A 57,132-nucleotide genomic window follows, 5' to 3' on the forward strand; every position below is an offset into this window, starting at 1 on the left:
GTGTCACCACCAAGACCACCGGAACTGTCACCGATGTCCTGATGCAGAACTGTCACCGATGTCCTGGGAGATGACACGCTGACCGCTATCGGCGGTCTGGGCAGCGCGGGCCTGGTGGAGGTCATGCAGCACGCGGCGCGGTTGCAGGCGGCGTCGCTGGCGCGGGTGTTCGCCGCGGGCGCGGAGTTGTATCACCGTCGGGAGGCTGAGCAGGAGGTAGCCCGCCGCGATATTTGGGCCATTGACGGTTGGGAAGCGGTGGCTGCCGAGATCGCGGCTGCTCAGGGCATCAGTCGTGGGCGTGCGGCCGGCCAGTTGCGGATCGGTCTGGCGCTGGCGGAGCGGCTGCCCAAGCTGGCGGCGCTGTTCGCTGCGGGCGTGGTGGACTACCAGGTGGTAGCGGCGGTGGTGCATCGGACCGAGTTGATGCTCGACCCGGACGCGATTCCGCGGATGGATCGGTGGTTGGAGCGCAATGCCGTGCGGTGGGGCAACTGGTCGCGCAACCGCATCGTCGAAGCCGTCGACTACTGGGTGCAGGTTCTCGAGCCGGCCGCGGTACGCGAAGCCCGCACCTTCGACGAGTCCCGTCACATCACTGTGGTGCCGCAACATTCGGGCCTGGCCGAGATCTTCGGCGATGTCCGCACCCCCGATGCGTTGGCCTTCGATCAGCGGCTCAGCGAACTGGCCGCCACCGTCTGCACGTGCGATCCGCGCACCAAAGATCAGCGGCGCGCCGACGCGTTGCGGGCGCTGACCGCCGGCGCGGTCACCATGGCGTGTGAATGCGGCTCGCCGCAGTGCCCCGCCGCCACCGGCGACGCCCCGGTGGGGGCGGTGATGATCCATGTGATGGCCGAGCAGGCCACTATCGACGGCCGCTGCGATGCGCCGGGATACGTGCCCGGGTTCGGTGGTCTCTCGGCGGAGGCGGTGCGTCAGGTCGCCAAGTCGGCCAAGTTGCGGACGGTTCGCCACCCTGAGGATGCGCCGCCGGAGCCGGGTTATCGGCCGTCGACGGCGCTGGCCGACTTCGTGCGCTGCCGCGATCTGACGTGTCGGTTCCCCGGCTGTGGGCGCCCGGCCGAAGGCGCCGACATCGACCACACGGTTCCCTATCCGCTCGGGCCGACGCACCCGTCGAACCTCAAGCTGCTGTGCCGCCTGCACCACCTTCTGAAGACGTTCTGGACCGGCGAGAACGGCTGGCGTGACCGGCAGGAGCCCGACGGAACCGTCATCTGGACTGCTCCGACTGGCCACACCTACGTCACCAAACCCGGTGGCGCCCTGTACTTCCCCCAGTTGGCCGCCCCCACTGGCGAGCTGGACCTGCCGCAATGGTCACCGGTCGGAAACCGCGGGCTGATGATGCCGACCCGCAGGCGCACCAGGACGCAGGATCGGGCCTACCGGATCTGGCTGGAACGCAACCACAACGAAGCCCGTATCGCCACCGAGGCCGCCGAAGCCGCCGAAGCCGCGAAACGACGCGCGCTCGCAGCCTGCAACGATCCACCACCCTTCTAGTTCGGCGTCAACCCGCGGACTTTGCCGACGGCATTCTATGGTTGATGCTGTGAGCCAGAACGTCGACGTTGCCGGCGCCTCGACCTGGTCGCCGCGCGAAGTCGAGCTGTTGGAAGTCACCTTGCAGCTGCTGCAGGAGAACGGCTACGACCGATTGACGGTTGATGCGGTCGCGGCCACCGCGCGCGCGAGTAAGGCCACCGTGTACCGACGTTGGCCGTCGAAGGCCGAATTGGTGTTGGCCGCGTTCACCGAGGGCATCCGCCAGGTCGCCGTCCCGCCCGATACCGGCACGCTGCGCGGCGATCTGGTGCGACTGGGTGAGTTGGTCTGCGGACAGACCGCGCAGCACGCCGGCACACTGCGCGCAGTGCTGGTGGAGATCTCGCGCAATCCCGCGCTGAACGAGGTGATGCAGCACCAGTTCGTCGACCAGCGCAAGGCGCTGATGCTCCACATCCTGCGGCAAGCGGTCGACCGGGGGGAGATCGATGCCGCCGCCATCGACGACGATCTGTGGGACGTGTTGCCCGGATACCTCATCTTCCGGTCGCTGGTCTCGGGCCGGGCGCCAACGGCGCGCACCGTGGCGAACGTTGTCGACAACGTGATCCTGCCGGGCCTCACCCGCGGCGCGCGCTGACGCCTGCCGTCACGAAATCACCGGCGCCGCGCTATTGAGCCGTACGGTTCCGTACCGTACGCTTAGTTTTCGTTCGACCTGCCCACGGATACCGAGAGGCTTCCGGTGAAGAGACCGTCGTTTTTTCCCCTGGTCCGGCGTGGGTGGATGGTCATCGTCGCCGTGGTGGTCGTCGCCGTCGCGGCGTTCGGCGTCTATCGGCTGCACGGCATCTTCGGCTCCGGCGACACCACGTCGACCAGCAGCGACTCCGGCGAGGAAATCGTCCCGTTCAACCCCAAGGACGTCATCTACGAGGTCTTCGGCGCTCCGGGTGCCCCGGGGGCCACAGCCACCATCAATTACCTCGACGTCAACGCCGCCCCTCAGCAGGTCATCGACGCCCCGCTGCCCTGGCAATACCGGGCGACTACGACCGAGCCGGCGGTCATCGCCGATCTGCGTGCGCAGGGTAACGGCGACACCTTGGGCTGCCGAATCGTCATCGATGGCGAGCTCAAAGACGAAAGGATCGTCGACGCGGTGAGCGCCTACACGTTCTGCTTGGACAAGTCCGGATGAGCGAGCAGCGCGAGCCCCGGCCCTTCTGGCCGCGCACCATCCGCCGCCTGGCGCTGCCGATCGTGCTGTTCTGGGTGGCGCTTGCTGCGGTGACGAACAGTCTTGTTCCGCAGCTTGAGGTGGTGGCCGAAGCCCACAACGTGGGGATGAGCTCGCATGACGCGCCCTCATACCAGGCGGCGAAGCGCATCGGAAAAGTGTTCCAGCAGTACGACACCGACAGCGCGGCGATGATCGTCATCGAAGGCGATCAGCCGCTCGGCGCCGACGCGCACCGGTTCTACGACACCCTGGTCGACAAGCTGGAACGCGACACTCAACACGTCCAGCACATCCAGAACTTCTGGGGCGACCCACTGACCGCCGCCGGTTCGCAGAGCAACGACGGCAAAGCGGCACTGGCGCAAGTGTTCCTGGCCGGAAGCCAGGGCGAGACGCTGGCCAACGAGTCCGTCACAGCCGTCCGGGGCATCGTCGAGGACACCCCGGCGCCGCCGGGCGTCCATGCCTATGTGACTGGTGCGGCGCCGCTGGTCGCCGACCAGTTCTCGGTCGGCAGTGAGGGCACCAACAAGGTCACCGCGATCACCTTTCTGGTGATCGCGCTCATGCTGTTCGCCGTCTACCGCTCGGTCGGAACCACCGCGCTCGCGCTGCTCACCGTGGCCATCGAAATGGCCGCCGCCCGTGGATTCGTCGCGTTTCTCGGATACCACGAGATCATCGGACTATCAACGTACTCAACGAATCTGCTGACTTTGCTGGCGATCGCCGCGGGAACCGACTACGCGATCTTCATCATCAGCCGCTACCAGGAGGCACGCGCGGCCGGCGAAGACCCGGAGACGGCGTTCTACACCATGTACCGCGGCACCGCGCACGTCGTAATCGGCTCGGGCCTGACCATTTCCGGCGCCGTCTACTGCCTGACCTTCACCCGCTTGCCCTACTTTCACACCCTGGGTCTGCCCGCCGCCATCGGCATCTTCGTGGCGCTGATCGCCGCGCTCACGCTGACATCGGCCGTGCTGACATTGGGCAGTCGGTTCGGCTGTTTCGAACCCACCCGGGCGATGCGGACCCGCGGCTGGCGACGGATCGGTACCGCCATCGTCCGCTGGCCCGGACCCATCCTGGTGGTGGCGTGCGGGGTGGCCTTGATCGGCCTGCTCGCCCTGCCGGGCTACAAGACCAGCTATGACGCCCGCGTCTACATGCCCGACCGCGCCCCGGCCAATGTCGGCTACGCGGCCGCGGAGCGCCACTTCTCACAAGCCCGACTGAACCCGGAACTGTTGATGATCGAATCCGACCACGATCTGCGCAACCCGGCATCCTTCCTGGTCTTGGAGCGGGTCGCCAAGGCCGTGTTCCACACGCCGGGTATCGCCAAAGTGCAATCGATAACACGACCGTTGGGCACACCGCTGAAGCACACGTCGATACCGTTTTCGGTCGGCCAGGGAAACGTCGCCCAGACCCAGAACCTGAAGTACCAGATGGACCGGGCGGCCGACCTGCTGACGCAGGCGGCCGAAGCAGACAAGTCGATCCACACGCTGGAACAGCAATATGCGCTGCAGCAGCAACTCGCCGACGCCACCCACGACGAAACCCAGAGCTTTCACGACACCGTCGCCCTCACCAACGATCTGCGTGACCAGATCGCGAACTTCGACGACTTCTTCCGCCCGATCCGCAGCTACTTCTACTGGGAACCGCACTGCTTCGATATCCCGGCGTGCGCGGCGCTGCGCAACGTGTTCGACCTGCAGGACGGCATCGACAAGCTCAGCGAGAAGCTCGAACAACTCACGACGACCTTGGACAAGTTGGACGCCCTGCAACCGCAATTGGTGGAGCTGATCCCCTCCCAGATCGAAAGCCAGCGGGTCAACCGCGACCTGGCGCTGAACAACTACGCCACCAACTCCGGGATCAGTGACCAGTCCGCCGCCGCGAACGACAATCCCGCCGCCATGGGCCAGGCCTTCGACGAAGCCAAGAACGACGACTCCTTCTACCTGCCGCCCGAAGCGTTCGACAACGCCGAATTCAAACGCGGGATGAAGCTGTTCCTCTCGCCGGACGGCAAAGCCGCGCAGCTGATCATCACCCACGAGGGTGACCCGGCGACCCCCGAAGGCATCTCGCACATCGACTCGATCCGCGACGCGGCGAAGGAAGCCGTCAAAGGCACCCCGCTGCAGGGCTCCCACATCTACCTCGCCGGCACCGCCTCGACCTACAAGGACATCGCCGATGCCGCGAAGTACGACCTGCTGATCGCCGGGATCGCCGCGCTGAGCCTGATCCTGCTGATCATGATGATCATCACCCGAAGCCTGGTCGCCGCGATCGTCATCGTCGGCACCGTCGCCCTCTCGCTGGGCGCCTCATTCGGACTGTCGGTGCTGGTGTGGCAGTACCTGTTCGGCATTCACCTGTACTGGATCGTGTTGGCCCTGGCCGTCATCCTGCTGCTGGCGGTGGGATCGGACTACAACCTCCTGCTGATCTCACGGTTCAAGGAGGAGATCGGCGCCGGTTTGAACACCGGCATCATCCGGGCGATGGCCGGGACCGGCTCGGTGGTGACCGCCGCCGGGTTGGTGTTCGCCGCCACCATGGCGTCGTTCATCTTCAGCGACCTGCGGATTCTGGGCCAGATCGGGACCACCATCGCGCTCGGCCTGCTGTTCGACACGTTGATCGTGCGGTCGTTCATGACGCCGACCATCGCCGCACTGCTCGGGCGCTGGTTCTGGTGGCCGCAACGGGTGCGCGAGCGGCCCGCGGTGACCGCAAGCGGCTAAGACTTCTTGGCCGGTGCTTTCTTGGCTGGTGCTTTCTTCGCCGGTGCCTTCTTGGCCGGGGCCTTTTTCGCCGGCGCTTCTGTGCTGTCCTTGGCGGCCGAGCGCTTCTGCACGCTGGCCTCCAGCTTGGCCAACAGATCCGAGACGTCTTCGGTGGCGTCCAGTTCAGCGGGCCGCTCCTCGGGGGTGAAGGCCTCGTCGCCTTCGAGCTTGGCCGCAATCAACTCGTGCAACTGCTCCTGGTAGGTGTCGTGGTAGCGGTCGGGGTCGAAATCGTCGGCCATCGAGTCGACCACCTGCCCGGCCATCTTCAGCTCGGCCGGCTTGATCTCCACCTTCGAGTCGAGCGCCGGAAAATCGGGGTCACGGATCTCGTCCGGCCACAGCAGGGTGTGCACCATCATCACGTCGCGCTTCGAGAAGTCCTTGACCCGCAGCGCCGCCAGCCGGGTCTTGTTGCGCAGCGCGAAGTGCACGATCGCCACCCGGTCGGTTTCGGCCAGCGTCTTAGCCAGCAGCACATAGGATTTGATCGACTTTGAGGCCGGCTCTAGAAAATAGCTGCGGTCATAGAGCATCGGGTCCAGATCACCGGCCGGGACGAACTCGAGCACCGCGATCTCATGGTCGCGTTCCTCAGGCAGGTTCGCGATGTCGTCGTCGGTGATCACGACCATTCGGCCGTCGTCGGACTCGTACGCCCGCGCGATGTCGCCGTAGTCGACGACTTCGCCGCACTCCTCGCACACCCGCCGGTAGCGGATCCGGCCGTTGTCCTTGGCATGCACCTGACGGAACTTGATGTCGTGGTCCTCGGTGGCGCTGTAGACCTTCACCGGGACGTTGACCAGACCGAATGCGATCGAACCCTTCCAGATGGAACGCATGAGGCCAGTATGCCCACCCCGATGTGCCCATAACCCGCTTTAGCGCGACGTAGGTTGGCAGCATGGCCTCCGAGCCGTTCAAGACCCGGGTGAAGCTCACCAATGCCGACAAGGTGCTCTACCCCGCCACGGGCACCACCAAAGCCGACGTCTACGACTACTACACCCGCATTGCCGAGGCGATGCTGCCGCACATCGCCGGACGCCCGGTGACCCGCAAACGCTGGCCCAACGGCGTCGAGCAGGACTCCTTCTTCGAGAAGCAGCTCGCCACCTCGGCGCCGGCTTGGTTGCCCCGCGCCCAGGTGCAGCATCGCTCCCGCGCCACCGCCTATCCGATCATCGGTGACCTCGATGGCCTGGCCTGGATCGCCCAGCAGGCGGCACTGGAAGTCCACGTGCCGCAGTGGCGTTTCGAAGCCGAATGGACGGGTGGGGGCGAGGTGCTCAAGCCCGGCCCGGCAACACGGCTGGTGTTCGACCTGGACCCCGGTGAGGGCGTGACGATGAGCCAACTGGCCGAGGTGGCGCGAGCCATCCGCGAATTGATGGCCGATCTGGGGCTGGACACCTTCCCGCTCACCAGCGGCAGCAAAGGACTGCACCTGTACACCACTCTGGACCGCCCGGTGGCCAGCGCCGGTGCGGTCGCAGTGGCAAAACGTGTTGCGCAGCAACTCGAAAGCGCCATGCCGAAGCTGGTGACTGCGACCATGGCCAAGAATCTGCGGGCCGGAAAGGTCTTCGTCGACTGGAGCCAGAACAACTCGTCGAAGACCACCATCGCGCCGTATTCGCTGCGGGGCCGCGATCATCCGACGGTAGCCGCGCCACGCACCTGGGCGGAGCTGGACGATCCGGACCTGCGGCACCTGCGCTACGACGAGGTGCTGGCTCGCGTCGGCCGCGACGGCGACCTGTTGGCCGGGCTGGACGCGCCGCTGCGCCAGCCGGACCGGCTCACCGCATACCGGGCCAAACGCGACGCGGCCAAGACCCCCGAGCCGGTGCCGGCCGGCGCCCCGGCCCCGGCAGGCGGCAATAGTTTTGTCATCCACGAGCACCACGCCCGCCGGTTGCACTACGACTTCCGGCTGGAGCGCGACGGCGTGCTGGTGAGCTGGGCGGTGCCCAAGAACTTGCCGGACACGCCCTCGGTCAACCATCTCGCGGTGCGCACCGAGGACCATCCGCTCGCCTACGGCGGCTTCGAGGGCACCATCCCCAAGGGCGAGTACGGCGCCGGCACGGTGCGCATCTGGGATTCGGGTAGCTACCTGACCGAGAAGTTCGAGGACTCCGCCGAGAAGGGGGAGGTGATCGTCGTGCTGGCCGGCAGCCGGATCTCTGGCCGGTACGCGCTGATCCGCACCGGCGGCGATCAGTGGCTGGCGCACCGGATGAAGGACCAGCAGGCGTTCGCGTTCAATGATCTGGCTCCGATGCTGGCCACCCATGGTGCGGTGAGCGGGCTGGATCCGGGCAGCTGGGCCTTCGAGGGCAAGTGGGACGGCTACCGGCTGCTGGTGGAGGCCGATCACGGCCGGGTGCGGTTGCGCGCACGCAGCGGCCGCGACGTCACCGGCGAATACCCGCAGCTGCGGTCGCCGGCCGCCGACCTCGCCGAGCATCACGTCGTGCTGGACGGCGAAATCGTCGCGCTTGATGGCGCCGGCGTGCCCAGCTTCGCCGCGATGCAGAACAGCGCCCGCTCGGCCCGGGTGGAATTCTGGGCCTTCGACCTGCTCTACCTCGACGGTCGTCCGCTGCTGCGCGCGGCCTACCGCGACCGTCGCCGCCTGCTGGAAACCCTCGCCCAGGGGACCGGCTTGGTGGTCAAAGACCTGTTGACCCCCGACGGCGCGCAAGCGCTCGAACAGTCCCGCGAGCTCGGCTGGGAGGGCGTGGTGGCCAAGAAGTGGGACTCGACCTACCAGCCCGGCCGCCGCTCGAAGTCCTGGATCAAGACCAAGCACTGGCGAACCCAAGAGGTGGTGATCGGCGGCTGGCGGACTGGCGAGGGAGCCCGCGGCGGGGGGATCGGGTCGCTGCTGATGGGCATTCCGGCCGGGGACAAGCTCACGTTCGTCGGCCGGGTCGGTACCGGGTTCACCGAGCGCCAGCTGGCCGCGCTGAAAAAGAAGCTGACACCCACCGACGAATCACCCTTCGACGCGCCACTGAGCGGTCCCGACGCCGCCGCGGTCACGTTCGTGCGACCGACGCTTGTCGGGGAGGTGCGCTACAGCGAGCGGACGGCCGACGGCCGGCTGCGCCAACCGAGCTGGCGCGGCTTGCGGCCCGACAAGACGCCCGACGAGGTGGTAGGTGAGGATTGACCGGTGCGGTGGGTGACCTATCGAAGTGAGGACGGCGAACGTACCGGGGTGCTGCAGGGCGAGGTGATCCACGCCGCGGCGCCCGGAGCGACGCTGCTGGAGCTGATCCGGCTCGGCCCGGACGGGCTGCGCGACGCCGGTGAGCGCGCGCTGAACGCACCGTCGGCGACGGCGCGGATCGACCAGGTGACACTGATGGCGCCGATCCCGCGCCCGCCGTCGATCCGCGACAGCTTGTGCTTCTTGGACCACATGCGCAACTGCCTGTCCGCGACCGGTCGCAGCCCAGTGCTCGACGACGCCTGGTATCAGATACCGGCCTTTTACTTCGCCTGTCCGGCAACGGTTCTGGGTCCCTACGACGATGCGCCGACCGCGCCCGGCAGTGTCTGCCAGGACTTCGAGCTGGAGGTCGCCGCAGTCATCGGAACGCCGGGGGTCGACTTGGCGGTGGCCGAAGCCGAGCGGGCCATCATCGGCTACACCATCTTCAACGATTGGTCGGCACGGGATCTGCAAGCTCACGAGGGCGTGCTGGCGATCGGGCAGGGCAAGGGTAAGGACAGCGGTGTCACCCTGGGGCCGTATCTGGTCACTCCCGACGAGCTGGAGCCCTACCGGCGCGACGGCAGGTTGAGCCTGCACGCCACCGCGATCGTCAACGACGTGATCCTCGGCATGGGGTCGACGGGCGCGATGGACTGGAGCTTCGGTGAGATCATCAGCTATGCCTCACGCGGAGTGCCGCTGACACCCGGTGATGTCTTCGGCTCCGGCACCGTACCCACCTGCACGCTGGTCGAGCATCTCGATCCCGCAGCGGCGCAACCGTTTCCGGGCTGGCTGCGCGACGGCGACGTGGTGACGCTGCAGGTCCAAGGCCTCGGTGAGGTACGCCAGACCGTGCGCGCCAGCGCTCCGCCAGTGCCGCTGGCGGAGCGCCCCCGCCCGCTCGGATAGCTAGGGCTTGGCGCTGACGCTCACGTTGACCGTGGAGGCGCCGGAGTCGGAGCTGATGATCAGCACCGGGGCGCCTGGGGCCGAGGTGACATGTCCGCCGGTCACGCTCACCGCATAGCCGTTCGGGTACTGCCCGGGCGGCACCGAGATAGTGGTCTGGGCTCCGGCTCCGAAGCTGCCTGAGCCGTCGGCGTGGTCGGTGGAGTAGCTGAACGACAAGACGCCGTTGGCGAACGACCAGGACATCGGAGTGCCCGAAATCAGTTGCGGGTAGGGCTGGGCCAACGCGTCGAGCTTGTCGAAGTTGACGTTGTCACCGACCGGTGGCTTGCTCGGGTCCAATACCAGCGCCTGCCCGTCCGGTGACGCACTGGTGATGTCGTTGCCGCTGTATGCCCACTCGGTCCAGCCGATCAGATGCTTGTTGGCGGAGTCCATGCCGGCGGTGATGGTCGGAATGGTGTTGGTGGCGCCGAACTCGGTCATCAACGCCGGGATGTTGTGGGCCTGGGCGTAATCCGAGGCGAAGCCCAGGACGATGTCCGCGTTGAGATCGCAGCCGAAGCTGACGTCGGGGAAAAGCGAGGTCGGAATGCAGTAGTTGTGGAACGCGTAGACGCTGTTCGGGTCGTCCACCGCGCCCAGGTTTGTCTGCACCGGCAGGCTGCCGACGAGCGTGGTCGGTTCGAAGAACACCGTCTTGTTCGGGTCGACGGACCTGATCGCCGCGTCTAGCTGGTTGTAGAACGGGGTCAGCTGCTGGCCTTCGAAGTACGGGTTGCCGAACAAGCTGCCCAACCACGTTGTCCCCGGCCACGGCTCGTTCATGAGTTCGTACCCGGCCACGTTGGCGTCGCCCTTGAAGTAGTTGGCGACGGCCTGCCACGTCTGCGCGTAGTGGTTCAGCAGCCCAACCCCGTCGGATGCTCTGGAGTTGCCCCAGAAGGCATCCCAGGCGTGGTTCTGCGCTGGGTTGAGGAAGTAGTTGGCCGGGAAGCCCGCATCGGGGTTGGCCAGGCCGCCGCCGTCCGTCGCCCAGTCGGGTGCACCTTCGCCGCCGAATTCCTCGTTGTAGAGGTCCTGGTGCATGTCGAGGATTGCGACGATCTTGTACTGGGCCAGAATCTGCACCGTCTGCTGGATCGATGCCAGGTAGTCGTAGTCGATGACGCCGGGCTGCGGCTCCACCCCGGACCAGATGATGCCCAGGCGCACCGCATTGAAGCCGTTGGCGGCCAGGAACGCGGCGTCGTCCTGGCTGAAGCCGTCGGCAGACGGCTCGTAGGGCGGGATCTTGTAGACCTGGTTGATCCCGTGCAGCATGACGACCTGTCCGTCGCTGTTGGTGAGCCAACCGTTGGACACCTCCACCGGAGGCGCCGTCGTTCCGGTGATACCACCCGGCAGTGTGCCGAATTGCCCTACCGCGCCGTGGACACCGGACCACAGCCCGGGGTTGCCGCCGGCGCCGCCGAGGGCGGGCAGGCCGCTCAGGGTGTCGCCGTCGCCGGCGTCGCCGCCGTGGCCACCGTTGCCCATCAGCCAACCACCGGCGCCGCCGTCACCGCCGGCGGCTCCGGCGCCGCCGTCACCGCCTTCCCCGCCGTCGCCGAAGAGCCCGGCGGCACCGCCATGGCCCCCCGCGACACCAGCGGTGGCGCTGTCCCAGCCCGCTCCGCCGTCGCCGAACAACCAGCCCCCGGACCCACCGTCGGGATGGGCTTCGGTGCCGGCTGCGCCGTCGCCGATGATCGTCGACCCGAACAGCTGGTTGATGAAGCCGTTGACCTGGCTACCCAGGTCGCTGTCGATCCACTTCTCGGCGGCCTCATGCAGCCCGGTGTAGAAGTCGAATCCCACGGCAGGCCCCGGATCGGCGAGAGCGGCCAGTGCGGCGTCCCAGTGGTCGGAGGACAGGAACGAGTCCCACGAAGTCGTGTCGAACAGCGCGTCACCGTCAAGAGCGCCCGCGGCGGTCATAAACGGCGCAGCCAGCACATCCATCATGTCGTCGATGTCCGCCTGCGCCGGCGGGGCCAGCGGCGCGACCGTAGAGGTCACCGCCAGGAACGCGAGTGCCGCCAAAACTTTGCGACCGACGACTTTGCTGCGGCGACGAGCCATCTCGGCAAACCCTTTCCCAGGACGCACTCAGTTTCTGAGGTGCGTCTGAGAAGGGTAGACGAGTTACTTACAGTACGGAAGGGTTCGCCGTAAATGGCGTCGGGTTTCGCCGATCAGCATTGGGTGGCGGCGCGGATCCACTGTCGCCGGGCATCGCTTTGACCGGCATCCGATGAGGCGGCGGCGACCCGCAACAGGTGAACGGCCCGTTGGTAGTCGCCACGGCCGCCCAGTGGCTGGCCATGCAAGCAAGTCGGTGTCGTCATCACTGCCTCCTGCAGGTCACGCAACGAGAGCTGCAGTACTCGACCACCGTCGGCGGTCAGTGCGTACACCCATGTAACGCCGCCGGCGCCGAAACTTATCCCACCGACACAGTGAAACTGCCCACGCCATGCGTCACGGTGTGACCGGCGTCACCCCGCCTTGGCGATCACGTGCTCGGCGAAACGCTCCAGGTTGCGGATCTTGTCATCGAGGGGCTCGGTATCGGATCCGACGATGTAGGGCACCCGGAAGCCGACGATGACGTCGGTGACCCCCTTGTCCTCCAGGCGTTTGATGCCGTCGAGGGTGAATCCGTCGATAGAGATCACGTGGATCTCAAACGGCCCCGACCGACCTTCCTCGTCGCGCAGCTGCTTGAGCCGGGCGATCAGGCTGTCGAGCTCAGCCGGGTCGCCACCGCCGTGCATCCAGCCGTCGTTGCGCGCGGCGCGACGCAGCGCGGCGTCGGCGTGCCCACCGATCAGGATCGGGATGGGCCGCGCCGGCGCCGGGCTCATCTTGGTTTTGGGGATGTCGTAGAACTCGCCGTGGAACTCGAAGTAGTCGCCGGTGGTGAGTCCCCGGATGATCTCGATGCACTCGTCCATCCGCTTGCCGCGGCGGGCGAACGGCACCCCCATCAGCTCGTAGTCCTCCGGCCAGGGGCTGGTGCCCACCCCCAGGCTCAGCCGGTCGCCGATCATCGCGGCCAGTGAACCGGCCTGCTTGGCCACCAAGGCCGGCGGCCGGATCGGCAGCTTGACCACGAACGGGGTGAACTGCAACGTGGTCGTGACCGCGCCCAGCGCCGCGATCAACACGAATGTCTCGATAAATGCCTTGCCGTCCAGGAACTCGCGGTTGCCGTCGGGGGTGTAGGGATACTTCGAGTCCGACTCGAACGGGTAGGCGATGCTGTCCGGGATCGACATGCTGTGATAGCCGGCTGCCTCGGCGGCTTTGGCGAGCGGGATGTAATAGCTCGGATCGGTCATCGCCTCGGCGTAGGTGAACCGCACGTGGTCTCCTCGGTCTCGGGTGGTGTGGGTTGCTCTCTGCATAGCAGACTGACCGATCCGGCCGGGCGGGATCCTGGCTACAGCCGTGGCGGCACCGCGATCTTGATGTCGTCCAGGTGACGTCGTCCAGGTGAACCTTCGGGTCCGGGTGAACCTCCGGCGCTCAGTGTGCGTGTTTGCAAAGGTACTGGCCCCGACACGCATAGGTAGGTCATTTATGGACCGGAGATCGGTCATTCCCTCATCGTGGCGCAGCGCTTCGGTCAGTCGGCGCAGCGTCCTGGCCGGCGTCGCGGCTATCGGTGGCTTCCTGGCTGCCGACCTGGGTGCGGTCCTGTACGGGCGTGGTCCGGTTGGATCACACGGACGGTTGATCCCGCAGAAGTTCATCGACGCGTTTCATCGAGTAGCGGGGACCCATCCCGGCTACCGGCTCAACCATGCCAAAGGGGTTGCACTCGGTGGATACTTCGAGAGCAACGGTGCCGGCGCTGAACTGACGAGAGCCGCTGTCTTCCGTGCCGGCAGAACCCCGTTGGTCGGACGGTTCTCGGTTCCCGGCGGTAATCCCGAGGTGTCCGATGCTCTTGCCACCCCACGCGGTCTGGGTCTGGCCATCGGCTATCCCGGCGGCGAGCAGTGGCGCACCGCAATGCTGAACCTGCCTGTGTTCCAGGATAATTCGGTGCAGGGATTCTACGACCGTCTGCTGGCTTCTAAACCGATGCCTGGTACCGGTAAACCGGATCCGGCAGCCATGGCGCATTTTCTGACCGCCCATCCCGAAACCGCTAGAGCGATGTCGGTGATCAAGCGTCAACCACTCACCTCCGGTTTCGCCGACAGCGCCTTCCGGGGGCTCAACGCCTTCTACTTTGTCAACGCAGCGGATGACCGTGCACCGGTGCGATGGTCACTTGTCCCCCTGCGTGAGGTAGAACCACCAACCGCATCGGTCGCCAGCCCGAACTGGCTGTTCGACAGGGTTATTCGTGATATCCGCTACGGTCCCTTGCGTTGGCGGCTGATCGTGACGATCGGTGAACCCCAGGACGAGGTGCGCGATGCCACCGTCGCATGGCCGGCCGATCGCCGCACCATCGACACCGGGACAGTAGTGCTCGACTCAATAGCGACCGAGTCTGCGGGGAACGCCCGCGACGTCAATTTCGACCCCTTGGTATTGCCCGACGGGATCGAACCCTCGGAGGATCCCCTGCTGTCGGCCCGTTCCGCTGTGTATGCGGCATCGTTTCGCCGCCGAGCCGGGGTCCTCGGAGCCGCCCCAGCGGTGCAGGTCAATGAGGTGGCGCAGTGATCGCGTCCGGGGGAGGCTCCCAGGATCGGTACGCCCGCGGCACTCGCGTGCTGCATTGGTTGGCTGCAGTGCTTGTGTTCAGCACGCTGCTCGTCGGGTTTGTTTCAGCCAACTCGCTTGGAAACTACGTAGTGCTCCTGAGTGTGCATAAGGCGCTGGGCGCACTGGTGTTCGTGGTGTTCGTGGTCCGTGTGGTCAACCGGCTCACCGACCGCGGGCCAGCCCTGCCTGCCACCGTCGGACGGGCCGAGCGCGTCGCGGTCATCGGCTCCGAGTGCGGCATGTACGTGTTGCTGCTGGCGCAGCCTCTGTTGGGGTGGGCGATGCTGTCGGCAAGCGGGATCCCAGTTGTGTTGGCAGGTGTGCTTCGACTACCGATGATCGCCCCTGTCGATGCTGAGCTGTTTGGGATTCTTCGCAATGGCCACTCAGTCGTTGCCTACGGCTTGGTCGTAGTAATCGCTGCACACGTATCGGCGGTGCTGTTTCACGCACTGACACTGCGCGATGGCATGCTGCGTCGAATGACACTCGGCGGCAACCGGACTTAGCAGCCTGACCGATCCGGCCGGGCGGGATCGCGACTACATCCGCGGCGGCAACGCGATTTCGACGTCCTCCAGCGGAAACGGGGGGTATCCGGCGGCGCCGCTCACGGTCAGCGTGCCCCACGGGGTCCGCTCGGTGACGCGCCCGTCTGCGGTGTGCTCGCCGATCCGGATGCTGACCTTGGAGCCGGCCACATTTGCACCCGGAAGATCGGTGAAAAACATGCCCTGCCAATGGTATCGACCATCGATCGGGTCGAAGTGCCCGGCCAGCCGCACGCGGGTCGGGTAGTCCTCGCCTTGGTGGGTGAGCAAAGCCGGCCCGTCGTAGGTCTCGTCGCAGACGCCTTCCGCGCCGGTGAGGTAGAACAGGGCAAGTCCGCGGGTCGGCAGCAGCGGGTGCACCCGCACCCGGGCCGGGCGAGCCTCGATGCGGCTGGCACCGCTGCGCCGCAGGCCTTCAACGAGTCGGGCCACATACCGGGCCTGTCGGCGGGTGTGCGGGCCGGGGACCCGGAACCGATTGGGTGTGCCGTGCGCGGCGACGACATCGTCCGGAGAGGCGGTGGCGTCGATGATCACCCGGGCGGTCAGCGTCTCCCCGTCGGAGGTGGCCACCGTCCAGGTGTCGTCGGCATTGTTGAATCGGGTGGTCGCGGCGGCATCGACGACGCGGGCGCCGTCGAGCAACCCGTGCAGGGGCGCCGGGTCGCCCAGCACCACCACGTCGAGGATGCCGTTGCGGCTCATAGGAATCCGGCCCGCCGCCACATCCGCCGGGCCAGCCGGCCCATCAATCCGACCTCTTCGAAGAATGCGGCCAGCGGGGCGAACGAGGAGCGGGAGGCCGCGTGAAAGTGCGGGTTGGCCCGCGCCACTCGGCGAGCTTCGCGGCCGTTCAGCCCGACCCGGTTGTAGACGATCGGCAGGGTGAACAGGTGGCGGTAGAACGGTCCGCCGACACCCTGGAGGTTCGCCAGCAGGGCACGGCGGTAGCGCGGCATCGCCGGAACGCTGCGCCGCAAGCCGTCGCGGGCGTATTGGATGTGGCGGGCTTCCTCGGTGACGTGGATGCGCATCACCCGCCGGACGATCGGTTGCAGATCCGGGTCGTCGAGAATCTGGCGTTGCAGCGAGTCGAAGATCTCCTCGCCGACCAGCGCCGCACCCCACAGGATGCTGCCGCGGAACAGGAACGGAAGCGAGTTGATGACCATGCGCTGGTAGCGCTTCGGGCGCACCGGCACGCCGCCGATCCGGTCGATGGTCTTGCCGAACATCAGCATGTGCCGGGTCTCGTCGCCCAACTCGGTCAGCGAGTAGTGGGTGGTGCGCGCGGTGGGGTTCTTGTGCATCATGTCGCGCAGCAGCGCCTGGTTGAGGATGTTCTCGAACCAGACGCCCGCCGACAGCACATTGACCAGCTCCTGGCGTGACATCTCGATCTGCTGCTCGCGGGTCATCGCCTCCCACAGGTCGGTGCCGTAAAGGGTGCACATCTGCGGCGGCAGGAAGAACTTGTCCGGGTCGACGGGGGCATCCCAGTCGATGTCGACGACGGGGGCGTAGGACTTCTTCACCGAGCCCTTCAGCAGGCGTTCGGCGAATTCCTCCCGGGACGGTCCGCTCGGTCGCACGACAGTGGTCATCGGGAATCCCCTCTCGATCCAGTCCCCAAAAAGTAGGAGGCCCCACCGAAGATGTCAATACCTACGGTACCGGATACCCGTGGTTCGCCTTGTCGGTACCGCTGCGATGTCAAGTCGGGCCTGACCACCCGTAAAGCGGCCGCTTCCGCGGATGCCATGGCAGGATCGGCGGCATGGCATCGTTCTTGATCCGTGCCGGGTTGACCGGAATCGCGTTATGGATCGTCACCCTGATGGTCGACGGTATCGGCTTCGTCGGCGGTGACACCACGGCTCAGCGGATCGGCATCATCTTTGTCGTCGCGGTGATCTTCGGGCTGGTCAATGCGTTCATCAAACCGGTGGTGCAGCTGCTGTCGATCCCGCTCTACATCCTCACCCTGGGGCTGTTCCACGTCGTGATCAACGCATTCATGCTGTGGATCACCGCCTGGATCACCGACAACACCACCCATTGGGGCCTCCACATCGACCACTTCTGGTGGACGGCGATCTGGGCGGCGATCGTGTTGTCGGTGGTGAGCTGGGTGCTGTCGCTGGTGGCGGGTCGCGCCACCCGGGGCTGATGAGTGCGGCGACGTACCGACGGTGGCGCTCGCCGCCGGGCACACTGGACTGATGCCGGAGCTGCCCGAGGTTGAAGCACTCGCCGACCACCTGCGCCGGCACGCCGTCGGCTGCGACATCGGCCGCGTCGACGTGGCGGCGTTCTCGGTGCTCAAGACCTTCGACCCGCCACCGACGGCATTGCACGGCCAGACCGTGACGGGCGCACACCGCTGGGGCAAGTATCTCGGGTTGCAGGCCGGCGAACTGTTGTTGATCACGCACCTGTCCCGGGCCGGCTGGCTGCGCTGGTCGGACAAGCTGGCTCCCGCGCCGCTGCGGCCCGGCAAAGGCCCGATCGCGCTGCGGGTGCATCTAGGCACCCCGGGGAACGCACCCGGGTTCGACCTCACCGAGGCCGGCACCCAGAAGCGGCTCGCGGTCTGGCTGGTCGACGACCCGGCCAAGGTGCCCGGCATCGCCGGGCTCGGTCCTGACGCGTTGGAGGTGACAGCCGACGAGCTGGCCGGGCTGCTGGCCGGCAACACCGGGCGTATCAAGACCGTCATCACCGATCAGAAGGTGATCGCCGGCATCGGCAACGCCTACAGCGACGAGATACTGCACGCCGCACGCATTTCACCGTTCGCCACCGCGGCCAAGCTCTCCGGTGAGCAGCTCGTCGCGCTGCACGAGGCGATGTGCGTTGTCCTCACCGATGCGGTGACCCGCTCGGTCGGTCAGGAGGCCGCCACGCTCAAGGGGGAGAAGCGCTCCGGGATGCGGGTGCACGCCCGGGCCGGGCTGCCCTGCCCCGTCTGTGGGGATACCGTCCGGGAAATATCGTTCGCCGATAAGTCTTTTCAATACTGTCCGACCTGTCAGACCGGTGGCAAGGTGCTCGCCGACCGGCGGATGTCGCGGCTGCTCAAATAACCCGACCTCGTGATTGTTTAGGGTTCGTCGATCCGGGCTAGGCTGCCCGGGTGACACGTCAGAAAATCCTGATCACCGGTGCCAGCTCCGGACTGGGCGCGGGTATGGCCCGCGCATTCGCCGCACGTGGACGTGACCTGGCGCTGTGCGCCCGTCGGACCGATCGCCTCGAGGAACTGAAAGACGAGCTGATACAACAATATCCCGGCATCAAGGTCGCGGTGGCTGCCCTCGATGTCAACGACCACGACGAGGTGCCCCGGGTGTTCACGAAGTTCGCCGCGGAGCTCGGCGGAATCGATCGAGTTGTCGTCAATGCCGGGATCGGCAAGGGTGCTCCGCTGGGGACGGGCAAGTTGTGGGCCAACAAGGCCACCGTCGAAACCAACCTGGTCGCCGCGCTGGTGCAGATCGAGACCGCGCTGGAGATGTTCAAAGCCGCCGGCAGCGGGCATCTGGTGTTGATCTCGTCGGTGTTGGGCAACAAGGGTGTTCCCGGCGTCAAGGCCGCCTACGCCGCCAGCAAAGCCGGGATGTCATCGCTGGGCGAGTCGCTGCGTGCCGAGTACTCGCGCGGCCCTATCAAGGTCACGGTGCTGGAGCCGGGCTACATCGAGTCGGAGATGACGGCCAAGTCGGGGTCGACCATGTTGATGGTGGACAACGAATCCGGCGTCAAAGCCATGGTGAGTGCGATCGAACGCGAAACCGGCCGCGCGGTGGTGCCGCCCTGGCCGTGGACGCCGCTGGTGTGGGTGATGCGCCTACTGCCGCCGCGGCTCACCAAACCCTTCGCCTGAGGCCTGAGGCCCGGGGGATTCAGGACCGGTCGGCTACTTCGCCCTGCCCCGCTCAACCCGGTAGCGACGCACCAGCGCGTCGGTGGAACTGTCGGTCTGCGGCTGCGGGGAGTCGTCATCGGTCAGCACCGGCAGCAGCGCCTTGGCCTGCGTCTTGCCCAACTCCACACCCCATTGGTCGAAAGAGTCGATGCCCCACACCACGCCCTCGGTGAAGACCTGATGCTCGTAGAGCGCGATCAATTGGCCCAGTACCGAGGGCGTGAGCCGGGGAGCCAGAATCGAGGTGGTCGGGCGGTTGCCGGGCATCACCTTGTGCGGCACGACATTTGCCGGGGTGTCTTCGGCGGCGATCTCATCGGCGGTCTTTCCGAACGCCAGCACCTGGGTCTGGGCGAAGAAGTTGCTCATCAGCAGGTCGTGCATGCTGCCGGTGCCGTCGGCGGTGGCCAGGTCGTCGACGGGTTGGGAGAAGCCGATGAAGTCGGCCGGCACCAGCCGGGTGCCCTGGTGCAGCAGCTGGTAAAACGCGTGCTGGCCGTTGGTTCCCGGTTCGCCCCAAAAGATTTCACCGGTGTCGGTGACGACCGGGGTGCCGTCGGCGCGAGTCGACTTGCCGTTGGATTCCATCGTGAGCTGTTGCAGATAGGCCGCGAAGCGGTCCAGGTCGTTGGAGTAGGGCAGCACCGCGCGAGACTGGGCGCCGAAGAAGTCGGAGTACCACAACCCGATCAGGCCGAGCAGCGCCGGCGCGTTGGATTCCAGTGGTGCGGTGCGGAAATGTTCGTCGACAGTGTGGAAGCCGGACAGGAATTCGGCGAAGCGCTCTCGGCCGATCACCGCCATCACCGACAGGCCGATCGCCGAATCCACCGAGTAGCGTCCGCCGACCCAGTCCCAGAAGCCGAACATGTTCGCGGTGTCGATACCGAACTCGTCGACTCGCTCGGCGTTGGTGGAGACCGCCACGAAATGCTGCGCCACCGCGGCGTCGCCCAACGCCTCGGTCAGCCAGCGCCGTGCCGCGGTGGCGTTGGTCAGTGTCTCCAGCGTCGAGAACGTCTTCGAGGCCACGATGAAAAGCGTTGTGGCTGGATCCAAGCCGGCCAGCTTCGCAGTCAAGTCAGCCGGATCGACGTTGGAGACGAACCGTGCCGAGATGCCGGCATCGGCGTAATGGCGCAATGCCCGGTCGACCATGACCGGGCCCAGGTCCGAGCCGCCGATGCCGATGTTGACGACGGTCTCGATGCGCTTTCCGGTGGCTCCGGTCCAACCTCCGCTGCGCACCCGGTCGGTGAAATCGCCCATCGCGTCGAGCACCGCGTGCACGTCGGCGACGACATCCTGGCCGTCGACGTGCAGATCGGCGTTGCGCGGCAACCGCAATGCGGTGTGCAGCACTGCCCGATCCTCCGAGGTGTTGATATGCACCCCGGCGAACATCGCGTCGCGGCGTTCCTCCAAGCCGGCCGCCCGGGCCAGGTCGACCAGCAGGCTCACCGTCTCTGCGGTGATGCGGTGCTTGCTGTAGTCGATATAGAGGTCACCGACGATGACGGTGAACTTCTCGCCCCGGTCGGGATCGTCGGCGAAGAACTGTCGCAGGTGGGTGTCGCCGATCCGCTGGTGATGCTTGCGCAACGCGTCCCAGGCCGGCGTGGCGGAGATGTCGGGGATCTGTTGAACGGAGCTCATTCCCCGACAGTAGCGGCGAACGGGCCTTTAGTGACCGAGCCGGCCGCGGCCCAGTCGCAGCAGCAGCATCGCCAGGTCTTTGCCGTCCTGGCCGAGCTCGCTGTAACGCTCGAGCACCTTCATCTCGCGGCTGTGCACCAGTCGGGTGCCGCCGGAGGCCATCCGGGCCTTGCCGATCTCCTGCGCGACTTCGGTGCGGCGCTGGACCGCAGCCAGGATCTCGGCGTCGAGCCGGTCGATCTCGTGGCGCAGGTCGTCGATGTCGGGCAGCTGTTGGGGTTGGGCAGTCATGGGTTCGGACTCCAGATTCTCGCTGTTGGTGTTTTCTGGTCCCATCGGCGATCCGGCCTCACACAACAGACGAGCCCCGGGTCGGCGAAGCGGACCGCGGGGCCAGGCGTTGCAGCTAGACCACGGGCACCGCTGATCGGTACCCGTAGAAAAATCGACGCTGCATGTCGAGCACAAAACGAGTCTGCCACTAAGGGCCGTGCCAGCGCAAAGAGTGTCCGTGCGCGGCGGTACGTTGGGTTGCGTTATGAGTGTGCACGCGACTTCGCAAACCGATCACCTGCTCGACGGGCTCAACCCGCAGCAGCGCCGGGCTGTACTGCACGAAGGGTCGCCGCTGCTGATCGTCGCGGGGGCGGGCTCGGGCAAGACCGCCGTGCTCACCCGGCGCATCGCCTACCTGCTGGCAGCTCGCGACGTCGGGGTGGGGCAGGTGCTGGCGATCACGTTCACCAACAAGGCCGCCGCCGAGATGCGAGAGCGGGTGGTGGGGCTCATCGGCCCGCGGGCCGGCGCGATGTGGGTGTCGACGTTCCACTCGACCTGTGTGCGGATCCTGCGCAACCAGGCCTCGGTGGTTCCGGGGCTGAACTCCAACTTCTCCATTTACGACGCCGACGACTCGCGGCGGTTGCTGTTGATGATCGGCCGCGATATGGGCCTCGACGTCAAACGGCATTCGCCGCGGCTGCTGGCCAACGCCATCTCCAATCTGAAGAACGAACTGATCGACCCCGACCGGGCGCTGGCCGAGCTGACCGAGGACTCCGACGACCTGAGCCGGGTGGTGGCGGCCGTGTATGCCGAATACCAGCGCCGGCTGCGCTCGGCCAATGCCCTGGACTTCGACGATCTGATCGGCGAGACGGTGGGCATCCTGCAGGCGTTCCCGCAGATCGCCCAGCATTACCGGCGCCGGTTCCGGCACATCCTCGTCGATGAGTATCAGGACACCAACCATGCGCAGTACATGCTGGTGCGCGAGCTGGCGGGGCACGGCGGTTCAGCGAGGCTCGGACAACCGAATGAGCACGGCGAGCAGTCCGATGACGTGCCGCCCGCGGAGCTGTGCGTGGTCGGTGACGCCGACCAGTCGATCTACGCGTTCCGCGGGGCGACCATACGCAACATCGAGGACTTCGAACGCGACTATCCCGACGCGGCGACGATGCTGCTGGAGCAGAACTACCGCTCGACGCAGAACATCCTGTCGGCCGCCAACGCGGTGATCGCCTGCAATTCCGGGCGCCGGGAGAAGCGGCTGTGGACCGACTCCGGTGACGGCGAGCTGATCGTCGGCTATGTGGCCGACAACGAACACGACGAGGCGCGGTTCGTCGCGCAGGAAATCGACGCCCTGTCCGACGCGGGCACCGCCAACTACGGCGACATCGCGGTGTTCTACCGCACCAACAACGCATCGCGGTCGCTCGAAGAGGTGTTCATCCGCGCCGGCATCCCGTACAAAGTCGTTGGCGGCGTGCGTTTTTACGAACGCAAAGAGATCCGCGACATCATGGCCTACCTGCGGGTGCTGGACAACCCCGGTGACACGGTCAGCCTGCGGCGCATTCTCAACACCCCGCGCCGCGGTATCGGGGATCGTGCCGAGGCGTGCGTGTCGGTGCACGCCGAGAACACGGGCACCGGTTTCGCCGCGGCGTTGAGGGCCGCCGCAGGGGGCGGCGTGCCGATGCTCAACACCCGTGCGCAGAACGCGATCGCCGGATTCGTCGCGATGCTCGACGAACTGCGGACGCACCTGCATTCCTGCGACGAGGACCTCGGCGGCCTGGTCGAGATGGTGCTGGACCGCACCGGCTACCGCATCGAAGTCGAATCCTCCACCGACCCGCAGGACCTGGCTCGGCTGGACAACATCAACGAACTCGTCAGCGTCGCACACGAATTCAGCATCGACCGGGCCAATGCGCTCGCCGAGCAGGACGACTCGGCCGGTGACGACGAGGACATGCCAGATGTCGGCACGCTGGCGGCCTTCCTGGAGCGGGTCTCGCTGGTCGCCGATGCCGACGAGATCCCCGAACACGGTTCGGGCATGGTCACGCTGATGACCCTGCACACCGCCAAGGGGCTGGAGTTCCCGGTGGTGTTCGTCACCGGTTGGGAGGACGGCATGTTCCCGCACATGCGGTCGCTCGGCGACCCCCGCGAGCTGTCCGAGGAACGCCGGTTGGCCTACGTCGGCCTCACCCGGGCACGGCAGCGGCTCTATCTGAGCCGGGCCAAGGTGCGCTCGTCGTGGGGCCAGCCCATGCTGAACCCGGAATCGCGCTTCCTGCGCGAGATCCCGCAGCAGCTCATCGACTGGCGGCGTACCGACGCCACCGCATCACCGAGCGCTCCGGTCAGTGGCGCCGGCCGCTTCGGCACGCCGCGACCGGCGCCGAGCCGCTCCGGCAATCGGCCACTGCTGGTCCTGGCGGCCGGAGACCGGGTAACCCACGACAAGTACGGCCTGGGCCGGGTGGAGGAAGTCTCCGGAGCGGGAGAGTCGGCGATGTCGCTGATCGACTTCGGCAGTTCCGGGCGGGTCAAGCTGATGCACAACCACGCGCCCGTCTCCAAGCTTTAGCGGCGATCGCGAGCGCGGCGAAGCCGGGTGCTGTCCCCCGCAAGCGGGAGGTGCCCCCAGGTCGCCGCCAAGCGCGAGCCCGCTTTAAGCGACGCCCAGCCAGCGCTTGGTGGCCGGGTGCAGTGCGAACACGATGGTGGCGGCCTGGAGGAACGGGATGGCGTGCACGATCCACGGCACCCGCGCACCCGCGAGGAACAGGCTGCCGAAGGTCAGTAGCGCGACCACCGCCCCGATCGGGATCAGGTACTGGCCGAGCGGGCGGCGCAGCAGCAGCATGATCACGCCGGATATTGACGTCACCGCGAACACCAGACTCAAGAATCCGACCGCGACGCAGAACAGCCGGTCGGTGTGCCACCAGCTGGCGATCAGGTCGGTGGACACCACCGAGGTGGCCCAGCAGCCGATGATGGCGAACACGCAGGCGCTGATCGGAAAAACCGCCGACGGCATCTGGGACCGGGCCGGGGGAAGTGCGTCGTATGGGCGCATCGCCGGCGGTATCGGCCCAGCGCCGGTGGCGATCGGGATGGCGCCGGTAGGGGCCCGGCGGATGATACGGCTGGGGGCGCTGGCCGGATCGTTTCCGGAGGGACCGGAAGGAGTAGCACCGGTGGGCGGATGGTGGCGGTCGGTCACCAAACCAGGCTAGCGGCGATTGCAAGCGCGGCGAAGCCGGGCGCTGCAGGTCGACGCCGTCGTATTAGGCGAAATTGATCCCGCGCTTGGCGAGCCAGGCACTCGGGTCGATCCGGCTGGTGCCGTTCTGGAGCACCTCGAAGTGCAGGTGCGGGCCGGTGGAGTAACCGCGATTGCCCATCTCGGCGATCTGGTCGCCGGCCATCACGCGCTCGCCGACACTGACCAGCGACCGATTGATGTGGCCGTAGAGCGTCACGGTGCCGTCGGAGTGGCGCAGCTTGACCAGCATGCCGTAGCCGGCGCTGGCCCCGGACTCGATGACGACGCCGTCGGAGGCCGCCATGATCGGGGTGCCGATGGCATTGGCGATGTCGATGCCGGCGTGCAGCACACCCCAGCGGTAGCCGAAGTTCGACGTGAATGCGCCCTGGGTGGGCGCGACGAACAGTGGACGCTGCAGCCGGGCCTCGCGCTCGGCGCGCTCCTGGGCGTACGCGACACCCTTGGCCAGCTCCTCGTTGTGCACGACGACGTTGGCGGCGGCTTTGACCGTGATCATCTGCATGCCGTGGCTGGAAGTGGTGGTGGTGCCGTCGTTGAGCATCGTCTTGCTGGCGGCCAGCACGGCGGGCCGGGCGACGGTGTCGTCGGACGGGTGGGTGGCGGCGTGTGCCGCGGCCGCGGCCGCTCCGGCGGCCATAGCGGCGATCATCACGCGGCTCTTGACGGCGCTGGCCGGTTGGCTGCGGTGTTTTCCGCGCCGGGCGGGCAACGCGGGCAGGTCGACTGCATGGTGCGGGTGATAGGCGCGTTCGTCCGGGTAGCCGCCGCGGGGGAAGACCAGTCGCAGGACCGGCATGTTGTCGGTGTCGGTCAGGTCGTCCAACTCGGGGGCCAGCAGCACCTCGGAGACGTCGTCGAAGGCGTTCTCGCGGAATGCGGCGTCATCGAGTCGTCCGAACTCATTGAACGGGATGATGTCGGTGACCTCGGCGGGGCCGGGAACCGAAGACCGGGTCGCAGTGCCGTCGCGATGGCGGGGGACGGCCCCGCCGGGAACCGGACGCATGCGTGAACCGTGCTGCATCAGCCTGGAAGATCCTCTGGTCGTAATCAGAACGTTATAAAGACCTAGACCTGGAGACGGTAACCAGTTCCGCGCCGACTAGGCAAGCTATCGGTCGAATCTTGCCGTGAATGTGAAACGAATCACGTTAATTCCGGCGGTGAGATCTGCCACAGCGATGGTAGCGGGGTTCGGAACGTCGCCGCGGGGTCGATACAGTGCCTCCGGGGTGAAAACTCCGCAATCCGACACCGCCGGCGCGCCGGCACCCATATAAGACAGTGAGCCCATGGATCTATTCGAGTATCAGGCGAAGGAACTGTTCGCCAAGCACAGCGTGCCCACCACGCCCGGCCGAGTAACCACCTCCGCCGAGGACGCCAAAGCCATCGCCACCGAAATCGGTCGGCCGGTCATGGTCAAGGCCCAGGTCAAGGTGGGTGGCCGCGGCAAGGCCGGTGGCGTGAAGTACGCCGCCACCCCGGAAGACGCCTTCACCCACGCGCAGGACATTCTCGGCCTGGACATCAAGGGCCACGTCGTCAAGAAGCTGCTGGTGGCCGAGGCGAGCGACATCGCCGAGGAGTACTACATCTCCTTCCTGCTCGACCGGTCCAACCGCACCTACCTGGCCATGTGCTCGGTCGAGGGCGGCATGGAGATCGAAGAGGTCGCCGCCACCAAGCCGGAGCGGCTGGCCAAAGTGCCCGTCGACGCGGTCAAGGGTGTCGACCTGGCGTTCGCCCGTTCCATCGCCGAACAGGGCCACTTGCCCGCCGAGGTGCTCGACGCTGCCGCCGTGACCATCCAGAAGCTGTGGGAGGTCTTCGTCGCCGAGGATGCGACCCTGGTCGAGGTCAACCCATTGGTGCGCACCCCCGACGACCAGATCCTGGCACTCGACGGCAAGGTCACCCTCGACGGCAACGCCGAGTTCCGTCAGCCCGGTCACGCCGAGTTCGCCGACATCGACGCCACCGATCCGCTGGAGCTCAAGGCCAAGCAGCACGACCTCAACTACGTCAAGCTCGACGGCGAGGTCGGCATCATCGGCAACGGCGCCGGCCTGGTCATGTCGACGCTGGACGTCACCGCCTACGCCGGTGAGAAGCACGGCGGCGTGAAGCCGGCCAACTTCCTCGACATCGGCGGCGGCGCCTCCGCAGAGGTGATGGCCGCCGGTTTGGACGTCATCCTGGGCGACAAGCAGGTCAAGAGCGTCTTCGTCAACGTGTTCGGCGGCATCACCTCCTGCGACGCGGTGGCCAACGGCATTGTGTCGGCGCTGAAGATCCTCGGCGACGCCGCGACCAAGCCACTGGTGGTCCGGCTCGACGGCAACAACGTCGAAGAGGGCCGGCAGATCCTGGCCGATGCCAACCACCCGCTGGTAACCGTCGTCGGAACCATGGACGAGGCCGCCGACAAGGCCGCCGAGCTCGCCCACGCCGGAAAGGACGCTTAAGCATGTCGATCTTCGTCAACAAGGACAGCAAGGTCATCGTCCAGGGCATCACGGGTAGCGAGGCCACCATCCACACCGCCCGGATGCTGCGGGCCGGCACCCAGATCGTCGGCGGGGTGAACGCCCGCAAGGCCGGCACCACGGTCACGCACGAGAACAAGGGCGGCCAGATGGTCAAGCTGCCGGTGTTCGGTGGCGTGGCCGAGGCCATGGAGAAGACCGGCGCCGACGTGTCCATCGCGTTCGTCCCGCCGAAGTTCTCCAAGGACGCGATGATCGAGGCCATCGACGCCGAGATCCCGCTGCTGGTGGTCATCACCGAGGGGATCCCGGTGCAGGACAGCGCCTACGCGTGGGCCTACAACTCCGATAAGGGCAACAAGACCCGGATCATCGGGCCGAACTGCCCCGGCATCATCACTCCCGGCGAGTGCCTGGTCGGGATCACCCCGGCCAACATCAGCGGCGCCGGCCCGATCGGCCTGGTGTCGAAGTCCGGCACGCTGACCTACCAGATGATGTTCGAGCTGCGGGACTTCGGCTTCTCCTCCGCGATCGGTATCGGCGGCGACCCGGTGATCGGCACCACCCATATCGACGCCATCGAGGCGTTCGAGAAGGACCCCGACACCAAGGTCATCGTGATGATCGGTGAGATCGGCGGCGACGCCGAGGAGCGGGCCGCCGACTACATCAAGGCCAACGTCACCAAGCCGGTCGTCGGCTACGTGGCCGGGTTCACCGCTCCGGAGGGCAAGACCATGGGTCACGCCGGCGCGATCGTGTCCGGTTCCTCGGGTACCGCGGCCGCCAAGCAGGAGGCCTTGGAGGCCGCCGGCGTGAAGGTCGGCAAGACCCCGTCGGCAACCGCGGCGCTGGCTCGGCAGATCCTCGAAAGCCTGTAGCAGTTCACTGCCGAGCAGACGCAGAATCGCACCCGGACAATTCCAGGACTGCGATTCTGCGTCTGCTCGCGCTAGGAAGGTGAGCACATGAGCATCGATCCGCGCACACCCGTCGTCGTCGGCGTCGGGCAGGCCGCCGAACGCATCGACGACACCGACTACCGCGCCATGTCGCCGGTGGAGTTGGCCGCCGCCGCCGCGCAGGCCGCACTGGTCGATTCGGGTGCCGACCCCATCCAGGTCGCGCAAGCCATCGACGCGGTGGTGGCCACCCGGGCGTTCGAGAATTCAATTCCGAAAGCACCTGCGCCACTCGGTAAATCGAACAACTTCCCGCGCTCAGTGGCACGTCTGATCAGCGCGGACCCGGCTCGGGCAGTGCTGGACAAGGTGGGCGGTCAAGGGCCGCAGAAGCTGCTCAGCGAGTTCGCCGGCGAGATCGTGGCCGGCACCGCCGACGTGGTGCTGTTGTGCGGATCGGATGCGACCTCGACACTGCGCCATTTCGCCAAGGCTGACGACAAGCCGGATTTCAGCGAGACCATCGACGGCCAACTCGAAGACCGGGGTTTCGGTCTCGAGGAGTTCGTCGAGCACTACACCGTCATCCACGGGCTCACCGGTGCGCCGGTGCAGTACGGCCTGCTGGAGAATGCCCGCCGCGCCCGGCTGGGCCTGAGCCCGGCTGACTACCTGCAGGCCATGGGGGAGCTGTTCGCCCCGATGTCCAAGATCGCCGCGAAGAACCCGTTCTCGGCTTCGCCGGTGGAACGGTCGGTCGATGAGCTGACCACCATCAGCACCACCAACCGGATGATCTCCGACCCCTACCCGCGGCTACTGGTGGCGCGCGACCAGGTCAATCAGGGGGCCGCGGCACTGCTGATGTCGGTGGAGGCCGCCCGGCGCCTGGGTGTCCCGGAAGACCGCTGGGTGTATCTGCACGGGCACGCCGACATGCGCTCGCCGCGCCTGCTGGAGCGCCCCGACCTGGGCGCCTATCCGGCTGCCGTGGCGGCCACCACCACCGCGCTCGCGATGGCCGGGATCGGCTTCGACGACGTCGCGGCCATGGATCTCTACAGCTGCTTCCCGGTGCCGGTGTTCAACATCTGCGACGCCTTCGGCCTGGCCGCCGACGACCCGCGCGGCCTGACCCTGACCGGCGGACTGCCGTTCTTCGGAGGCGCCGGCAACAACTACTCGATGCACGCCATCGCCGAGGCCGTCGCGGCGGCCCGAAGTGCCCCAGGGCAATTCGCGTTCGTCGGCGCCAACGGCGGCATGATGAGCAAGTATTCGGCCGGGGTGTATTCGGCTGTCCCGGCGCCGTGGACACCGGATCGCAGCGCCGAAGGCCAGGCTGAGATCGACGGCGGCGCAAGCGTTGTCGTCATCGAGAGCGCCGAGGGCCCCGCCACGATCGAGACCTACAGCGTCCGCTACGACTGGGAGACCCGGACCGGGATCATCATCGGCCGGCTCGACGCCGACGGCAGCCGGTTCCTGGCCACCAGCGAGGACGAGGATCTGGTGGCGCTGCTGTCCGACGGCGAGCCGCTGGGAACGCCCATCACGGTGCGTGCCCTGGACTACGGCAACCGCTGCTCGCTGTCGTAAGAACCCCCGCGAGCGTGCCCGCTACGCGCTGAGCCCCAGTTTGCCGGCCAGCCGTTCCACGTAGGCGGCGACTTCGGCTTCGGGCTTGTCGGGCAACCCGAACAACGTCTCGGTGACACCGATCTCGGCCCAGCGCGCCAGCTTCTCGGGCACCGGCTTGAAATCCAGCGCTACGATCTGCGGCGCCCCGTCGCGTCCGGCGCTCGCCCAGGTGTCTTGCAGCAGCTTCACCGGTTCCTCGATGTCGAAGTCGCGCGGCGTGGTGATCCAGCCATCAGCGCTGCGGGCGATCCACTTGAAGTTCTTCTCGGTGCCGGCCGCACCCACCAGCACCGGAATGTGCGACTGCACCGGCTTGGGCCAGGCCCAACTGGGACCGAAGTTGACGAACTCCCCCTCGAAGGATGCTTCCTCCTGGGTCCACAACGCGCGCATCGCCTCCAGATACTCCCGCAGCATCGTGCGCCGCCGCCCCGGCGGCACACCGTGATCGGCCAGCTCGTCGGTGTTCCAGCCGAAGCCGACCCCCAGGCTGACCCGCCCACCGGAGAGGTGATCGAGCGTGGCGATCGATTTCGCCAGCGTGATCGGATCATGCTCGACCGGCAGCGCCACCGCCGTCGACAGGCGGACCCGTGAGGTCACCGCACATGCCGCCCCCAGGCTCACCCAGGGGTCGAGCGTGCGCATATACCGGTCGTCGGGCAGTGACTCATCCCCGGTGGTCGGATGCGCGGCTTGGCGCTTGACCGGAATATGGGTGTGCTCGGGCACATAGAACGTGGTGAAGCCGTGCTCATCGGCGAGTCTGGCCGCTGCTGCCGGGTCGATACCACGGTCACTGGTGAACAACACAAGCCCGTAATCCATATCCGTGATTAGAACGTGTTCCTGTTCGGCGGGCAAACGGGGGTCCCCCTACGGCGCGGTGTTGACCCACCGGGTGCAGCCGCAAGTGCGCTAGCGTGGATGATCGAACCCGCGCCGCACCGCCCACCGGCTCACAAGCACAGGAGAGGTCATGACCTACTCGTCCGGGAACCCCGGCTACCAACCTGCCCAACCGCCAGGCTCCTACGGACCCCCGACTTCCTCGACGCCGTCGTTCGCGAAGTCGGCAGATGTCGAGAGCAAGTTGCCGCTGTACCTGCAGATCGCGGTGGTGGTGCTGGGCTTCGGTGTTTATCTGGCGAACTTCGGTCCGATCGTGACCGTCACCGACGGCGAGTACCCGCTGATCCTCGGCGATGCCGGCCACACGGTTCCGCTGGCGTTGCTGGCAGCACTGCTGGCCGCGGTGGGCCTGCTGCCCAAGGCGAAGCTCTACACCGCCGTGGTCGCCGTAGTCTCCTCGCTGGGGGCACTGCTGGCGATTTCGACCATCGCCGATTCCGGCGACAGCTACACGATCGGCTGGGGCTTGTGGCTGGTGTTGACCTTCAGCATCCTGCAGGCCGCCGCCGCGGTCGGGGCGCTGCTGCTGGAGTCCGGAGTCGTCACCGCCCCGACTCCGCGTCCCAAGTACGACCCCTACGCGCAGTACGGGCTGCCGCCTGGTGGCAACTACTACGGTCAGCCGGGTCAGCAGGGTCAGCAGGGTTACGGACACCAGGGTCCGCAGCAGTCCGGATACCCGTCCTACGGCGGCTACCCGTCCGCGCCGTCCAGCGGAGGCTTCGGCGCCCAGTCGGCCCCGTCCTCCTCTTCGGCGGGCGGGTTCAACACCGGTCCACAGCAGCAAGCGCAGTCGGCGCCGCAGGGCCCGCCCACGCCGCCGACCGGATTCCCCAGCTTCAGCCCCCCGCCGGCCGGCGGTTCGGGCAATTCCTCGACGAGTGGCCAGGGCGGATCCGGTCAGGGCCAGAGCTCGACCGGCGACCAGCAGTCGCAGGGCGGCTCCGCCCCGTCGGGGCCGGCGCAGCCCTAACTCGCACCCGCGCGCCGAGTTGAACGTGCCCGCAGCGTGACACCGGTGGTCGGCGGTAAACCAGGCTCGAACCCGACTCGCGACCTGGTGCGGGTCGCGTTCGGCCCGTCCGTCGTGGCGTTGACGGTCATCGCAGCGGTGACGCTGCTGCAGTTGCTGATCGCCAACAGCGACATGACCGGGGCATCCGGTGCCATCGCCAGCATGTGGCTGGGCGTGCATCAGGTGCCGATCTCGATCGACGGCCGGGAGCTGGGCGTGCTGCCGCTGCTGCCGGTGCTGCTGATGGTGGCCGGAACCGCACGGACCACCGCGCAGGCCACTTCCGGGACCGCATCCTGGTTCGTCGTCCGCTGGATCGTGGCATCGGCACTGGGCGGCCCGCTGTTGATCGCGGCGATCTCGTTGGCGGTCATCCACGACGCGGCGTCGGTCATCACCGAACTGCAGACCCCGCACGCCCTGAGCGCCTTCGCGCACGTGTTCGTGGTCCATGCGCTCGGCGCGGCGATCGGAGTGGGGTTGCGGATGGGCCGGCGGGTGCTGGCCGAGACGCCGCTGCCGGATTGGCTCGGCGACTCACTGCGGGCCGCGATCACCGGCATGCTGGCCCTGTTCGGGCTGGCCGGCGCGCTGACGGTCGCCTCCCTGGTCCTGCACTGGGGGACCATGCACGAGCTGTACGCGATCACCGATTCGTTGTTCGGCCAGCTCAGCCTCACCCTGCTGTCGGTGCTGTACGTACCCAACGTCCTCGTCGGCGCGACAGCGGTGACGGTCGGCTCGAGCGCGCACATCGGCCCGGCGCTGTTCAGCGCGTTCACCGTGCTCGGCGGCGACATCCCGGCGCTGCCGATCCTGGCCGCAGCGCCCACTCCGCCGCTGGGCCCGGCCTGGGTGGCGCTGCTGATCATTGGCGCAGCGTCAGGGGTTGCCGTCGGACAGCAGTGCGCGCGCCGGCCGCTGCCCCTGCTCCCCGCGCTGGCCAAGGTGGCGACCGCCGCCTTCATCGCGGCACTGGCGATGGCGCTGCTCGGCTTCGCCGGCGGCGGGCGGCTGGGCAATTTCGGCGAGGTCGGGGTGGATCAGCTCACCTTCGGCCCCGCGGTGTTCTGCTGGTTCGCCGCAATCGGTGCGCTGACGGTCGTGATGATCGGCGGGGTCGCGCGGGGTGCGGTCGGGACGCGCCCGATGACGCCGCCCGCCCCGTCCGCGGAGCCCGAACCGGTCCCGGCACACGTCGAGGTGGTCGACGCGCAAGAACCCGCGGAGCTCTTCGAGCCCGACGAGCTGTTCGAACCCGACGAGGTCACGGGGGCCGGCGAGCTGAGCTGGACGCCCGAACCCGAGCAGCCGGGACCCTGCGATCCGCACCCACCGACCGAACCCCCCGGACCGTGGGAAGACCCCGAAGACCTGATGTTCACCGACGACGACGAGTCCGACCGGCCTGGCTCTATCGACCGGGGTTGACGGCCACTGTCCCGAGGGGCTGCACGCTCGCGGAGAAATTGAGGACTTCGGTCCCTTATATCCACGTCGCCGTCCTGGTCGCATAGTGACATGACTGTGGACACCGACCTCGCCAGTGAAAACGTCAGGGTTCGGAATCTGCACAGGCTGGCAACCATGCGCGTTGAGAAGCTGACGCAGCTGGTGCTGCCGCCCGGCCATGAGCCGATCCTGGACATCATGGCGATGATCTGGGTGGACGGCGTCGAGGTCGGGTTCCAGATGGTCGACGAGGCAACGTCGATCGGGCTGTTCACCCCCCTGGCGGAAGCGCTGTACGAACGGCTGAAAGGCGCCGAGCTCTGCAGCGAGTACGAGGAATTCCCGGAACTGGACGATCGGGATTTCCAGGACGTAGCGTCCCGTCGGGTCGACAAGATCAGCAAGGGCATCCATCCGATCGGCCATCCCGACGTGACCTGGGACAAGGTCGAGATATGGACGGACGGTGTGGCTGCCGCGCTCAGGATCGCCCGCGACGAAGGGCAGCGGCAGGCCTGATTGTCGCGCTGCTCAGCGCGGTAGGCTCTTGCTTCGTGCAGCCGATCCGCGTACCCGCCAGCGCGACGGCCAGGCTGGTGGTGCTGGCGTCGGGGACCGGATCGTTGCTCGAGTCGCTGCTGGGCGCGGCGGTGGACGACTATCCCGCGCGGGTGGTGGCCGTCGGTACCGACCGGGACTGCCGGGCCGTGCAGATCGCCAAGGAGGCCGGACTGCCGGTGTTCACCGTGCGGATGGCCGACTATCCCGACCGGGCGGCCTGGGATCTCGCCCTGGCGGAGGCCACCGAGGTGCACGCGCCGGATCTGGTGGTCTCGGCCGGATTCATGAAAATCCTGGGGTCGCATTTTCTCACCCGGTTTCTGGGGCGCACCGTCAACACCCACCCGGCGTTGTTACCCGCCTTCCCGGGCGCACACGCGGTGCCCGAGGCGCTGGCCTACGGGGTGAAAGTCACCGGCTGCACCGTGCATCTGGTGGATGCCGGCACCGATACCGGCCCGGTGCTGGCCCAGGAGCCGGTCGCGGTGCTCGACGACGACAACGAAGACACCCTGCATGAACGCATCAAGACAGTGGAGCGCAGGCTCCTGGTGGACGTGCTGGCCGCGCTGGCGACCGGCGGCGTGACCTGGACCGGACGAAAGGCAACCATAGGATGACCGACGGCAAGCGACCGATTCGTCGGGCGCTGATCAGCGTCTACGACAAAACCGGCCTGGTCGATCTGGCCGCCGGCTTACATGCCGCCGGTGTGGATATCGTCTCCACCGGATCCACCGCGAAAACGATTGCCGCCAAGGGGATTCCGGTTACCCCGGTGGAGCAGCTGACCGGTTTCCCGGAGGTGCTCGACGGCCGGGTCAAGACCTTGCACCCGCGGGTGCACGCCGGGTTGCTGGCCGACCTGCGCAAGCCCGAACATGCTGCTGCGCTGGACGAACTGGACATTGCTCCGTTCGAGCTGGTGGTGGTCAACCTGTACCCGTTCAGCGAGACCGTCGACTCCGGCGCCGGCATCGACGAATGCGTCGAGCAGATAGACATCGGTGGACCGTCGATGATCCGGGCGGCCGCCAAGAACTATCCCAGCGTCGCGGTGGTGGTCGACCCGCTCGGCTACGACGGTGTGCTGGCCGCGGTCAACGCCGGCGGGTTCACCTTGCCCGAGCGGAAACGCCTGGCGTCACTGGCATTCCGGCAGACGGCCGAATACGACGTCGCAGTCGCCGGCTGGATGTCGTCGACATGCGCTCCCGAAGAGCCGCGGCCGGCGATGCCGGAGTGGTTCGGGCGCACCTATCGCCGGGCGGCGCAGCTGCGATACGGCGAGAACCCGCATCAGCAGGCCGCCCTCTACTGCGACGGCGGCGCGTGGCCGGGCTTGGCTCAGGCCGACCAGCTGCACGGAAAAGAGATGTCCTACAACAACTTCACCGACGCGGACGCTGCCTGGCGGGCGGCTTTCGACCACGAACAGACCTGCGTGGCGATTATCAAGCACGCCAACCCGTGCGGGATCGCGGTCTCGTCGACTTCGGTGGCAGATGCCCACCGCAAGGCGCACGAATGCGATCCGTTGAGCGCGTTCGGCGGAGTGATCGCGGCCAATACCGAAGTCAGTGTGGAGATGGCGGAGTTCGTCAGCACCATCTTCACCGAGGTTATCGTCGCTCCGGCCTATGAGCCGGGTGCCGTCGAGATCCTGGCGCGCAAGAAGAACATCCGAGTGCTGATGGCCTCCGAACCGATACGGGGTGGAGTCGAGTGGCGTCAGGTCAGCGGCGGACTGCTGATGCAAGGTCGCGACGGCCTCGACGCCCCGGGTGACAACCCGGCGAACTGGACGCTGGCCACCGGGTCGGCGGCCGATCCCGCCACGCTGGCCGATCTGGTCTTCGCCTGGCGGTCCTGCCGCGCGGTCAAGTCGAATGCGATCGTGGTCGCAGCGAACGGTGCCACCATCGGCGTCGGGATGGGCCAGGTCAACCGGGTCGACGCGGCCCGGTTGGCGGTGGAACGCGGCGGTGAGCGGGTGGCCGGCGCGGTGGCCGCCTCCGACGCGTTCTTCCCCTTTCCCGACGGACTGCAGACGCTGACCGCGGCCGGGGTGAAGGCGATCGTGCACCCGGGCGGCTCGGTGCGCGACGACGAGGTGACCGCGGCGGCCGCCGAGGCCGGGGTCACGCTGTATCTGACCGGGGCGCGGCACTTCGCGCACTAGGTCTTGACAAAAAGATTGTAGGCGCTCACTATCTAACTCATTCCCGGAGTTAGGAGACGTCGTGACCTACGACCTGATCATCCGCAACGGCCTGTGGTTCGACGGCCTGGGCAATAAGCCACAGATCCGTACCCTGGGCATCCGCGACGGCGTCGTCGCCGACATCGTGTCGGGGGACCTGGATGAGGCCGGCTGTCCGGACGTGATCGACGCGGCCGGCAAGTGGGTGGCGCCCGGCTTCATCGACGTGCACACCCACTACGACGCCGAAATCCTGCTGGATCCGGGTCTGCGAGAGTCGGTGCGCCACGGTGTCACCACGCTGCTGCTGGGCAACTGTTCGCTGTCGACGGTGTACGCCGACACCGAGGACGCCGCCGACCTGTTCAGCCGGGTGGAGGCGGTGCCGCGCAAGTTCGTGCTGGATGCGTTGCAGTCCCGCAAGACCTGGTCGACCCCGGCCGAGTACGTGCGGGCCATCGACGAGCTGCCGCTCGGGCCCAACATCGGCTCCATGCTGGGACATTCGGATCTGCGAACCGCGGTGCTCGGGCTGGATCGCGCCACCACCGATGGAGTCGTCCCGACCGACGCCGAGCTGGAGAAGATGGCCGCGCTGCTCGACGAAGCCCTCGAGGCCGGGCTGCTGGGCATGTCGGGGATGGACGCGGCCATCGACAAGCTCGACGGTGATCGGTTCCGGTCGCGGGCGCTGCCGTCGACGTTCGCCACCTGGCGGGAGCGTCGCCGGCTGATCAAGGTGCTGCGCAAGCGCGGCCGGATACTGCAGAGCGCCCCCAACGTCGCTAAGCCGTGGACGGCGTTGAACTTCTTCCTGGCCAGCAGCGGGATGTTCGGTCGCCGGCGCGGGGTTCGGATGAGCCTGCTGGTCTCCGCCGACGGCAAGTCGTCGCCCGGTGCGGTGCGGGTCATGGGTCCCGGCACCCGGCTGCTCAACGCCGTGTTCGGCGCTAGCGTCCGGTTCCAGCATCTGCCGGTGCCGTTCGAACTGTATTCCGACGGAATCGATCTGCCGGTATTCGAGGAGTTCGGCGCCGGAACCGCTGCGCTGCATCTGCGGGATCAGTTGGAGCGCAACACCTTGCTGGCTGACACCGAGTACCGCCGCCGGTTCCGGAAGTCCTTCGACCGCAAGAAGTTGGGCCCCACCTTGTGGCACCGCGACTTTCACGACGCGGTGATCGTCGAATGCCCGGATGCGAGCCTGATCGGCAAGAGTTTCGGGCAGATCGCCGACGAACGCAAGCTGCACCCGCTGGACGCGTTCCTCGACGTCCTGGTGGACAACGGTGAACGTAATGTCCGCTGGACCACCATCGTTGGCAACCACCGGCCCAAGTACCTCGACAAGCTGGCCGACGAGCCCACCATCCATATGGGGTTCTCCGACGCCGGTGCGCACCTGCGCAACATGGCGTTCTACAACTTCTCGCTGCGGCTGCTCAAACGGGTACGCGACGCCGAGATGGCGGGTCAGCCGTTCCTGACCACCCAGCGGGCCATCTATCGCCTGACCGCCGAAGTTGCCGACTGGTTCGGCATCGACGCCGGCACGCTGCGCCGCGGCGACCGCGCGGACTTCGTGGTGATCGACCCGGCCGGCCTGGACGACTCGGTGGACAGCTACCACGAGGAGAAGGTCCCGTTCTACGGCGACCTGAGCCGCATGGTCAACCGCAACGACGATGCCGTGGTGGCGACCGGGGTGGGCGGCACGGTGGTGTTCCGCAACGGGCAGTTCCGCGACGGCTACGGCACGACGGTGCGATCCGGCCGCTTCCTGCCCGCCGGATCCCGTGAGCTGCAACCGGCCTGACCATGGCTCGCACCCAGCAGGAACGCCGTGAGGCCACTGTCGCGGGATTACTCGACGCCAGCATCGCCACCATCGCCGAGATCGGCTACGCGCGCGCGTCGGCCAAGACCATTGCCCGGCGTGCGAAGGTCTCAGACGGCGCCCTGTTCCGGCACTTCGAGACCATGGGCGACTTCATGGCCGCCACCGCGCATGAGGTGCTGCGCCGTCAGCTGGAGCAGTTCGGCAAGCAGGTCGCCGAGATCCCGGCCGAGGTGCCGGCGCTCGAGGCGGTGTTGACGGTGCTGCGTGACCTGACCGCCAACTCCACCAACGCGGTGGTCTACGAGCTGCTGATCGCCGCGCGCACCGACGACAAGCTGCGCGCGGTCTTGGGCGACGTGCTCACCGAATACAGTGCCAAGATCTGCGAGGCCGCCCGAGTGCTGCCCGGCGCGGACACGTTTCCGCCGGAACTCTTTCCGAACTTGGTGGCGCTGCTGACCAATACCTTCGACGGTGCGGCGATCGTGCGCGCCGTGCTCCCGCAGCCGGACATCGAGGCGAACCGCATTCCGCTGCTGCTGACGTTATTGGATGGGCAGATCTAGGCGCCCAGTGTCGGGTGCTGTTCCGCGATTTCATCGCCGCCGGCCATCGCGTAGCCGACGAAGTCGGCGATCTCACCGACCGCACGGCGCGCGTCGGGGTTGACGTCGAAGCTGAGCTGGAACATGTGTAATGCGCGGTCCCAGACCTGAACCCAGTTGGGCACCCCGGCGGCGGTGAGTTTGTCGGCCAGCACGAAGGTGTCGTTGCGGAGCATCTCGTTGTTGCCGACCTGCAGCAGGAACGGCCCCAGGCCGCGCAGCTCTGCTTCCGGGGGCATCACCGGCAGCTCGCGGGTGCCGTTCACGGTGGCGAATACCCGGTAGAGGAAAATGAAAGCCATGAACGGGAAGAACGGGTCGCGATGGGCACGCGCGGCCTGCCGTTTGATCTCCATGTCCGACGACGTCAGCGCCGACATCAACACCTGACCGGCGGGCGCCGGCAGCCCAGCGTCGCGCGCCGTGATCGCGGTGTTGACTGCCATCAGCCCGCCGGCCGAATCGCCGGCCAGCACAATGCGATCCGCGGTGAACCCGGCGTCCAGCACATGGTGGTAGGCGCACAGTCCGTCGGCGATCGCCTCCTCGAAGCCGGCCCGCGGCGCCAACCGGTAACCGACATTGAAAACCTTCGCGCCGGTGACCTCGGAAAGCTTGCTGGCGAATCGGCGGTGCGAATTGAGGCCCAGCGTCACCAGTGCTGAACCGTGGAAGTAGACGATCACCCGGTCCGAGTCGCGAGCGCCGGGGGCCACCACCCACTCCGCCGGACAGTCGGTCAGGCGCTCCCGTGTCACCTCGGTGCCCGGCAGCGCCCGGATGTAGCGCATCGGTAGGTCGATGAGGTCGAGGCGCGCACGCTGCAATCCAGCGGGCCAAACCCGGTTGACGATCATGCCGACGACCGTCAGCGCGGCGATCGATGTGCGCAGGAAGATCGCCGCCATGACGGCCAGCAGTCGGGCCTGCCAGGAGGCCGGACCGAAATACGTCTGAGCAGGTCGATCACGCCATTCGGGTGAGAGCACGGTACCCAGGGTACTGGGTATCTGCGGGCCGAATGAAGCAGGACGTCGTGACGGACTACCCTGCCCGCCGTAGCTTGGAGTGGTGACCGCGCTGAATACCCCGCACGATCTGCCCTCAACCCTCGGCGAGCTGCGTGCCGCCGGCCACCGCGAAAGGGGGGTCAAGCAGGAGATCGCCGAGAACCTGTTGGCCCGCCTCGCCGACGGCGACGATCCCGCAACCCTGTGGCCCGGCATCTTCGGCTTCGACGACACGGTGCTACCGCAGCTGGAGCGGGCGCTGATCGCCGGCCACGACATCGTGCTGCTCGGCGAGCGCGGCCAGGGCAAGACCCGGCTGCTGCGGGCGCTGACCGGGCTACTCGACGAGTGGACGCCGGTGATCGCGGGCGCCGAACTCGGCGAGCACCCGTACTCGCCGATCACACCTGAATCGATCAAGCGGGCCGCCGAGCTCGGCGACGATCTGCCGGTGGCGTGGCGGCACCGCAGCGAGCGCTACACCGAGAAGCTCGCCACCCCCGATACCTCGGTGGCCGACCTGGTCGGCGACATCGACCCGATCAAGGTCGCCGAGGGGCGCAGCCTGGGCGATCCCGAGACCATCGCCTACGGCCTGATTCCGCGTGCGCACCGCGGCGTCGTCGCCGTCAACGAACTGCCCGACCTCGCCGAGCGCATCCAGGTGGCGATGCTCAACGTGATGGAGGAGCGCGACATCCAGGTGCGCGGCTACACGCTGCGGCTGCCGCTGGACGTGCTGGTGGTGGCCAGCGCCAACCCGGAGGACTACACCAACCGCGGCCGGATCATCACTCCGCTCAAGGACCGTTTCGGCGCGGAGATCCGCACCCACTACCCGCTGGAGCTCGATGCGGAGGTCGGCGTGATCGGCCAGGAGGCCCACCTGAGTGCGCAGGTGCCCGACTACCTGCTGGCGGTGCTCGCCCGGTTCGCGCGCTACCTGCGTGAGTCGCGGTCGGTGGATCAGCGGTCCGGGGTGTCGGCGCGGTTCGCGATCGCAGCCGCGGAGACGGTGGCGGCCTCGGCGCGGCACCGCGGCGCGGTGCTGGGCGAAACCGATCCGGTGGCCCGGGTGGTCGATCTGGGCACCATCGTCGATGTGCTGCGCGGCAAGCTGGAATTCGAATCCGGTGAGGAGGGCCGCGAGCAGGCGGTGCTGGAACACCTGCTGCGCCGGGCCACCGCGGACACCGCATCGCGCGCGCTGGGCGGGATCGATGTCGGGCCGCTGGTGTCGGCGGTCGAGAACGCGGCGGTGACGACGGGGGAGCGGGTGTCGGCCAAAGCGGTGCTGGCGTCGCTGCCGGATCTGCCGGTGATCGACGCCGTCGCCCAGCGGCTGGGGGCCGAGTCCGACGGCGAACGCGCCGCGGCACTCGAATTGGCTTTGGAAGCCCTGTATTTGGCCAAGCGGATCGACAAGACCTCCGACGAGGGCGAAACCGTCTATGGCTAAAGGCCATCCCTCCCGAGCGTCACGGTATTCGGCCTACACCGGTGGGCCGGACCCGTTGGCGCCGCCGGTCGACTTGGCCGAGGCGCTGGAGGAGATCGGCCGCGACGTGATGGAGGGGACGTCGCCGCGGCGGGCGCTTCAGGAGCTGCTGCGCCGTGGGACCAAGACCATGACCGGAGCCGACCGGCTGGCCGCCGAGGCGCAGCGGCGGCGTCGGGAACTGTTGCGCCGCAACAATTTGGACGGAACCTTGGCGGAAGTCAAGAAACTGCTCGACGAGGCGGTACTGGCCGAACGCAAGGAGCTTGCCCGCGCACTCGACGACGACGCCCGGTTCTCCGAGATGCAGATCGAGGGGCTGTCGCCGTCGCCGGCCAAGGCGGTGCAGGAACTGGCCGATTACGACTGGCGCAGCCCGCAGGCCCGGGAGTCCTACGAGAAGATCAAGGACCTGCTCGGCCGCGAGATGCTCGACCAGCGTTTCGCCGGCATGAAGCAGGCGCTGGAAGGCGCCACCGACGAAGACCGGCAACGGGTCAGCGACATGCTCGATGACCTCAACGATCTGCTGGACAAGCACTCAAGAGGACAAGACTCCGCCCAGGATTTCCAGGACTTCATGGACAAGCACGGCGAGTTCTTCCCGGAGAACCCACGCAACGTCGAGGAGTTACTCGACTCGCTGGCCAAGCGGGCCGCCGCTGCGCAGCGCTTCCGCAACAGCCTGTCCGCCGAGCAGCGCGCCGAGCTGGATGCGCTGGCGGAGCAGGCATTCGGATCGTCGTCGTTGCAGCAGGCGCTGGGCCGCCTCGATGCGCACCTGCAAGCGGCCCGGCCGGGGGAGGATTGGAGTGGCTCGTCGGAGTTCTCCGGCGACAACCCGCTCGGAATGGGTGAAGGCGCCCAGGCTCTCTCGGACATCGCCGAACTCGAGCAGCTGGCCGAACAACTGTCGCAGGCCTATCCGGGTGCCAGCATGGACGACGTCGACCTGGATGCGCTGGCACGCCAGCTCGGCGACCAGGCTGCAGTGGACGCACGGACGCTGGCCGAGCTGGAACGCGCACTGCTCAACCAGGGATTCCTGGACCGCAGTTCCGACGGACAGTGGCGCCTGTCGCCCAAGGCGATGCGGCGGCTCGGTGAAACCGCGTTACGCGATGTGGCACGCCAACTCTCGGGGCGCCGCGGCGAACGTGACCACCGCCGGGCCGGGGCGGCCGGCGAACTGACCGGGGCGACCCGGCCCTGGCAGTTCGGCGACACCGAACCGTGGAACGTCACCCGTACCCTGACCAACTCGGTACTGCGGCAGGTTGCCGGCGGTTCAGCGAGGCTCGACGGAGGAGAGGCGAAGCTGGGACCGCCGCATGGACCCGGCGGTTCAGCGAGGCTCGACGGAGGAGAGGCGAAGCTGGGACCGCCGCATGGACCCGGCGGTTCCCAGCCGCATGAACCGGGTGTCAGCGCGGCCCGCGGCCGATTGTCCATCAGCGTCGACGACGTCGAGGTGTCCGAGACCGAGACCCGCACCCAGTCCGCTGTCGCGCTGTTGGTGGACACGTCGTTCTCGATGGTGATGGACAACCGTTGGCTGCCGATGAAGCGCACCGCCCTGGCGCTGCACCACCTGATCAGCACCCGCTTTCGCTCGGATGCGTTGGAGATCATCGCTTTCGGGCGTTACGCCCGCACCGTGAGCGCCGCTGAGCTGACCGGGCTGGAGGGCGTCTACGAGCAGGGCACCAATCTGCATCACGCACTGGCACTGGCCGGGCGACACCTGCGCCGGCACCCCAACGCCCAACCGGTGGTGCTGGTGGTCACCGACGGGGAACCCACTGCGCACCTTGAGGATTACGGCGGCGCAGGGGCGGGTTCTGCGGTGTTTTTTGATTACCCGCCGCACCCTCGGACCATCGCTCACACCGTCAAGGGCTTCGATGACGTCGCCCGTCTCGGTGCGCAGGTGACGATCTTCCGGCTCGGTGATGACCCCGGGCTGGCCCGGTTCATCGACCAGGTGGCGCGGCGGGTTGAGGGCAGGGTCGTGGTGCCCGAACTCGACGGGCTGGGCGCGGCCGTGGTCGGTGACTACCTGCGGTCACGGCGCCGCTGATCCTCACCGGCTCAGCAGCCGCTGCTTCTGTTCGGTGAACTCCGCTTCGGTCAGGTATCCGGCGTCGTGGAGTTGGCCCAGTTCGCGGATCCCGGCTGCCAGCTCGATGACCGAGCTCGCCGGAGATTTCGCCGCCGGCACCGGTGGTTGTGATGCCGGATCCGGTGACGCCGGCGGCGCCGACGTGGACTCGGCAGCGGCAGGCGTCTTGCTGCGGTCTCCGCGATTCTGATTGACGGCGCCGGCCAACGCACTGCCCCCCATACCTGCCAGCGCCATCTGACCGAACGCCGTGCCCAGCCCGCCCGGCGAGGCCGCCGGTGACGAGGCGAGCGGCGTCGAGAAACTGGCATGACGGATCTCCGGTGCCAGCTCGGCCCAACTGATCGGCGTCGAGAGCACTCCGAGCGGGTAGCCCTCACCCAATGCCGCCACCACCGAGGCGTGGGGCACTCGAAGATTCTCGGTCGACGGCAGCTCGCCGGTGACCCCCAATTGTCCCAGGGAGTCCAAGATGCTCTGCTGGCCGCCGCGGAGCACATCCTGGGTATCGAAGATCTCGCGGGAGTCCATCTCCGCGAAGTACATCGCGGCGCCCGCCAGCCAGACACCGAGAATCGACAGCGGCAGGGCGATGCCGAGAGCGGTCTCGTCGGAGATGATGCCCAGCCAGTCGAAGATCCCCATGGGCGGGTCGGCGGGTGCCGGCATGGCCGAAAACGGCGAGCTGGCTTCGGACGAGCCCTGAAGCGCCGAGGTCAGCTGCGACGGCAGCGTCTGTGCCGTATTGCCCGCCGAGTTGGCGCCGGCTGCCTGCGACGCACCGTTGCCGAGCGGCCCGGCCGGATTGGCGGTGTGCGGCGGCGGTTGGAACGGCTCCATCTCGGTGGCGGTCGTCGACAGCGACGCGTAGCTGTACATGGCGGTGGCGTCCTGGGCCCACATCGCGGCGTATTCGGCTTCGTTGGCCGCGATGGCCGCTGCGTTCTGGCCCAGAATGTTGGTGGCCAGCAGCGTCATCAACGCAGCACGGTTGGCCGCGATCGCCGGTGGGGGCACCATCATGGCGAAGGTGGCCTCGTAGGCGGCCACTGCGGCCTTGGTCTGGATGCCGGTCTTCTCGGCTTGGATGGACGTCATGTTCAACCACGACACGAACGGGGTGATCGAGGCCGCCATCGCTGTTGACGAGGGCCCCAGCCAAGGCCCGCTCGTCAGGTCGGAAACCACGGACTCGTAGGCCGTGGCGGCCAGATGAAGCTCGGTGGCCAGCCCGTCCCAGGCCGTGGCAGCACTGAGCATCGACCCCGGGCCCGCGCCCGCATACATCAGACCGGAGTTGACTTCCGGGGGTAGCGCCGCGAAATCCATTTCTCAGCCCCGGGCAGGTCGCGACGACCGGACCACGCTGTTACCGGTGGCCTTCGGGTGCGCGCCGGTAATGCGATTCATTGCAGTTGCATCCCTCCGGTTGCTGAGCCATCTGGGGTGATGTGGGTTACGGTCGGTCTGATCTCTCGATCTAACTCGCCCAGGGCTCACCAGTGCGCTCGACACTCCGGGGTGGCTACGTGCTGTCGATTGTCGCGCTGTTCTGGACGTGCCTCCATTCTCCGAGCCGGAACCCGCCGGTCGCCATGGTGTTTGACACCCATTCGCGGCGCGCTGCAACCCGTATGGACAAGCGGGTGCTGTGGAGACGATGGTGGTGGCATGCACCGTTGGAGAGCGGTCGTCGACAGGTTTCGGCGGCGAGCGCACCCCCCTGCGCGTGGGCTGTTTCGCCGGGTCGTGCTGATCAACGGTCTGGTCTTCACGCTGGGCACGCTGGCGCTCGCCATGTCCCCGGCAACCGTATCGGGGCCCGTCCGCTTGACCGAGATCCCGGTACTTCTAGTCGGGCTGGCCGTCGTGGTGGGCGCCAACGCACTGTTGTTGAGATCGAGTCTTGCCCCGCTGGATCGGCTCGCCGCTTCGATGCGGCGAGTCGATCCGCCCCGTCCCAGTGACCGCGTGCACGACCCGGGCGCCGGCGACCTGCATCACCTCATCGAATCCTTCAACGGCATGCTGGACCGACTGGAAACGGAGCGGGCCTCGTCGAACGCATCGGTGCTGACCGTGCAGGAGAACGAGCGGCAGCGGATCGCCAGGGAGTTGCACGACCAGATCGGCCAAACCCTCACCGTTGCTCTGCTCACTCTCAAGCGGGCGGTGGACGCCGCTCCCGCGGAGATACGCGGTGACCTCGCGGACACCCAGGAAATCGTTCGGGCCAGTCTTGACGAGGTGCGCAGCATCGCTCGCCGACTGCGCCCGGATGCGCTGGAAGACCTCGGCCTGCGCAGTGCACTGCAGGCGCTGTGCAATCAGTTCACCCAGGCGACCGGCATCGACGTCGTCAAACAGATCACCGCACAAGCCGACCAGCTGAGTCCCGACGTCAGCCTGGTCTGCTATCGCATCGCCCAGGAGAGCCTGACCAACATCGCCCGCCATTCCGAAGCTCAGAAGGTATGGCTGGACCTGCACATCAACCCCGCAGCAGAGGCCACGCTGCGGATCGCCGACAACGGCAAGGGCGGCGTGAGCAGCCAAGGCGCTGGAATCACCGGAATGCGGGAACGCGCCATGCTGGTGCAGGCCACACTGACGATCACATCCCCGAGCAACGAGGGAACCGAAGTCAGGCTGGCGGTGCCGGCCCGACCGGGCGCGGGAGGTCGGTAATGGCGATACAGCCGGCCCGCATCATGCTCGCCGACGACCACGCCCTGGTGCGCAGCGGTCTGCGGATGATCCTGGATGCCGAACCCGACCTGTGCGTGGTGGCCGAGGCGGCTGACGGATCCGAGGCGCTGGCGGCTCTGCAGAACACTCCGGTCGACCTTGCCATCCTTGACATCGCGATGCCCCGGATGACCGGACTGCAGGCCGCGCGCGAGATCAACCGCAGCCATCCCCACGTGCGGGTGCTGATGCTGTCGATGCACGACAACGAGCAGTACTTCTTCGAAGCCCTCAAGGCCGGCGCATCCGGCTACGTGCTGAAATCCGTCGCCGACCGCGACCTGCTCGAGGCATGCCGGGCGACGATGCGCGGCGAGCCGTTTCTGTACGCCGGTGCGGTGACCGCACTGATCCGGGATTATCTGCACAGGACACGCCACGGCGATGACCTGCCGGATAACATTCTCACACCGCGCGAGGAGGAGGTGCTGAAGCTGATCGCCGAGGGCTTGTCGGCGCGTGAGATCGCGAAAACACTCGGTATCAGCGCCAAGACGGTCGACCGTCACCGGACGAATACCCTGCAGAAGCTGGGCCTGCGCGACCGATTGGCGCTCACCCGTTACGCGATCCGGGCCGGCCTGATCGAGGCGTAGCGGGACGCCGCCAATAGTCCAGTGGGGGTCGCGACCCCCGGCGAATGGGGGTCGTATGCCATGGCGCTCGACTGTTTTACCGCAGAAACTGGTTTTGGTTGCGGTGGGAGATTGGGTGCACGTTTGAGCTTGACTCGATGTGCCCGTCGTTGTCGCGACCGGTTGCGGTGCTGCCTGATGTCGCCCGCTTGTCCAGATGTGTTGTGCCAGAACTGATTCCGTTTCCGGAATCAAATTGTACTGTGGAGACTGATGCTAGCGATACTGCTTGCCCATACCGTCGGAGCGGCTGCGGCGCCGGTATTGGTGCGCAGGTGGGGGCGGGCGGCGTTCTATCCGCTGGGGATGATCCCGTTGGTATCGCTGGTGTGGGTGGTGGTGAACTGGCCCATCGGCCCGGCCGACGATCGCCGAACGACGGTGTCCTGGGTGCCCGGGCTGTCGATGGACATCGCGCTGCGCTTCGATGCGCTGGCGGCGATCATGTGTGCGCTGGTGTTGGGGATCGGCGCCCTGGTGCTGTTCTATTGCGCCGAGTATTTCCGGCCGGTCGCTCCGCACACCGACACCGATCCGCGGCTGCCGGGCTTCGCCGCGAAGATGGTCGCGTTCGCGGGAACCATGTTCGGGCTGATGGTCGCAGACAACATGCTGGTGCTGTACGTGTTCTGGGAACTGACCACGGTGTTGTCGTTCCTCCTGATCGGGCACTACGCCGAACGTGCCGTCAACCGCCGTGCCGCCATCCAGGCATTGGTGGTGACCGCCGCCGGTGGGCTGGCCATGCTGGTCGGCATCATCATGCTGGGCAACGCAGCCGGTAGCTACCTGCTGTCGGATCTGGTGGCGCGCCCACCGTCCGGAACGGTTGTCACCGTCGGCGTGCTGTTGGTCTTGGTCGGAGCGCTCAGCAAGTCGGCGATCGTACCGATGCATTTCTGGCTACCGGGCGCGATGGCCGCGCCGACTCCGGTCAGCGCCTATCTGCACGCCGCGGCGATGGTCAAGGCCGGGGTCTACCTGGTTGCGCGGTTGACCCCGGCGTTCTCCGACTCACCGGGATGGCGGCCGACGGTGGTGGTGCTGGGCCTGGCCACCGCCCTGCTGGCGGGCTGGCGCGCGGTCCGCGAGTACGACTTGAAGCTGGTGCTGGCCTACAGCACGGTCAGCCAGCTGGGGCTGATGATCGTGTTGGTCGGCGCCGGCGGAAACGATCTGATGCTGGCCGGCCTGACCGCGATGTGTGCGCATGCGGCCGCAAAGGCGGCCCTGTTCATGGTGGTGGGGATCATCGACCACGCCACCGGCACCCGTGATCTACGCGAGTTGGCCGGGTTGGGGCGCCGCAGCCCGGGGCTGTTTTTGATCGCCGCCGCGGCCGCCGCCAGCATGGCCGGGGTGCCGCCCTTCGTGGGGTTCATCGCCAAGGAGACCATCTTCGGGACCGAGGCGCAGGCGCCGACCCTGGGGGCCTCCATTCCGTACGTGCTGGGTGCAGCTGTGCTGGCGTCGATGTTCACCGTGATCTACAGCGCGCGGTTCGTGTGGGGTGGCTTCGCCGGCAAGGGCCGGTCCGAGCCCAGCACCCATGTCGTCGAAATGCACCGCCCCACCGTCGCTTTCATGGCGGTGCCGGCGGGATTGGCCGTCGCGAGCCTGGTTTTGGGGCTGTGGCCGCTCGGGCTCGACTCCGTGCTGCACAAGTACTCCGACACGGTGCCCGACGGCGCGGACTACCACCTGGCGCTGTGGCACGGTCCGGGGCTGCCGGTATTCCTGTCGGCGACGGTGCTGGTGGTCGGCGCCGGCATCTTCCTCTTGCGCGGCCCACTGCAACTGTCCCGGTTGCGCCGGCTGCCGCTGGGCAAGGCCGACCAGATGTATGACGACTTCATCCGGCTGCTCGATGTTGCGGCGGTGCGGCTGACCGCGATCACCCAGCGCGGTTCGCTGCCGATCAACCAGGCGGTGATCTTCGCGACGCTGGTGGTGCTGCCGCTGACCGCCCTGATGCTGGGTGCGCGTGACCGGATCGATCTGCAGCTCTGGGACACCCCGTTGCAGCTCACCCTCGCGGTGTTGGTCGTCGCCGGCGGGATCGGCGCCACGGTGGCGCGCAACCGACTTTCTGCGGTGCTGATGGTCGGGGTGACCGGCTACGGCTGCGCGGTGGCGTTCGCGTTCCACGGTGCACCCGACCTGGCGTTGACCCAGTTGCTCGTCGAGACCGTCACCGTGGTGATCTTCGTGCTGGTGCTGCGGACGTTGCCGGCGGAGACCACACGTCCCACGATGGCGACGAACCGCCTGCCGCGGGCGGTGCTGGCCATCATGGTCGGCGCCAGCGTCGCTGTGTTGGGGGCTTTCGCGATGGCGGCCCGCACCAGCGATGGGGTCGCCGATCTGTTGCCCGCCGCGGCGTATCTCCGCGGCTACGGCGCCAACACCGTCAACGTCATCCTGGTCGACATCCGGGCCTGGGACACCCTCGGGGAGATCTCGGTGTTGCTGGTGGCCGCGACCGGGGTGGCCTCGATGGTGTTCCGGACCCGCCGATTCGGCCGTGCGCCACGGACCGCGGATGCCGATGCACACCGCAAGGATCCGGGTATCGCCACCCCGTACAGTCCGGCCATCGGGTCCACCACCTGGCTGCGCGGCAGCGCCTACCACGATCCCAATCAGCGATCGCTGGTGTTGGAGGTCGCGAGCCGGATCATCTTCCCGCTGATCATGATGGTTTCGGTCTATTTCCTGTTCGCCGGCCACAACAACCCGGGCGGCGGTTTCGCCGGCGGGCTGGCCGCCGGACTGGCACTGGCGCTGCGCTATGTGGCGGGCGGGCGATACGAACTCGGCGAGACGCTGCCGCTGGACTCCGGAAAGATCCTGGGCGTCGGCCTGAGCCTGGTCGGGGGCACGGCTCTGGCGTCGCTGTTCGTCGGTGCGCCGGTGCTGTCGTCTGCGGCGTTCACGTTCACCCTGCCGGTACTGGGTCAGGTGAAGCTGGTGACTTCGTTGTTCTTCGATGTGGGGGTGTATCTGGTCGTGGTCGGCATGGTGCTCGACGTCCTGCGCAGTCTCGGCGCCCGACTGGATCAGGTGCAGGAGCTGCAACAACCTGCGCAGCGCTCGGCGGTGAAGGCACCATGACCGCACATCTGGTTCCGTTGCTGATGGCCGCCGGACTCACCGCCTGCGGGGTGTACATGCTGCTGGAGCGCAACCTCACCCGCGCGCTGCTGGGCCTGATGATGATCGGCAATGCCATCAACCTGCTGATCATCGATGTCTCCGGACCGGGCGGCAGCCCGCCGATCTACCACAGCACCGAGGGCATGGAGAACGACGCCGACCCGCTGGCCCAGGCCATGGTGCTGACCGCCATCGTCATCACCATGGGCATCGCCGCGTTCGTGCTGGCGTTGATGTACCGCTCCTACCACCTGACCACCGCCGACGACATCGGTGACGACGAGGAGGCGACCCGGCTGTCCCAGCTCTCCGACGAGGAGATCATCGCCGCCGAGGAAGACCACAGTGGGCCGGTGGCGCCCGGCGAATTGGACGCCGTCGTGGAAAGCACCGTCGCCGAAAGTGGGGTGTCACGGTGAGTATCGCTGCTGCCCTGATCCCGCTTCCGGTGCTACTGCCCACGCTGGGTGCCGCGCTGACCCTCATCGTCGGCCGGCGTCCCAGGTTGCAGCAGCCGATCACCATCGGTGTGCTGGCCGCGGACGTCGCGGTGTCCGCCGCGTTGCTGTTCCTCACCGACCGGGAGGGGACCCTGGCTTTGCACGCCGGCGGCTGGGGCCCGACCGAGGGCGGACGCGGGCCGCTCGGCATCACCCTGGTGGTCGACCGGTTGTCGGCGCTGATGCTGATCGTGTCGGCGGTCGTGCTGCTGTCGGTGATCGTCTACGCCATCGGCCAGGGGGTCCGCGACGGTGACGACCGTCAGCCGGTGTCCATCTTCCTGCCCACGTATCTGACGCTGTCGGCCGGTGTCTCTCTGGCGTTTCTGGCTGGTGACCTGTTCAACCTCTTCGTCGGGTTCGAGATGCTGTTGGCCGCGAGCTTCGTGTTGCTGACCATCGGTGCCAGCGCCGAACGGATCCGGGCCGGTATCGGCTACGTGATGGTGTCGATGACGTCGTCGTTGATCTTCCTGCTCGGTATTGCTCTGGTCTATGCATCGACCGGCACGCTGAACCTGGCTGAGCTGGCTGTCCGCACCAACGACATGCCCGGCGGCACCCGCAGTGCGGTGTTCGCGGTGTTGCTGGTGGGGTTCGGCATCAAAGCCGCCGTCTTCCCGCTGTCGGCCTGGTTGCCCGATTCCTATCCCACGGCGCCCGCCCCGATCACCGCCGTGTTCGCCGGCATCCTGACCAAGGTCGGTGTCTACGCGATCATCCGGGCACATTCGCTGCTGTTTCCCGACGGTGGTTTGGACTCGGTGCTGCTGGTCGCGGCGCTGCTCACCATGTTGGTGGGCATCTTCGGCGCCATCGCGCAGAGCGACATCAAGCGGATCCTGTCGTTCACGTTGGTCAGCCATATCGGTTTCATGGTGTTCGGGGTGGCGCTGTCGAGCCAGATGGGTATGTCCGGCGCCATTTTCTACGTGATGCACCACATCATCGTGATGACGACATTGTTCTTGGCGGCCGGATTGATCGAACGTCAGAGCGGTGCGTCGTCGCTGAAGCGGCTCGGCGGCTTGGTGGCCAACCCGCTGCTGGCGTTCATGTTCTTGGCCCCGGCGTTCAATCTCGGCGGTATTCCTCCCTTTTCGGGCTTCATCGGCAAGACGGCGGTGCTGCAGGCCGGTGTCAGTGACGGCTCGGTGCTGGCCTGGTGTCTGGTGGGCGGCGCGGTGGTGACCAGTCTGCTGACCCTGTTCGTGCTGGCGCGGGTGTGGACCAAGGCGTTCTGGCGGTTACGCAGCGACGCCCCCGAGGGAGAGCTGGTGCGCGCCACGCCGCCGGTGCTGCTCGATGACATCGGCGAGGTCGCCTTCGACGACCGCGCTGACGTCGGCCGGATGCCCATCGGGATGGTGGTGCCGACGATCGCGCTGATCGTGCTGGGGCTGGCGTTCACGGTGTTTGCCGGCCCGATCTTCGGCTACACCGAGCGCGCCGCAGCCGAGATACTCGACCGCGGCGAATACATCTCGGTCGTGTTGTCTGGGGAAGCGCCGTGAGGCCGATAGCGCTACGGATCTTTGCGGTGTGCGCCCTGGCCATCGTCTGGACGTTGCTGTGGGGCCGTTTCACGATCCCCAACCTCGTCGTCGGGGTGGTGGTCGCCGTGGTCATCATGGTGCTGCTGCCATTGCCGCCGGTGCCGGTGCAGGGCCGGGTGCATCCGTGGTCGGTGCTGCAGCTGCTGGGTCTGCTCGCTTGGTACCTGGTGGCGTCCAGTGTCCAGTTGATGTGGCTGGCGATCAAACCCGGGCCCCCGCCGCAGACCGGGGTGTTGCGGGTGCCGCTGAACATCAAATCCGATCTGGTGTTGGTGTTGGCGGCCGGCATCACCACACTGATTCCCGGATCGATGGTGCTGGAGATCGACCAGGTGCGTCGCATCCTGTACTGCCACGTGATCGATGTGGGAAACGCTCGTTCAGTCGAGCACTTCTACCACCAGGCCGCGCAAGTGGAGCGATTGTTGATCGCCGCCTTTGAACGCGACTCCGAGTGGCAGCCGGTTGGAGGAAGCGCATGACCGTGATCTGGGGCACCGCCGGCGTGCTGTTGGGGATAGCCGCGGTGCTCACCATGTATCGGCTGCTGGCCGGGCCCAGCACGCTGGACCGACTGGTGGCGCTGGACACCTTGGCTGCCATGACGATGTGTGGCATCGGTATTTGGGCTGCGGTCACCCGGGACACGACCGTGACATACAGCCTCGCGGCGCTGGCCCTGGTCGGCTTCATCGGGTCGGTCAGCGTGGCCCGCTTCCGGGTGCCGGACACGCCGTTGGACTCGGGGAGGCAGCCATGATTGTGCTCGACGTGGTGGCCAGTGTGCTGGGGCTCGCCGGGGCGGTGCTGGCGCTGACGGCGGCGATCGGGGTGCTGCGCTTCCCGGACACGTTGGCCCGGATGCACTCGGCCACCAAACCACAGGTGTTGGGCCTGTTGCTGGTGCTGATCGCCGCGTTGATCCGGTTGCGCGGCAGCCACGACGCCGGGATGGTGACCGTGAGCATCATCTTCACCCTGATCACCGCGCCGGTGGTTGCGCACCGGGTGGGCCGACTGGCCTACCAAGAGCAGGATGTGACCGAGATGCTGGCCGTCGACCAGTTGGTCGAACTCACCGACGAAGAGGATCAGGCTTCGCGCTGAGCCGGGCGCAGCACCGCGACCAGGAAGTCGGAATCGCCGGTGAAGGGCCTCAGGTCCCAGGTGCCCAGCAGCAGATCGGTCGCGAACCCTGCGGTGGCCGCGTCGTCGAAGAACTGCTTGAACTCGTAGTCTCGGTCGGCGCCGAAGCCGATCACCGTCCGGCCGTCGTCGGCGCAGTGGGCGCACAACCGGCGCAAGATTTCGACGCGGGTGCTCGGCGCGACGAACGTCATGACATTGCCCGCCGACACGATCACGTCGAACGGCTCGGCGATGCCGCGGGCGGGGAGGTCCAGTTCGGCCAGGTCGCCGACGAGATAGCGCGGCCCGGGATGATCCTGCGCGGCCGCCTCGATGAGCTCCGGGTCGACGTCGACACCGACCACGTCGTGACCGGCTGTGGCCAGCAGACCGGCCACCCGGCCCGGGCCGCAGCCGGCGTCGAGGATGCGGGCGCCGCGTGACGCCATCGCGTCGATGAAACGGGCCTCGCCGCCCAAATCGTTACCGGTGCGGGCCATCTCGCGGAAGCGTTCGATGTACCACTGCGAATGCCCGGGATCGGCGGCGACTTTTTGCATCCAGAGGCTCTGCTCGACCATGGCTGCATTGTTGCAGGGACACCGCGTCACCGGTTGGGCAGGCGGACTTCCAGGGAATCGAGGATCGTCTGCTTGGCCTCGATGTAGTGCGGGTTGTCGGCGTCGGTGGTCTGGACGGTGACGGTGATCGCCCAGATCCGGTTCTTGGTGTTCTGCACGGCCACGATCAGGCCGGTCGCGGGCCGGCCCTGCAGGTTGTAGGTGATCGTTCTGCTCGCAAACCCCGACACCGTTCCTGGGACGTCGGTGTCGAGCTCACCGACGAGTTCGGTGATCGCTGCGCGCTCCTTGGCCAAGGCCTGCGACGGAAGTCCGACCTGGCCGGTGAGTTCCTCGCACGTCACCACCGCGTTGGGGGTGAAGCCGTGCCGGCGCAGTTCCTGGTTGTAGAGCACACCGCGCAGCGGCGGGGAGTCGTTGCTGGGCATGAACTGCCAGCCCGGCGGCTTCGGGAGGGTGATCGTCGGTTCGTCGGTGTCGCGGGGATCCAAGGTGATCGGTCCATCGCCGGGCGGCTGATCGGCGGCTTCCATGCCAGGTCCTTTCGGTGCGTCAAGAACGAGAGCCAGGCCATCGCCCGACCGGCCAGCGCTTGCGGAGGTAGATGCCGCCGAAAGCGATGTAGGTGAGCATCGCTCCTCCGATGATTGCGCCGATCACGTCTGACGTCTCGGGGCTTTTCATGGAGCCGTAGAACCCGGTCGCAACCGATGCGGTGCACACCATCGGTCCGATGAGCCAAAAGATCCACTTTGACTTCGCGTTCTTGCGGGGATCCACGGGGATGGCGACAAGAAGCATGACGACCATGGCGATCAATATGGCGGCGTTTGCGTTAGCGATGGTAATCAATCTCCTTTGCCGTGCATCTCAGCCGAACAATCCGTGCCAAACACTCGAAACTTCCTCGCCCACGTCCTTACCGAACTCGCTGCCGAGCCAGCCGCCGACGACCGCCCCGGCGCCGGCGCCCAAGACTGCGCCGACGGCGGTTCCCGGCCCTGGGCCGAAAAACGTGCCGATGGTAGCCCCCACCGTCGCGCCTGTCTCCGCGCCCATGCCCGCACCCACCAATCCGCCGGTAATGTCGCCTGCGGTTTTAGGCACCACGTCGACCAGGGCGGTGCTTAAGGGGACACCGTTGTTCACGTCGTTGGTGATCTCGAAGTACCCATTCGCGAAACTGACGACGTTGCCCGCGACACCCAGGCGTTTGCCGAACTTCTCGACGCTCTCCATGGCTTGCGACGTCGGGACGCCGCCGGGGATCGCGGTGCTCGGTGATCCGCCCGGAACGAATGCCGGCAGGTCCGGCCGGACCCAGGGCAGGTTACCTTGCCGTCCTGCCGCCGCTAGGCCGTCGCCGACGTTCCCCCAGTTCCCACCGATTTTCGTCGCTCCGGGCGGCGGTACCAGTGGCCCCCCGGGTCGGGTCATCACCGGTGTGCCGGGCGCCAGCCAGGGCGCGATAACCCCGGCGGCGCCGTTACCGCCCGTGCCGTCGGACGCCCCCGGGCCGTTGCTCGCCCCACCGGCCCCGCCGTCGGTGCCGGGACGGCCGTCAGGTGTGCCGTTGGTGTGACCGGCGGCCCCCGCGCCGCCGTCGGCACCCCCGGCCGGCGCCTGCTCGGCGTCGTACTTGCGAATATCGGGGTTGTAGCCGTCTTTTACGCGCAGGTTGGTCAGGGCCTGCTGCAGGGTCTTGGAGTAGGTGTCGCGAATGAACGTGGCGTTGTGCAGTGCTGTGGCGGTGTCGTTGTGGGCCAGCTGACGAGCCTGCTGGATGTCGGCGTCGTGGTTCTGTCCCTGGCTGGCTTGGCTGAGGTAGACACCGATACGGGCGTCGAGGACCAGCAGGTTGGCGTTGAGTGCGGTGGTATTGGCCTGGGAGGCCGCGCGGGCCTGGGCCAGGTCGCCGGCGATGGTCTCCAGGTCGGCGGCGATCTGGCCGAGTTGCGCGTTGGTGGCGTGCAGGCCGTCTTTGACGCGTTGCACCTCGGCGCCGTTGTTGATCGGTTGTTCACCGTTTTCTCGGTTGTACTGCTGGAAGTGCTGCTGGGCCGTTTGGAAGGTCTGCTCGGCGGCGGTGGCCGAGCCGGCGGCCTGATGGAACGCCTGGGCGAGGAAGTTGATCTGGGTCGGACTGCCGGCCTGCAAGCTGTCGTCGACCGCCCAGGGGTCACCGCCGCCGGCGGCGATGAGATCGGCGACTTGCAGGTGTTGCAGAGTCGGGCGGCTCACTGCCCGGAGCCGGGGGCTACGTCTCGCAGCAGCTTTGCGTTGTGGTTGTCCATGCGAGTGAAGGTGGTGGCGGCGGTGCGCACGTTCTCGGCGATGCCGACGAGGTTGCGGTGGTGATCCTGCAGCGCGTCGCGATGGTCGTCTTTTGCGCTGCCCAGCGCGGTGTGGAAGCTGTGTGCGTCCTCGAAGTCACCGAACATCCCGGCGTTCACACCGGCCAGCCCGAGTCGCTGGGAGCCGGTATCGGCGTGCCCACCGGCGTCATCGGAGACGTCGGCCCCGGTGCGTAACGCATGTGGGTTGACGTGCATCGCTTGCTACCTTCCGGTCTGCTTTGTCCGAGCTCAAAGCGTACCGGTGGACGCGACGCCGTCAATTCAGCTCAGTCGCGCGGCTTGCGCGGCTTGCGTTTGATGCCCACCCCACCCCACAGCGAGAAGCCGCGGATCCGCACCGTTGGGGCGCCCGGGGTGCCCTGGCCCTCGACGTGCTGGTCGAAACCGCCCATCACTCCGTGCCCCTGGATGTCGACGTTGACTTCCGGCGGCAGCAGAATGGTCTGCCCGCCCATGATGGAGTAGGCGTTGATCTCGACGTCCGGTGCGGTGAAGTCCGCGTAGCGCAGATCGATGACCCCGCCGCCCCACAGCGAGAACGTGGTCAGCCGCTTGGGTACGTTCCACCGTCCGCGCCGCTCAAAAGAGCTCATGATCGCCAGCAGCAGCGTGGAGGGCGCGGGTTTGCAGTCGCCGCCGCGGTGCGGGCAGACCGAGGAACCGGGAAGGTCGGCGCGTAACCCGTCGAGCTCGTCGTAGGTCTGTGCCGCGTAGGCCCTGGCCAGCCGGTCCTCGTACTCACGCATCGGCAGTTGGCCCTGCGCAGCGGCGTCACCGAGCAGCTGCGCCAACTGGATCCGGTCGGTATCCGCGGCGCGCGGGGGCGCGCCGTGGGAGTCGTGGGTTCGTCGGGCTGAATTCCTCATTGGCTAGACAGCCTACGACGAACCGATTTGCCGTAAGCACGGTTGGGCAAAGTAGCTAGCTCGTCCAGCTGGGCGGACGTTTCTGCAGGAACGCCAGCATCCCTTCGCGGGCCTCGTCGGAGACGAACATCCGTGCCGAGGCCACGCTGAGCCGCTCCGCGTCGCGGTCGAACCCGGCGAGCACCGCAGCGGTGGTCAGCGCCTTGGAGGCCGCCAACCCCTGCGGGGATCCGAGCCGCAGGTTGGCGACCAGGCCGGCGACGGTGGCCTGCAGGTCGCCCTCCTTCTCCACAGCCAGGGTGATCAGCCCGATCGCGGCGGCTTCGGCCGCGCCGAACTTCTCGCCGGTCAGGTAGTAGCGGGCGGCTGCCCGGGCGGACAGCTTGGGCAGCAGTGTCAGCGAAATGATCGACGGAGCCACGCCGATCCGGGCCTCGGTCAGGGCGAAGGTGCTGGCAGGCCCGGCGACCGCGATGTCGCACGCGCCGACCAGCCCCATGCCGCCGGCGCGCACGTGACCGTCGACCGCCGCGATCACCGGCCGCGGTGACTCCACGATCGCCCGCAGCAGGGCCGCCATTTCGCGGGCCCGGTCGGCGGCCAGGTCGCCCGGGTCGCCCTCGCGGGCTTCGCTCAGGTCCGCGCCGGCACAGAACGTGTTGCCGGTGTGGCCGAGCACCACCACCCGCACGTTCGGGTCGGCCGCTGCGTCGCGCAGGCCGGCGTGCAGTTGGGTGACCAAGGTGGACGACAGCGCGTTGCGGTTGTGCGGCGAGTCCAGGGTCAGCCGGGCCGAGCCATCTCCGGTGTCCTCGGGTCCGGTGTAGGAAACCAGCGTGTCCATCAGTACGACCGGGGCAGGCCCAACGACGTCTGCGCGACGAAGTTGAGGATCATCTCCCGGCTCACCGGCGCGATCCGGGCCAGCCGGGACGCGGCGATCGCCGCGGCGATGCCGTACTCCTTGGTCAGCCCGTTGCCGCCGAGCGACTGCACTGCCTGGTCGACCGCCCGCGTCGATGCCTCGCCGGCGGCGTACTTGGCCATGTTGGCTGCCTCCGCGGCGCCGAAGTCGTCGCCGGCGTCGTAGAGCGTCGCCGCCTTCTGCATCAT

General features: G+C 67.2%; 52 protein-coding genes and 2 pseudogenes (1 of these 54 only partly in view). 33 read left to right on the forward strand and 21 right to left on the reverse strand.

All coding sequences use genetic code 11. The features are described from left to right. The first annotated feature begins 123 nt into the window (after positions 1-123). The 4 genes from ACZYY4_RS14325 to ACZYY4_RS14340 all read left to right on the forward strand — a co-directional run bounded on the left by ACZYY4_RS14325 (position 124) and on the right by ACZYY4_RS14340 (position 5,553). On the forward strand, positions 124-1,533 hold the full coding sequence (locus tag ACZYY4_RS14325; protein ID WP_463810663.1) for an HNH endonuclease signature motif containing protein: 1,410 nt from the start codon (positions 124-126) through the stop codon (positions 1,531-1,533). A 37-nt stretch (positions 1,534-1,570) separates the two neighbouring features. Beyond that, on the forward strand, positions 1,571-2,176 hold the full coding sequence (locus ACZYY4_RS14330; protein ID WP_463810664.1) for a TetR/AcrR family transcriptional regulator: 606 nt from the start codon (positions 1,571-1,573) through the stop codon (positions 2,174-2,176). Positions 2,177-2,323: 147 nt separating this feature from the next. After that, the gene (locus ACZYY4_RS14335) at positions 2,324-2,737 is read left to right on the forward strand and encodes an MmpS family transport accessory protein (RefSeq protein ID WP_463810665.1); all 414 of its coding nucleotides are present in this window, start codon (positions 2,324-2,326) and stop codon (positions 2,735-2,737) included. Continuing rightward, positions 2,734-5,553: an MMPL/RND family transporter gene (locus tag ACZYY4_RS14340; protein ID WP_463810666.1), complete on the forward strand. Its 2,820-nt coding sequence runs from the start codon at positions 2,734-2,736 to the stop codon at positions 5,551-5,553. The genes ACZYY4_RS14335 and ACZYY4_RS14340 overlap by 4 nt, the downstream gene beginning before the upstream one ends. On the opposite strand, the gene ku is transcribed toward ACZYY4_RS14340, so the two are convergent. Then, positions 5,550-6,440 (reverse strand): non-homologous end joining protein Ku, encoded by an 891-nt coding sequence (ku, locus tag ACZYY4_RS14345; RefSeq protein ID WP_463810667.1) that lies wholly within the window; start codon positions 6,438-6,440, stop codon positions 5,550-5,552. The two genes, ACZYY4_RS14340 and ku, sit on opposite strands and share 4 nt — an antisense overlap. A gap of 62 nt (positions 6,441-6,502) precedes the next feature. On the opposite strand from ku, the gene ACZYY4_RS14350 reads away from it, so the two are divergent. Further along, complete coding sequence (locus ACZYY4_RS14350; protein ID WP_463810668.1) at positions 6,503-8,779, forward strand: ATP-dependent DNA ligase; 2,277 nt, start codon at positions 6,503-6,505, stop codon at positions 8,777-8,779. Positions 8,780-8,782: 3 nt separating this feature from the next. Beyond that, positions 8,783-9,730: pseudogene (locus ACZYY4_RS14355) on the forward strand (fumarylacetoacetate hydrolase family protein); the annotation flags it as partial. Between the two features lie 9 nt (positions 9,731-9,739). Here ACZYY4_RS14355 and ACZYY4_RS14360 read toward each other — a convergent pair. The 3 genes from ACZYY4_RS14360 to ACZYY4_RS14370 all read right to left on the reverse strand — a co-directional run bounded on the left by ACZYY4_RS14360 (position 9,740) and on the right by ACZYY4_RS14370 (position 13,149). Next, positions 9,740-11,863, reverse strand: coding sequence for a cellulase family glycosylhydrolase (locus ACZYY4_RS14360; RefSeq protein WP_463810669.1), 2,124 nt, complete (start codon positions 11,861-11,863; stop codon positions 9,740-9,742). A gap of 113 nt (positions 11,864-11,976) precedes the next feature. Next, on the reverse strand, positions 11,977-12,129 hold the full coding sequence (locus ACZYY4_RS14365; RefSeq protein ID WP_463810670.1) for a hypothetical protein: 153 nt from the start codon (positions 12,127-12,129) through the stop codon (positions 11,977-11,979). Positions 12,130-12,279: 150 nt separating this feature from the next. Beyond that, positions 12,280-13,149, reverse strand: coding sequence for a TIGR03619 family F420-dependent LLM class oxidoreductase (locus ACZYY4_RS14370; RefSeq protein WP_463810671.1), 870 nt, complete (start codon positions 13,147-13,149; stop codon positions 12,280-12,282). Between the two features lie 370 nt (positions 13,150-13,519). On the opposite strand from ACZYY4_RS14370, the gene ACZYY4_RS14375 reads away from it, so the two are divergent. Then, positions 13,520-14,467 carry a catalase family peroxidase gene (locus ACZYY4_RS14375; RefSeq protein WP_463810672.1) on the forward strand — a complete coding sequence of 316 codons (948 nt, stop codon included), beginning with the start codon at positions 13,520-13,522 and terminating at the stop codon, positions 14,465-14,467. Beyond that, positions 14,464-15,018, forward strand: a complete 555-nt coding sequence (locus ACZYY4_RS14380; protein WP_463810673.1) for a cytochrome b — start codon at positions 14,464-14,466, stop codon at positions 15,016-15,018. Before ACZYY4_RS14375 ends, ACZYY4_RS14380 begins: the two co-directional genes overlap by 4 nt. 33 nt (positions 15,019-15,051) lie before the next feature. On the opposite strand, the gene ACZYY4_RS14385 is transcribed toward ACZYY4_RS14380, so the two are convergent. Both ACZYY4_RS14385 and ACZYY4_RS14390 read right to left on the reverse strand, forming a co-directional pair. Further along, positions 15,052-15,765 carry a DUF4873 domain-containing protein gene (locus ACZYY4_RS14385; protein WP_463810674.1) on the reverse strand — a complete coding sequence of 238 codons (714 nt, stop codon included), beginning with the start codon at positions 15,763-15,765 and terminating at the stop codon, positions 15,052-15,054. Next, entirely contained in the window at positions 15,762-16,664 is a 903-nt protein-coding gene (locus ACZYY4_RS14390) for an AurF N-oxygenase family protein (protein WP_463810675.1), read from the reverse strand. The genes ACZYY4_RS14385 and ACZYY4_RS14390 overlap by 4 nt, the downstream gene beginning before the upstream one ends. Positions 16,665-16,837: 173 nt before the next feature. On the opposite strand from ACZYY4_RS14390, the gene ACZYY4_RS14395 reads away from it, so the two are divergent. The 4 genes and pseudogenes from ACZYY4_RS14395 (at position 16,838) to ACZYY4_RS14410 (ending at position 18,946) form a co-directional block, all read left to right on the forward strand. Next, a complete protein-coding gene (locus ACZYY4_RS14395; protein WP_463810676.1) occupies positions 16,838-17,230 on the forward strand; it encodes a phage holin family protein in 393 nt (130 codons plus the stop codon). A 52-nt stretch (positions 17,231-17,282) separates the two neighbouring features. Then, a pseudogene (locus ACZYY4_RS14400) lies at positions 17,283-17,528 on the forward strand (DNA-formamidopyrimidine glycosylase family protein); the annotation flags it as partial. 150 nt (positions 17,529-17,678) lie between these two features. Continuing rightward, positions 17,679-18,146, forward strand: a complete 468-nt coding sequence (locus ACZYY4_RS14405; protein WP_463810839.1) for a zinc finger domain-containing protein — start codon at positions 17,679-17,681, stop codon at positions 18,144-18,146. A gap of 50 nt (positions 18,147-18,196) precedes the next feature. Beyond that, entirely contained in the window at positions 18,197-18,946 is a 750-nt protein-coding gene (locus ACZYY4_RS14410) for an SDR family oxidoreductase (protein WP_463810677.1), read from the forward strand. Positions 18,947-18,979: 33 nt separating this feature from the next. Here the strand turns inward: ACZYY4_RS14410 and pgi are convergent, their stop codons facing one another. Further along, on the reverse strand, positions 18,980-20,644 hold the full coding sequence (gene pgi, locus ACZYY4_RS14415; protein WP_463810678.1) for a glucose-6-phosphate isomerase: 1,665 nt from the start codon (positions 20,642-20,644) through the stop codon (positions 18,980-18,982). Positions 20,645-20,671: 27 nt separating this feature from the next. Then, on the reverse strand, positions 20,672-20,980 hold the full coding sequence (locus ACZYY4_RS14420) for a chorismate mutase (protein WP_463810679.1): 309 nt from the start codon (positions 20,978-20,980) through the stop codon (positions 20,672-20,674). Between the two features lie 202 nt (positions 20,981-21,182). Between ACZYY4_RS14420 and pcrA the strand changes: the two genes are divergently transcribed. Beyond that, entirely contained in the window at positions 21,183-23,531 is a 2,349-nt protein-coding gene (pcrA, locus tag ACZYY4_RS14425) for a DNA helicase PcrA (RefSeq protein WP_463810680.1), read from the forward strand. Positions 23,532-23,615: 84 nt separating this feature from the next. Here pcrA and ACZYY4_RS14430 read toward each other — a convergent pair whose 3' ends face one another. Continuing rightward, entirely contained in the window at positions 23,616-24,173 is a 558-nt protein-coding gene (locus tag ACZYY4_RS14430; RefSeq protein ID WP_463810681.1) for a hypothetical protein, read from the reverse strand. A gap of 64 nt (positions 24,174-24,237) precedes the next feature. Beyond that, on the reverse strand, positions 24,238-25,245 hold the full coding sequence (locus tag ACZYY4_RS14435) for a M23 family metallopeptidase (RefSeq protein ID WP_463810682.1): 1,008 nt from the start codon (positions 25,243-25,245) through the stop codon (positions 24,238-24,240). Positions 25,246-25,531: 286 nt separating this feature from the next. Here ACZYY4_RS14435 and sucC point away from each other — a divergent pair, with 286 nt between their 5' ends. The 3 genes from sucC to ACZYY4_RS14450 all read left to right on the forward strand — a co-directional run bounded on the left by sucC (position 25,532) and on the right by ACZYY4_RS14450 (position 29,232). Then, positions 25,532-26,707: an ADP-forming succinate--CoA ligase subunit beta gene (sucC, locus tag ACZYY4_RS14440; RefSeq protein ID WP_463810683.1), complete on the forward strand. Its 1,176-nt coding sequence runs from the start codon at positions 25,532-25,534 to the stop codon at positions 26,705-26,707. Between the two features lie 2 nt (positions 26,708-26,709). Next, positions 26,710-27,612 carry a succinate--CoA ligase subunit alpha gene (gene sucD / locus ACZYY4_RS14445; protein ID WP_463810684.1) on the forward strand — a complete coding sequence of 301 codons (903 nt, stop codon included), beginning with the start codon at positions 26,710-26,712 and terminating at the stop codon, positions 27,610-27,612. A gap of 87 nt (positions 27,613-27,699) precedes the next feature. Then, positions 27,700-29,232 carry an acetyl-CoA acetyltransferase gene (locus ACZYY4_RS14450; RefSeq protein WP_463810685.1) on the forward strand — a complete coding sequence of 511 codons (1,533 nt, stop codon included), beginning with the start codon at positions 27,700-27,702 and terminating at the stop codon, positions 29,230-29,232. 21 nt (positions 29,233-29,253) lie between these two features. Here ACZYY4_RS14450 and ACZYY4_RS14455 read toward each other — a convergent pair whose 3' ends face one another. Then, positions 29,254-30,102, reverse strand: coding sequence for an LLM class F420-dependent oxidoreductase (locus ACZYY4_RS14455; RefSeq protein WP_463810686.1), 849 nt, complete (start codon positions 30,100-30,102; stop codon positions 29,254-29,256). A gap of 151 nt (positions 30,103-30,253) precedes the next feature. On the opposite strand from ACZYY4_RS14455, the gene ACZYY4_RS14460 reads away from it, so the two are divergent. The 7 genes from ACZYY4_RS14460 to ACZYY4_RS14490 all read left to right on the forward strand — a co-directional run bounded on the left by ACZYY4_RS14460 (position 30,254) and on the right by ACZYY4_RS14490 (position 37,823). Further along, positions 30,254-31,159, forward strand: a complete 906-nt coding sequence (locus ACZYY4_RS14460; RefSeq protein ID WP_463810687.1) for a DUF5336 domain-containing protein — start codon at positions 30,254-30,256, stop codon at positions 31,157-31,159. 45 nt (positions 31,160-31,204) lie between these two features. Continuing rightward, a complete protein-coding gene (locus ACZYY4_RS14465; protein WP_463810840.1) occupies positions 31,205-32,632 on the forward strand; it encodes a cell division protein PerM in 1,428 nt (475 codons plus the stop codon). Positions 32,633-32,722: 90 nt separating this feature from the next. After that, positions 32,723-33,172: a hypothetical protein gene (locus tag ACZYY4_RS14470; protein ID WP_463810688.1), complete on the forward strand. Its 450-nt coding sequence runs from the start codon at positions 32,723-32,725 to the stop codon at positions 33,170-33,172. A gap of 35 nt (positions 33,173-33,207) precedes the next feature. Next, positions 33,208-33,834 (forward strand): phosphoribosylglycinamide formyltransferase, encoded by a 627-nt coding sequence (gene purN / locus ACZYY4_RS14475; RefSeq protein WP_463810689.1) that lies wholly within the window; start codon positions 33,208-33,210, stop codon positions 33,832-33,834. Beyond that, on the forward strand, positions 33,831-35,396 hold the full coding sequence (gene purH / locus ACZYY4_RS14480; RefSeq protein WP_463810690.1) for a bifunctional phosphoribosylaminoimidazolecarboxamide formyltransferase/IMP cyclohydrolase: 1,566 nt from the start codon (positions 33,831-33,833) through the stop codon (positions 35,394-35,396). The genes purN and purH overlap by 4 nt, the downstream gene beginning before the upstream one ends. A gap of 61 nt (positions 35,397-35,457) precedes the next feature. Beyond that, positions 35,458-37,233 carry an N-acyl-D-amino-acid deacylase family protein gene (locus ACZYY4_RS14485; RefSeq protein WP_463810691.1) on the forward strand — a complete coding sequence of 592 codons (1,776 nt, stop codon included), beginning with the start codon at positions 35,458-35,460 and terminating at the stop codon, positions 37,231-37,233. Positions 37,234-37,235: 2 nt separating this feature from the next. Then, positions 37,236-37,823: a TetR/AcrR family transcriptional regulator gene (locus ACZYY4_RS14490; RefSeq protein WP_463810692.1), complete on the forward strand. Its 588-nt coding sequence runs from the start codon at positions 37,236-37,238 to the stop codon at positions 37,821-37,823. Here the strand turns inward: ACZYY4_RS14490 and ACZYY4_RS14495 are convergent. Next, complete coding sequence (locus ACZYY4_RS14495) at positions 37,820-38,851, reverse strand: alpha/beta hydrolase (protein WP_463810693.1); 1,032 nt, start codon at positions 38,849-38,851, stop codon at positions 37,820-37,822. The genes ACZYY4_RS14490 and ACZYY4_RS14495 overlap by 4 nt on opposite strands. Before the next feature lie 91 nt (positions 38,852-38,942). On the opposite strand from ACZYY4_RS14495, the gene ACZYY4_RS14500 reads away from it, so the two are divergent. Continuing rightward, positions 38,943-40,331: a sigma 54-interacting transcriptional regulator gene (locus ACZYY4_RS14500; protein WP_463810841.1), complete on the forward strand. Its 1,389-nt coding sequence runs from the start codon at positions 38,943-38,945 to the stop codon at positions 40,329-40,331. Continuing rightward, positions 40,324-42,450 carry a VWA domain-containing protein gene (locus ACZYY4_RS14505; RefSeq protein ID WP_463810694.1) on the forward strand — a complete coding sequence of 709 codons (2,127 nt, stop codon included), beginning with the start codon at positions 40,324-40,326 and terminating at the stop codon, positions 42,448-42,450. Before ACZYY4_RS14500 ends, ACZYY4_RS14505 begins: the two co-directional genes overlap by 8 nt. 3 nt (positions 42,451-42,453) lie before the next feature. Here the strand turns inward: ACZYY4_RS14505 and ACZYY4_RS14510 are convergent, their stop codons facing one another. Continuing rightward, on the reverse strand, positions 42,454-43,821 hold the full coding sequence (locus tag ACZYY4_RS14510; RefSeq protein WP_463810696.1) for a PPE family protein, SVP subgroup: 1,368 nt from the start codon (positions 43,819-43,821) through the stop codon (positions 42,454-42,456). Between the two features lie 342 nt (positions 43,822-44,163). Between ACZYY4_RS14510 and ACZYY4_RS14515 the strand changes: the two genes are divergently transcribed. The 8 genes from ACZYY4_RS14515 (at position 44,164) to mnhG (ending at position 52,194) form a co-directional block, all read left to right on the forward strand. Next, positions 44,164-45,180: a HAMP domain-containing sensor histidine kinase gene (locus ACZYY4_RS14515; protein WP_463810697.1), complete on the forward strand. Its 1,017-nt coding sequence runs from the start codon at positions 44,164-44,166 to the stop codon at positions 45,178-45,180. Continuing rightward, positions 45,180-45,836: a response regulator transcription factor gene (locus ACZYY4_RS14520; protein ID WP_463810698.1), complete on the forward strand. Its 657-nt coding sequence runs from the start codon at positions 45,180-45,182 to the stop codon at positions 45,834-45,836. The genes ACZYY4_RS14515 and ACZYY4_RS14520 overlap by 1 nt, the downstream gene beginning before the upstream one ends. Positions 45,837-46,088: 252 nt before the next feature. After that, on the forward strand, positions 46,089-48,989 hold the full coding sequence (locus ACZYY4_RS14525; protein ID WP_463810699.1) for a Na+/H+ antiporter subunit A: 2,901 nt from the start codon (positions 46,089-46,091) through the stop codon (positions 48,987-48,989). Continuing rightward, the gene (locus ACZYY4_RS14530) at positions 48,986-49,450 is read left to right on the forward strand and encodes a Na(+)/H(+) antiporter subunit C (protein ID WP_463810700.1); all 465 of its coding nucleotides are present in this window, start codon (positions 48,986-48,988) and stop codon (positions 49,448-49,450) included. Before ACZYY4_RS14525 ends, ACZYY4_RS14530 begins: the two co-directional genes overlap by 4 nt. Continuing rightward, positions 49,447-51,045: a Na+/H+ antiporter subunit D gene (locus tag ACZYY4_RS14535; RefSeq protein ID WP_463810701.1), complete on the forward strand. Its 1,599-nt coding sequence runs from the start codon at positions 49,447-49,449 to the stop codon at positions 51,043-51,045. The genes ACZYY4_RS14530 and ACZYY4_RS14535 overlap by 4 nt, the downstream gene beginning before the upstream one ends. Further along, entirely contained in the window at positions 51,042-51,569 is a 528-nt protein-coding gene (locus tag ACZYY4_RS14540) for a Na+/H+ antiporter subunit E (RefSeq protein WP_463810702.1), read from the forward strand. The genes ACZYY4_RS14535 and ACZYY4_RS14540 overlap by 4 nt, the downstream gene beginning before the upstream one ends. Next, entirely contained in the window at positions 51,566-51,847 is a 282-nt protein-coding gene (locus ACZYY4_RS14545; RefSeq protein ID WP_463810703.1) for a monovalent cation/H+ antiporter complex subunit F, read from the forward strand. Before ACZYY4_RS14540 ends, ACZYY4_RS14545 begins: the two co-directional genes overlap by 4 nt. Further along, entirely contained in the window at positions 51,844-52,194 is a 351-nt protein-coding gene (gene mnhG, locus ACZYY4_RS14550; RefSeq protein WP_463810704.1) for a monovalent cation/H(+) antiporter subunit G, read from the forward strand. Before ACZYY4_RS14545 ends, mnhG begins: the two co-directional genes overlap by 4 nt. Here mnhG and ACZYY4_RS14555 read toward each other — a convergent pair. From ACZYY4_RS14555 to ACZYY4_RS14590, 8 genes are all read right to left on the reverse strand, one after another. Then, positions 52,179-52,796, reverse strand: a complete 618-nt coding sequence (locus tag ACZYY4_RS14555) for a class I SAM-dependent methyltransferase (protein ID WP_463810705.1) — start codon at positions 52,794-52,796, stop codon at positions 52,179-52,181. The genes mnhG and ACZYY4_RS14555 overlap by 16 nt on opposite strands. Before the next feature lie 26 nt (positions 52,797-52,822). Continuing rightward, a complete protein-coding gene (locus ACZYY4_RS14560; protein ID WP_463810706.1) occupies positions 52,823-53,329 on the reverse strand; it encodes an LpqN/LpqT family lipoprotein in 507 nt (168 codons plus the stop codon). Between the two features lie 19 nt (positions 53,330-53,348). Beyond that, positions 53,349-53,606 (reverse strand): hypothetical protein, encoded by a 258-nt coding sequence (locus ACZYY4_RS14565; protein WP_463810707.1) that lies wholly within the window; start codon positions 53,604-53,606, stop codon positions 53,349-53,351. A gap of 60 nt (positions 53,607-53,666) precedes the next feature. Next, positions 53,667-55,037: a putative alpha/beta hydrolase gene (locus tag ACZYY4_RS14570; protein ID WP_463810708.1), complete on the reverse strand. Its 1,371-nt coding sequence runs from the start codon at positions 55,035-55,037 to the stop codon at positions 53,667-53,669. After that, entirely contained in the window at positions 55,034-55,348 is a 315-nt protein-coding gene (locus ACZYY4_RS14575) for a DUF2563 family protein (RefSeq protein WP_463810709.1), read from the reverse strand. Before ACZYY4_RS14575 ends, ACZYY4_RS14570 begins: the two co-directional genes overlap by 4 nt. A 71-nt stretch (positions 55,349-55,419) precedes the next feature. Continuing rightward, positions 55,420-56,019, reverse strand: a complete 600-nt coding sequence (locus ACZYY4_RS14580) for a DUF1707 SHOCT-like domain-containing protein (protein WP_463810710.1) — start codon at positions 56,017-56,019, stop codon at positions 55,420-55,422. Positions 56,020-56,074: 55 nt separating this feature from the next. Next, entirely contained in the window at positions 56,075-56,863 is a 789-nt protein-coding gene (locus tag ACZYY4_RS14585; protein WP_463810711.1) for an enoyl-CoA hydratase family protein, read from the reverse strand. After that, positions 56,863-57,132, reverse strand: partial view of an acyl-CoA dehydrogenase family protein gene (locus ACZYY4_RS14590; protein WP_463810712.1) — the final stretch only. 909 nt of this gene lie beyond the right edge of the window; only the last 270 of its 1,179 coding nucleotides appear in the window; the start codon falls outside the window, past its right edge — the gene reads right to left on this strand; it ends in the stop codon at positions 56,863-56,865. The genes ACZYY4_RS14585 and ACZYY4_RS14590 overlap by 1 nt, the downstream gene beginning before the upstream one ends.

This window comes from Mycobacterium sp. IDUB_21 (assembly GCF_055419425.1).

Bases quoted from the DNA above. Each gene is read 5' to 3' on its own strand.
- ACZYY4_RS14325 (WP_463810663.1), top strand. From the start codon at position 124: ATGCAGCACGCGGCGCGGTTGCAGGCGGCGTCGCTGGCGCGGGTGTTC.
- ACZYY4_RS14330 (WP_463810664.1), top strand. From the start codon at position 1,571: ATGGTTGATGCTGTGAGCCAGAACGTCGACGTTGCCGGCGCCTCGACC.
- ACZYY4_RS14335 (WP_463810665.1), top strand. From the start codon at position 2,324: ATGGTCATCGTCGCCGTGGTGGTCGTCGCCGTCGCGGCGTTCGGCGTC.
- ACZYY4_RS14340 (WP_463810666.1), top strand. From the start codon at position 2,734: ATGAGCGAGCAGCGCGAGCCCCGGCCCTTCTGGCCGCGCACCATCCGC.
- ku (WP_463810667.1), bottom strand. From the start codon at position 6,440: ATGCGTTCCATCTGGAAGGGTTCGATCGCATTCGGTCTGGTCAACGTC.
- ACZYY4_RS14350 (WP_463810668.1), top strand. From the start codon at position 6,503: ATGGCCTCCGAGCCGTTCAAGACCCGGGTGAAGCTCACCAATGCCGAC.
- ACZYY4_RS14360 (WP_463810669.1), bottom strand. From the start codon at position 11,863: ATGGCTCGTCGCCGCAGCAAAGTCGTCGGTCGCAAAGTTTTGGCGGCA.
- ACZYY4_RS14365 (WP_463810670.1), bottom strand. From the start codon at position 12,129: ATGACGACACCGACTTGCTTGCATGGCCAGCCACTGGGCGGCCGTGGC.
- ACZYY4_RS14385 (WP_463810674.1), bottom strand. From the start codon at position 15,765: ATGAGCCGCAACGGCATCCTCGACGTGGTGGTGCTGGGCGACCCGGCG.
- ACZYY4_RS14390 (WP_463810675.1), bottom strand. From the start codon at position 16,664: ATGACCACTGTCGTGCGACCGAGCGGACCGTCCCGGGAGGAATTCGCC.
- ACZYY4_RS14395 (WP_463810676.1), top strand. From the start codon at position 16,838: ATGGCATCGTTCTTGATCCGTGCCGGGTTGACCGGAATCGCGTTATGG.
- pgi (WP_463810678.1), bottom strand. From the start codon at position 20,644: ATGAGCTCCGTTCAACAGATCCCCGACATCTCCGCCACGCCGGCCTGG.
- ACZYY4_RS14420 (WP_463810679.1), bottom strand. From the start codon at position 20,980: ATGGGACCAGAAAACACCAACAGCGAGAATCTGGAGTCCGAACCCATG.
- pcrA (WP_463810680.1), top strand. From the start codon at position 21,183: ATGAGTGTGCACGCGACTTCGCAAACCGATCACCTGCTCGACGGGCTC.
- ACZYY4_RS14435 (WP_463810682.1), bottom strand. From the start codon at position 25,245: ATGCGTCCGGTTCCCGGCGGGGCCGTCCCCCGCCATCGCGACGGCACT.
- sucC (WP_463810683.1), top strand. From the start codon at position 25,532: ATGGATCTATTCGAGTATCAGGCGAAGGAACTGTTCGCCAAGCACAGC.
- sucD (WP_463810684.1), top strand. From the start codon at position 26,710: ATGTCGATCTTCGTCAACAAGGACAGCAAGGTCATCGTCCAGGGCATC.
- ACZYY4_RS14450 (WP_463810685.1), top strand. From the start codon at position 27,700: ATGAGCATCGATCCGCGCACACCCGTCGTCGTCGGCGTCGGGCAGGCC.
- ACZYY4_RS14455 (WP_463810686.1), bottom strand. From the start codon at position 30,102: ATGGATTACGGGCTTGTGTTGTTCACCAGTGACCGTGGTATCGACCCG.
- ACZYY4_RS14460 (WP_463810687.1), top strand. From the start codon at position 30,254: ATGACCTACTCGTCCGGGAACCCCGGCTACCAACCTGCCCAACCGCCA.
- ACZYY4_RS14470 (WP_463810688.1), top strand. From the start codon at position 32,723: ATGACTGTGGACACCGACCTCGCCAGTGAAAACGTCAGGGTTCGGAAT.
- purH (WP_463810690.1), top strand. From the start codon at position 33,831: ATGACCGACGGCAAGCGACCGATTCGTCGGGCGCTGATCAGCGTCTAC.
- ACZYY4_RS14490 (WP_463810692.1), top strand. From the start codon at position 37,236: ATGGCTCGCACCCAGCAGGAACGCCGTGAGGCCACTGTCGCGGGATTA.
- ACZYY4_RS14505 (WP_463810694.1), top strand. From the start codon at position 40,324: ATGGCTAAAGGCCATCCCTCCCGAGCGTCACGGTATTCGGCCTACACC.
- ACZYY4_RS14510 (WP_463810696.1), bottom strand. From the start codon at position 43,821: ATGGATTTCGCGGCGCTACCCCCGGAAGTCAACTCCGGTCTGATGTAT.
- ACZYY4_RS14515 (WP_463810697.1), top strand. From the start codon at position 44,164: ATGCACCGTTGGAGAGCGGTCGTCGACAGGTTTCGGCGGCGAGCGCAC.
- ACZYY4_RS14520 (WP_463810698.1), top strand. From the start codon at position 45,180: ATGGCGATACAGCCGGCCCGCATCATGCTCGCCGACGACCACGCCCTG.
- ACZYY4_RS14525 (WP_463810699.1), top strand. From the start codon at position 46,089: ATGCTAGCGATACTGCTTGCCCATACCGTCGGAGCGGCTGCGGCGCCG.
- ACZYY4_RS14530 (WP_463810700.1), top strand. From the start codon at position 48,986: ATGACCGCACATCTGGTTCCGTTGCTGATGGCCGCCGGACTCACCGCC.
- ACZYY4_RS14545 (WP_463810703.1), top strand. From the start codon at position 51,566: ATGACCGTGATCTGGGGCACCGCCGGCGTGCTGTTGGGGATAGCCGCG.
- mnhG (WP_463810704.1), top strand. From the start codon at position 51,844: ATGATTGTGCTCGACGTGGTGGCCAGTGTGCTGGGGCTCGCCGGGGCG.
- ACZYY4_RS14555 (WP_463810705.1), bottom strand. From the start codon at position 52,796: ATGGTCGAGCAGAGCCTCTGGATGCAAAAAGTCGCCGCCGATCCCGGG.
- ACZYY4_RS14560 (WP_463810706.1), bottom strand. From the start codon at position 53,329: ATGGAAGCCGCCGATCAGCCGCCCGGCGATGGACCGATCACCTTGGAT.
- ACZYY4_RS14565 (WP_463810707.1), bottom strand. From the start codon at position 53,606: ATGGTCGTCATGCTTCTTGTCGCCATCCCCGTGGATCCCCGCAAGAAC.
- ACZYY4_RS14575 (WP_463810709.1), bottom strand. From the start codon at position 55,348: ATGCACGTCAACCCACATGCGTTACGCACCGGGGCCGACGTCTCCGAT.
- ACZYY4_RS14580 (WP_463810710.1), bottom strand. From the start codon at position 56,019: ATGAGGAATTCAGCCCGACGAACCCACGACTCCCACGGCGCGCCCCCG.
- ACZYY4_RS14585 (WP_463810711.1), bottom strand. From the start codon at position 56,863: ATGGACACGCTGGTTTCCTACACCGGACCCGAGGACACCGGAGATGGC.